A 57,550-nucleotide genomic window follows, 5' to 3' on the forward strand; every position below is an offset into this window, starting at 1 on the left:
GAAGCTAAGCCCTTCAGCGCCGATGGTACTGCACTCGACAGGGTGTGGGAGAGTAGGACACCGCCGAACACAAATTAAGAGAAGCCCCCCCAACCAGTGATGGTTGGGGGGGCTTTCTCGTACCCAAAACACCCCGAAACATCCCGTCGCCGGCACCCCCCGGATCGAGCGAACGGTACGTTCGTCGCCTCAGATCGACCGAACGTACCGTTCACACCATTAGGGGCGGGCGCACGGCCGGCTCACCACCCCGTCCGGGATCGAGCGAACGACGCTCTCACCGCCTCCAACGAGATGAACGGTACGTTCACTCCATCAGGGCAGGGCAGGGCAGGGCAGGGCAGGGCAGGGCAGGTGAGCGAATGGGTAGATCCGACAGGCGTTATCGCAGAGCCGCCTGCAACACCTCGCAGAGCACATCCAGCGTCCTGGAGTACTGCGACTGCGTCGGCGTGCTGTAACCGACGACGATGCCGTCACCGCCGACTGACGACACGTCGGGATGTCGGAAGACGGACAACCCTTCGAGCCCGAGATCGTGCGCCTGCGCCGCCGCAAGAACAGATTGTTCGGTGCCGGAGGGAAGGCGGATCACAGCGTGAAGACCCGCGGAGATCCCCTCGACCCTGGCCCGGGGTACTTGCTGTGCAAGGGTCGCAACCAGTTGATCGCGTCGTCGTCGATACGAGGTACGCATCTTTCGAATATGGCTGTCGAATCTTCCGGATTCGATGAAGTCTGCCAAGGTCAATTGATCCGTTGAACTTACCCAGCGTTCGTAGGGTCCCTTTGTTGCGAGGACGGGTTCGATCAGCCTGTCCGGCAACACCATCCATCCGATGCGAATGGCCGGCGACAGTGTCTTGCTGACAGTGCCGAGGTATGCAACGTGCTGCGGCGCGATTCCTTGGAGTGCGCCGACAGGCTTTCTGTCGTAACGGAATTCGCCGTCGTAGTCGTCCTCGATGATGACGCCACCGGTAGTCGAGGCCCATTCGAGAGCGGTCGCGCGCCTCGCCGGCGTGAGGGGACCTCCGAGAGGGAACTGATGCGTCGGCGTCAGCAGAACACTCTCAGCAGGTGTTGACGCCAATTCGTCAGTGCAAGTGCCTGATTCGTCGACCGAAATGGGAATTGTCAGCAGTCCTTCGTCGACGAGCAACTGTCGGTGCAGGTGAAGGCAGAAAGCATCGACCGCAATCGTTCCTCCGAGTGCACGGGCGAGGAGGGAGATCCCGTGACCCGAGCTGGCACTGATCACAATGCGGCTCGGATCGACGCGAACGCCTCTGGTGCGGCTCAGGTATGTGGTGAGGGCGTTTCGGAGTTCGACTCGGCCTCTGGGATCAGTGGTCGCGAAAGCGTCGGTCGGCGCGGTGGTCAAAGCACGTCTGGCGGACGAAATCCATGCAGTGCGGGGAAACGCCGACGCGTCCGGCGATCCGGGGAGAAGGCTGTAGGTCAAGCGCCGTCGGGTCGGCGATGGATCGACCTCGCGACTGTGTGTGCTGGCGAGCGTGGCGACCACGGTCCCGGAACCCGGCCGTGTGACAAGCCAACCAGCGGCGGCGAGCTCGGCGTAGCAGTCCGCAACGGTGTTTCGGGCAACTCCGAGATCGAGTGCGAGGGTGCGGGAAGGTGGGAGTCTGGTGCCGGGCTTCAACAGTCCACTGTCGATCGCGTCGCGAAGCGTCTGAAGCAGCGCAGCGCGAATCCCGATTCCCTGTGGCAGCTCGATATGCAGATCGAACCCAAGATTGGCCCATGAATTCATCACCGGATTGAACCATGATTCGGGGTCTTTTCGGGATTACGGTTTGAGTATGACTACAACAACAGGCCAACGACTGGATATCGCAAAGCTGGCGCCCGAGGTCTACAAGGCGATGATTGCGTTGGATGCCGCTGCGCGCAAGGGACTGGAGCCGACGCTCGTCGAGCTGGTCCTCACGCGTGCGTCGCAGCTGAATCATTGCGCGTGGTGCTTGGACATGCACACTCGAGACGCCCGAAAGGTCGGCGTCACGGAGCAGAAGCTCTACCTACTGAACGCGTGGGAAGAAGCGCGAGGGATGTACTCCGATCGCGAACGTGCCGCGCTCGCCTTGACCGAGGCCGTGACAGTCCTTACCGACGGTTTCGTTCCGGACGAGGTGTACAGCGAGGCGGCCGGCGAATTCTCGGACGAGGAACTGGCCCAGCTCATCAGCGTCATCTTCACGATCAATGCGTGGAATCGCATTGCGGTTACCACAAGGAAGGCGCCTCCGGTCCGAGACTGATCCGAGGCTCGTACTCCGCTCTCTGTCGGGGGCAGATTTCCGCCGTCGGAGATCTGGGTAATCGCCACAAAGAGGACCAAAAGATTGGTTAAGACTGTGAACAAAACCAACAGATTCTCTAAATGTGAGGCAAATCACATTTAGGAAATCGGTGGATTGTTCCGAGTATCTGCAAGTTGTCTGAATCCAGACAAAGCAGTCTCGGTTGGAAGTTCCGGTGAAGGGGTCCGCATTGCGGACCCCTTCTTTTGTGTGCGCGCTGAAAACGCCCCTTCCTGTGAGTTTCCCCAGAATGTCCGAGTTACCGACCGGCTAGCGTCGGAGGAATGCCGGAAACGCCCCGGTTACGTGAGCCGATTTTGAGTTGATCGCGATAGTTGTGCGGTTGGACAAAGGTGCAGTCATCTTATTGGCTAACTCGTCGTCCGGAGGTTCAAGCTGCGTACGGGGGCTCGACGATCGGGTGGACTTTCTTGAAACATGCACTACATTGCCATCTAGTAACTGGCTGGTTGCCAAAAGCGATCAGCCGATCCTCTCGGAAGTGAGCGCTGGGTGGCGTGGCCTTGGGAATCCAAGCAACCTTCCCGCTACCGAAATGTCTTGAAAGGGAAGCTTTGATGACTGTGTCTGGTTCACGGCGTAGGCCGCTTGTTCTCCGGCTCTCGCTAACTGCAGCTATTGCCGCAACGGTGGCCGGTAGTAGCGTTGCTTTTGCTTCACCAGCTGTGTCCGCGCCGATGCCGGTGCGAACCGCGGCTGCTCCGGCGTTCACCGCCGGGTTGTGTGAGGGCACCGAGTACACGCCCTCAGAGCAGATGCTCGACATCTCTGGCATTCGGCTGGATCACTTCAACGACGGCAACATCGTGCCGATGTACGGCACCACCGATCGGGGTACATCGGCCGCGGTGGATGCTCCGGTCTGCGGTGTCCGCGACGTCGACGGAATTGCGAAGTCGGAATGGATGTACTGCACGGACTTCGATCTCGATCCATGTGCCGGCGTCGACGAAAACGGTTTGCCCGTGGACAAGCACAACGACGAGATGGGTGCGACGGTTCCGTCATCGGGCAATCCCGATCTGTCAGCCGACGATCTCGCTGTCATCAGTTGGTTGCTGCAGAATCCCGCCAAGCTCGACGGCGTCGTTTCGGGAAATGGCAGTGAGGATGCACGTTCGGCGCGGCAGACGCTGGTGTGGTGCGTTTCGGACTACGACAATCCGCTGATGGCCGATTTCAAAAGCCTGTGCGACAGGAACATCGGCGACGACGAGCGAGCTCGCATCGTCGAGATCATGAACGTCACGCAGACGCTCGACCTCGTTCGCAAGACGCCCGCGACGGGAACTTTGAAGGCAGGCGAGACTGCCGTATTCACCCTGAACACGAATATGTACCGGAAGCCGATCAATGTTCAGTCCTCGGCGGGCACCGAACTCACCGTCTGTGGCGACAACGCCAAGGCAACGTTGAGTGCAAACCAATTGACGGTCGACGGCCGCGGCGACGCACCGACTGCCGTGGATCTATGCCTCACCGCTGCGGACGGCGGTGACTACTCCGTGACCGCAAGCGTCATTCCGGATTCGGTCGAGAACCTGCACTGGAACACGGCAGGCGCACAGTGCCAGGTCTTCGCGTCGTTCGACACCGTTCGGCCGGCGTTGATGAATGCGTCTGCCAGCGTCGGATATGCAGCAGCGCCCACGACGACACCCGCAACGACGACACCGGCAACAACGACACCGGCAACCACGACGCCTGCAACTCCGGTCGTTCCGATTGTGCCCATCGTGCCGATTGTTCCGATCGTGCCCATCGTTCCGATTGTGCCGGTCGTGCCCGTAGTTCCGGGTGCGCCTGTTCCGTCGCAGCCGGTTGCAACTCCCGCTGCTCCGGCGCCGTCCGCTCCGAAGCCGGCTACCGGACCTCGCCCGGTTGCCATCGACGGTGGTGCCGCTGAACAGAATTCAGGCCGTAACGTTGCCGTCGCAGTGACGGGCCTCGGGCTTGTCGGAATGGCTGCCGCCGGAGCAGTTGCTCTCCGCCGCAAGCGTTCCTGACGCCAGGCAGATGTAGTAGACGTCGGCACCGATCACAGGCTGTGTGATCGGTGCCGACACAGATCAGACGCAGGGGGCGTCAATTCGCAAGAGGCGCCGGGGGTGCCTCATCCCGCAGGAGACAGTTCGATGACCATGTACGAGTCGGATCCCAATCCATCCAATCCATACGACGATCCCAACCATGATCAACCCACGAGGCCAGGCAAAGGGCGTCGTGTCGCGTTCATTCTGGCTCTCATCGCGGTGTTGGTCGCTGGTGCTTCCATGGCCTTCGTCGGCCTGCGATCCTCTGATGACGATGCTGCGATCCCGCCGAGTCCGGGAGTTGTGAGTCCGGGAGTTGTCCTGTCGCACTCTGCGAATCCGGCAGCGCCTTCGGATGAGTTGATGACTCCCAACACCCTCTCGCTCGACCCGGTCGGTGTTCAGGCGTCGATCGTGGACGCCACCGTGCCGGAAGGAGTTCTCACTCCGCCGGAGAACGTCAAGAACGTCGGAATCTGGCTCGACGGCGCCTCGCTCGACTCGGTCACCGGCACGACTTTGATTGCCGGACATGTCAATTTGGCCGGCCAGGGTAACGGTGCACTGTTCGACCTGGGCACGATCGAACCGGGTGAAGTGATCCGTACATCCGACGCGACGGGCAAGAGCACGTCGTGGAAGGTGACTGCGGTGACGACACGCCCGAAGGCCGATGGCGTGGAGGAAAGCGTGCTGGCCGGCCCGGATGGCCCTCGAAAGTTGGCAGTCGTAACCTGCGGCGGCGAACTGCAATTCGAGGACGGTGTGGGTAACTACGCCGACAATGTCTACCTGTACGCGGATCTGATGGTCTGAGACACAGAAACAATCCAGTCGGTCCCCGATCCCTCTTCGTAGAGATCGGGGATCGCCTGTTGGATAGTGTCGCAGGTATGGATCTTCACCTGTCTGGAAAGCGTGCGATCGTTGCCGGTGGTAGCAAGGGGATCGGTCTGGCAATCGCCAGAGGTCTGGCTGCTGAAGGGGTCGACATCGCGATACTCGCGCGCACTGAGCAAACCGTCGTAAGCGTTGCACGAGATTTGGTTTCGGAGTTCGGAATTCGTGCGATCGGAGTCATGACGGATACGCGAGACGACGATGCGGTTCAGGCGTCGGTGCGGCAAGTAGTAAAGGAGTTCGGCGGCGTCGACATTCTGGTCAACTCGGCAGCGACTCCGTTCAGCGCCGGAAAGCCGACGGATTTCGAGGCGACCACAGACGACGTCGTGCGCGACGAAGTCGAAGTGAAAGTGCTCGGCTACCTGCGCACTGCGCGTGCTGTGGCGCCGTATCTGATCGATCAGGGTTGGGGTCGGATCATCAACATCAGCGGTTTGGGCGCCAGACAGGCAACCTCGATCGCCCACACGATCCGCAACGTCAGTGTGTCTGCGCTGACCAAGAATCTTGCAGACGAGCTGGGCCCCAAGGGAATCAACGTCACTGTCGTCCATCCGGGCGTGACGCGGACCGAGAGGTTGACCGCGCGGATTGCGCGCGAGTCGGAAGAATCCGGCCGCTCGCAGGCGGAGGTGGAGCGGGGTATCGCGACGAATTCGATACACCGGATCATCGACGCCGAAGAGGTGGCTGATGTCGTGACCTTCCTGGCATCGCCGCGAAGCATCGCGATCACCGGTGACGCGGTGGCAGCGGGTGGAGGAGTGCCGGGGCCGGTCTATTACTGAGAACTCACGTACTGCTACCTGCTCGCGGTGGTGACGATCGTGTGAACACGTCCGCCGCCGAGTCTCTTGCTTTCGTACATCGCCGAATCGGCGACTTTCTGCATGTCGGTGAACGCTGTTGCACGCTCTTCTCCGGCGACGAATTTGTGGGTACGCACGGCGATTCCGATGCTCGATGTCGACGGTATCTCGTCGGTATTCGAGTGCATTGCCGGTCCGATCGAGTCGAGCATCGGGCCGATGGCCGGCACGGAAAGTCTTTGAGCGAGGATGAATTCGTCGCCGCCGACCCGTGCGACAACAGCATCGGCATGTGCCCAGGCGGACAACCGCTGTGAAACCCGGAGAATTATGCGGTCGCCCACGTCGTGACCGTGTACGTCATTGATCGTCTTGAACCGGTCGATGTCGATCGCGATCACGAGTAGTGCCGCCGATTCCTGACGCTGGAACTCCGCGAGTACCTTCTCGACGTGGCGGTCGAGGCCACGACGGTTCAGGAGCCCGGTGAGGGGATCGAGGTCGGAGCTGGACGCGTCCATGCTGAGCATCGTCAGCACGATCTGCGAGATGAACGCACAAACCACGAGTGCGGTGACGACAACCAGCACTTTCGAAACACCGAGCGCAGGATCTCGCTCCGGCCCGAAGAGGATCGGCTGCGCAGCCACCACGATCATCACAACCGAGAAGGTCAGGTGTGCGATCTGCAACTTCGGATTGTGAAAATAGGCGATGTAGATACCGATCAGCGCGTAGATGACACAGGTAAGTAATCGCGCAAGCTGCGAGGAATCTCCAAGTACGGAAATTGTGACTGCGATGTCGCAGAAGACTACGAAACCGAACGAGCGGCGCTTTGTCGGGCCGAAGACCCACCATGAGACTCCGACCATGAAGCACGAGATCACGACAACAGTGTTGAAGAACAGCGCAATCGTGCTTGTCGGACCGGCCGGACTGAATCTGTTGAGTAGTGCGCACACGCCCAGTCCGATGACAATGATGCCAAGTAATAGCCGGGTGGCGGTCGTGAGGCCGTTGTCGCGGAGATAGCGAGTGAATCGGTCGTATTGATCGGGGAGGGCCAGCCACTCGCGGGTCAGGGTCCTCATGGACTTCATCTGCGACGTCATGAGTGCGTCAGTCTGCGATGGCGGGAGCGTGCGCCGTTCATCGTGAACTGACTCCTCTTCTGTCTGGCACCTTGCAATGCTAGCTGGATCGATGCCGTGTTGGACCGAGATGTTCGGATCGGCGACCCGAATGTCTGGGTTCCGCCAGCGTGGAGTATAAATACATCTTGTGTCTATGTTGTATTCCGCTTCGGAAAACGTCTTCCGCGAAGTCAAGGAGCTGATCCTTTCCGGCGAACTCGCCGGCGGGGAGCTGATCAGCGAGGGTGACATCGCCGCTCGGACCAATGTGAGCCGAACGCCGGTGCGTGAGGCGTTTCTGCGTCTCGAGTCGGAAGGTTGGATGCGCCTCTACCCGAAGAAGGGGGCGCTGATCGTCCCGGTCGCGGATGGGGAAGCGGAACACGTAGTCAGTGCCAGACAGCTCGTCGAGACTCAGAGCGTTCGAGTGGTGTCGGTCCGACCGCACGCACGTGAAGCGCTGGTCGCAGCGTTGCGCGCGAATCTGATCGAGCAACGGGAGATTGCTGATCGCGGGGACGTTGCCGCGTTCAGCGCGATCGATGCCGACTTTCACAAGATGATCGTTGCCGCCGGTGGGAACCCTTTGCTCGACTCGTTCTACGCGAGTCTGCGCGACAGGCAACGACGGATGACAGCGCGGTCGATCTCACGCGACCCCGGCCAACTGTCTCGCATCCTTGCCGACCACACCGCGCTTACCGACCTCGTCGAAACAGGCGATGCAGACGGATACAACACTGCCGTCCTCACACACATGCGCCAGGTGCACGGCCTCGGCTTCGAAGGAACTCTGTGATGAGCACCCAAACGATAGACGCTGGGACCGCAGCCGAACGTCGTCCAGGCAGTGAACGTGGCACCGGCGGAAAATGGCTGTGGCTGACCGTTGCCGCCAGCATGTTCGCCGCGGCCTGGGGCGGCAACGAATTCACGCCACTTCTGGTGATGTACCGACTCGATCACGGCTATTCGCCGGTGATGGTCGACTTCTTCCTCTTCGCCTACGTCGTCGGAATTGTGCCGGCCCTGCTGCTCGGCGGCCCGCTGTCCGATCGATTGGGTCGACGCCCGATCATGCTCCCCGCGCCGATCATCGCGATCGCCGGTTCGACGCTGCTCGCTTTCGGGGCCGACTCCGCTGCCGCTCTCATTCTGGGAAGAATCCTCTGCGGCATCGCCTTGGGGATTGGTATGGCCGTCGGCGGCTCCTGGGTCAAGGAGTTGTCCACGCAACCTTGGGATTCGACGGCGTCGGAAGGCGCGGGTGCCAGGCGAGCAGCGATGAGTCTGACTGCCGGCTTCGCCTTAGGGGCGGGTGCCGCGGGAATCTTGGCGCAGTGGGCGCCCCTGCCGAGTGTGTTGGCGTACGTCCTGCACATCGCGATCACCGTCCTCGCGGCCATGGCACTGTGGCGTGCTCCCGAAACACGACCGGCACAGGCGAAATCCGACCGACGCAGGTTGATCGACGACCTCAAGATCCCCTCGGCAGGTCATCGTAGATTCCTCTACGTCGTTGTTCCGTTGGCGCCGTGGGTGTTCGGTGCTGCCAGTGTCGCGTATGCAGTTATTCCGGCGCTCATGACCGGGCACAGTGGCGATGCGCCCGTGGCCTTTTCGGCTCTGCTGTGCATGGTCGCGCTGACATGTGGCTTCGCTATTCAGTCGTTGGGGCGCAAGATCGATACCGACCGCAGCGCGCGCGGCGCCGTTGTGGCTCTGGTGTTTCTGGTGGTCGGTATGGCCGGCGCTGCTCTGGTTGCGTCGACGCTGACCGTGGCGATCGCGATCGTGGCTGCAGCGATCCTCGGTTGCGGGTACGGCATGGCATTGGTTTCCGGGTTGCTGGAGATCCAGCGAATCGCGGGGCCGGACGATCTGGCAGGACTGACCGCGGTGTTCTACTCGATCACCTACATCGGTTTTGCTGTGCCTGCGTTGCTGGCGATGCTGTCGGAAAGCATTCCGGCGCTGAGCTACACGGTGACTCTTCTGTTCGGATCAGCCGCCGCCGCTGCCTGCTTGATTCTGATTCTCTTCAAGTCGCGTTCACATCTTCCGAGCGCGTGATGCCGTCCGGTCCGCCGACACCTGCGAGGGTCGGCGGACCGGGGCGAAATCACGCGTCTACAGTTGCGGAACCGTTTTCCGAATTGTGGACCGAATTGTGTACCGAACCAACCGGAACCGATGCGGTCTTGTTCAGGCCGTTGAGCAATCCGGTGATATCGACGCCTGAGTTTTCGAGAGTTTCGATGACGCCGGCGATCACCTGGGGGCTGATGCCCAGGATCGAGCCGATCGAACCCTGGGCCCCGTCACTGCCGCCGACGATGGAGATGCGATCGATGTCGCCGACCGGCTTCGCTGCTGCTGCGGTGGCGTCGACCAATGCTGCCAGAACATCAGGCAGAGTGAGCAACTGCGCGGCCTGCGGGGTGTAGGAATTGAGCGCCTCGGCGATCTGACGCTTGCCGGCGGCCTCGGCTTCGAGCTTGGCACGCAAACCATCCGCCTCGGCTTGTTGCTCGGCACGAACCGCATCGGCCGCTACCTTGCGGCCGTCGGCTTCGGCTTCCAGACGTGCTCGAAGGCCGTCGGCATCAGCCTGTTGTTCAGAGCGAACGGCGTCGGCGACGAGCTTTCGTGCATCGGCCTGAGCGCCGCCGGCTTGCCTTGCTGACTCGGCCTGTGCCTGGGCGCGGAGGATCGCGGCCTGTCGCTCACCCTCTGCGCGTGCGATGGAGGCTTGGCGTTCGGCCTCGGCCGGTGCAATGACATCTGCCTGCAATGCCGCTTCCGATTGCTGGGCGCGACGACGCTCGACCTCGGTGCGAGCTTCGACGCGGGCCGCCTCGGCCTGCTCCCGTGCGATGCCGACGGCCTTCTCGGCTGTTGCCTGCGCGAGAGGTCCGGCCTGGTCGGCTTCTGCGTTCTCGGCTTCGGTCTGTGCTCGCAGGCGAGCGAGTTCGACGTCGCGTTTCTGATTTGCACTCGCGATCGCGGTGTCGGCCTCGGCCTGTGCGACCGAACCTGCCTGTCGCGCCTTTGCTGACTGGATCTGCGAATCACGCTCTGCTTCAGCAGTTCCGATCGCGGCATCACGTTTGACCTCGGCGATGCGGCGCTGACCGAGCGATTCGAGATAGCCGTTGAAGTCGGAGATTCCCGCGATCTTGATGACATCGACTTCCATGCCGATGCGGGCGAGGTCGCCGCCTGCCTCCTCGACCACACTGCGCGCAAGCGAATCGCGATTGGAGTTCAGATCCTCGACCGTCATGGTCGCGGTGATTCCGCGCAGGCTGCCTGCGAGGATTTCGTTGATCTGCTGCTGGAGCTCGTCCAGGTCGGAAGTCAGGAATCGTTGCACCGCTGTCTGAACCGCTTCGTCGGCGGAACCGATTCGTACCAGGCCGACTGCCTCGACGTTGACAGGAACGCCGTCGTTGGAGAGCGCATTCTTGAGATTGATGCTGACGTTGAACGGCTCGAGCGACATGATATCGACACGTTCGATGCCGGGAATCTTGAACCGGGCACCGCCGCGGACGACCTTCGGCTTGCCTCGTCCGGTGAAGACCGCCACTTCGTTCGGCGGGACCTTGACGTAGTTCTTCACGTAGATCGCGGGGAGAACAATGAAGATGATTACTGCGACTACAACCGCAATGATGATGATTGGCAGCATGTATCGAGTCCTTAGATCGCGTCGTCAACCGTGACGACGTGAAGGTATTGATCGTCTACATCGGCGATGTAGACGGTGGTGCCGGTGGTGAGCGCCATCGGCTGTGCACTGACGGCCTTGGCCTGCACGCGATTGCCTTCGGCGTCGACGAACGAGACTTCTCCCCAACCTTCGGCTGCGATGGTGAGGGTGACCGTGCCCAACAGTCCGTGGTATGAATTGCGCCCGATGTGCGAATTATCTTGTTGTTTAAGGAGATAGGGGAGAAGAAGGCCGCGCGTGACGACAACGAGAACGGCGGCGAGTGCGAGTGCTGCAATCACCGCTACCAGCGTCGGAGCGTCCGCGAGAGTGGCAGCTACGCCGCCGGCGCCGAAGCCGAAAAGTGCTGTGGCCAAAGTTGTCAGGCTCAGAAATGGCAGCCCGTCTGCGTGGCCGCCGCCCAGATCTGCAACCTCGCCGACGGCAAAGGCTCCGATCAGGGCGACGACCCCGATCACGAAACATATTGTGAATACAACGAACATCGATCCCCCGATCTACCTGTCGAGGAAGCGTGCCCTGAGAATTGTGTTGTCGGGGTCGTCCCTCGGCCCACCTCTATAGTAAAGGTAAGACAAAGCTAATCGGCGCATTCGGAATGTTTCGGCGTGGTGCTACGGCTGGGGGAAAGCGTCAAAGCCGAGGTAGCGGGCGTTGATTCAGCCAAGCATCCCAGAGAGGGCGCAGTGGGGTGTCGGTGAAACGTGAAGCGAGATCGGTGAATTGCTCGGTGCTGACCGTGCTGTGCCGATGCTTCGTAGTCCACTGGCGAATCAGTTCGAAGAACTTCTCGTCTCCGAGAACGCCGCGCAGGGCGTGCAGAGTCAACGCGCCCCGCTTGTAGATTCGATCGTCGAACATCAGGGCAGGCCCGGGATTGGCGACGATCAAGTCCTGAGATTTACGCCCGAGCCCTTGATAGGCGTTGGTCGCGAGTTGGTTCGAGGATGGGCCACCGGAATTCTCGGACCAGATCCACTCCGCGTAACAGGCAAAGCCTTCGTGTAGCCAGATGTCGCACCACTGCCCGAGAGTGAGGCTGTTGCCGAACCATTGATGGGCAAGCTCGTGTGCGACAAGACGTTCGGAACCGCGCCTACCCGTGCAGTGGTTGGCTCCGAAGATCGAGAGTCCCTGCGCTTCGATGGGGATTTCGAGTTCGTCGTCGGTGACCACAGCGGTGTAGTCGGCAAAGGGATACGGGCCGAACAGCTTTCCGAAGACCTCCAGCATCTGGGGTTGGCGCCCGAAGTCGACGTCGAACGCTGCGCGCAGCCGAGGTGGGTGAACGGCGAAGACCGGTACCGGCCCGGCGCTCACCTGTCGGTGCTCGTACTGACCGATCTGAATCGTCGCCAGGTAGGTTGCCATCGGTTCGGTCTGCTCGTAGACCCACGTCGTCTGACTCGCACGGGTCTGCTTGCGGATCAGCTTGCCGTTGGCGAGGGCATAGAACGGGGAATCGGTGGTGATCGAGATGCGGTACGACGCTTTGGAAATCGGATGGTCGTCGCACGGGAACCAGGACGCCGCGCCGTTGGGCTGACTTGCGACCAAAGTTCCTTCGTCGAGTTCCTCCCAGCCGACTTCGCCCCACAGGCTCTTGATCGGCTCGGGGTTGCCGCTGTACGCGATGGTGACCGACAGGGCACCGCCCGCGGGGATCTTGGTAGACGGCGTGAGGATCAGCTTGTTGTTCAAGTGCGCGTACTTGGTGCCGCGGGCACCGTTGACGGACACCTTGGACACCTGCAGGTTCTGCGCGAGGTCGAAGCTGAACTTGGATCGGCTCTCGGTGGTGACAGCGGTGATGACTGCCTTGCCGGCGAGACGGTTACTGAAGACCTTGTACGTCAGATCCAGTTCGTACCGAGACACGCGGTAACCGCGGTTGCCGTTGTGTGGCAGGTACGGATCGAGCGGCTCTTCGAGCATTCTGTTCGGCTTCACGACGCCACCCACGGTGCAATCGGATTGCCCTGCCAGCGGGTGGAGGGCGGAACGGTGTCACCTCGCATCACCAGAGATGCAGGCCCTACCGTCGCTCCCGCGCCGATGCCGGCTGCGGGTAGCGCGACACAATGCGGTCCCAGCGTTGCTCCTGCTCCCAAGGTGACGGTGTCCATGGACATGATCCGATCATGGAAGAGATGAGTTTGCACGACGCACCCCCGTTCCACTGTCGCTCCGTCGCCCAAAGTCACAAGATCTGCCTCGGGTAGCCAGTACGACTCACACCAAACGCCCTTGCCGATCTTGGCCCCGAGTCCACGCAAGAAGATGTTCAGTACGGCAGTACCAGTCGCCGCGCGAGCGAACCACGGCGCCGCGACGGTTTCGACGAACGCATCGGCTACCTCGTTGCGCCAGACGAACGAACTCCACAGCGGATGCTCGACCTTGGCGATGCGTCCGACGACGATCCACTTGGCGGCGATGGTGATCGCGCCAGCCACTGCTCCGGCGACGAGCAGAATTACGCCGCTCAACAGAGCCGCGAACCAGAATCCGACGGCGCCGACCAGTGCTTCGAGTGCAAACAGAACACCGAGACCGATGCCGAACGTGACCATCACGGGGATCAGTCGGCAGGTTTCGACCACTCCGCGGGCGATCTTGAGTCTCATCGGCGGATTGAACGTGCGGGCGGCGTCGGTGTCCCCGGCAGCCCTTCTCAGACGTACCGGTGGACTACCCAGCCACGATGATCCGGACTTGGCCTTGGACGGGGTGGCCGACAGAACCGCCACGAGACCGTTCTTGGGGACGCGACGACCGGGTGCGGTCATACCGGAGTTGCCGAGGAACGCACGCTTGCCGATCTTCGCCTGTTCGATGTGCATCCAGCCGCCGCCGAGGCCGTAGCTCGCAACCATGGTGTCGTCGGCGAGGAATGCGCCGTCGGCGACCGTCGTGAACTTGGGAAGGAGGAGCACGGTGGATGCTTCGACGTTCTTGCCGATCTTGGCGCCGAGGAGGCGGAGCCATCCCGGCGTCAGCAGGCTCGCGTAGAGCGGGAAGAGGAAGGTTCTGGCCGAGTCGAGCAGGCGTTCGGTCGCCCACACCTGCCAGCCGATGCGGCTGCGGACAGGGTGGTAGCCGGGGGTCAGCCCGATCGAGAGAAGACGAACGGCCACCAGTGTGACGACTGCGAAGACGAGCAAACTCAGGATGGTCGCGACGGGAAGCATGATCAGCGATTGGAGCACTGCACTCGCGAGCGTGTCGGTGTCGCGGATCCACCAACCGATCAAGGCGATTCCGGCCATCAGAGCGAAGATCGGCATACCGGCCAGGAAGACCGAGGTGACGCCGTATACCGGCACCCAGCCGGGTGCGCGCTTCGGATGTTCGGCCGGCCAAGGATGATTCGCTTTCCCGACCTTGGTGGCGGGGGATCCGGCCCACTGCTGGTTTGCCTTCACTCGGCCGAACACCGCAGATCCGGGTTCGACGACGGCGTCCCGACCGATACGCGCGCCGGGCAGAAGCGTCGAGCGTGAACCGACGGAGGCGCCGTCACCGATCTTGATCTCGCCGATGTGAATGACGTCGCCGTCGATCCAGTGGCCGGAGAGGTCGACTTCGGGTTCGACGGAGCAGCCGTCACCGAGTTCGAGCATGCCGGTGATGGGAGGAAGTGTGTGGAGATCGACGCCGCTGCCGATGTCGGCGCCGAGGGCGCGGGCGTAGTAGAGCATCCACGGTGCGCCCGAAAGGTTGGCTGCGCCACTGGCTTCGGTGAGTCGCAGCGCTATCCACAGACGCAGGTGTTCACTACCACCTCGCGGGTACGTTCCTGGTTCCAACTTGCGTAGGAGCAGGCGCGCCCCGACGACGGCGATGGTCATACGGCCGATCGGCGTGATGAACACGATGAACGCCAACAGGATCCACCACCACGAGACCGTGGGCGCCCAGCTGACGTCGACGAACCAGCCGAGGACGTTGTTCGCGATCGCCAGCCACGTCACCCACTGCAGTCCGGTGAGCGTCGTGAGTGGAACGGTGACGGCGATCTGCGCCAGCTGAGTTTTCAAGGGTGTTGGAGCGACGATGCGCGGCTCCACAGTTTCGGTGGGTGCCAATTCGTCGAGATATTCGGCGAGCGATCCCAACCGTGGATGGTCGTAGAGCTGTGCGACGGTCACTTCGGGGAACCGCTCGCGCAGGGCGGTCACCAACTGAGCAGCAGAGAGGGATCCGCCGCCCACTTCGAAGAAGTCGTCGTCGAGTCCGGTGATCTGGGCTCCCAGGATCGATCCCCACAGACCGGCAACCCAGGCGGCGGTGCCGTCGAGGCCCAACGCGGCCCCGGCATCTTCACCGGCGCCGGGCAACGGCCACGGCAGCGCATTGCGGTCGACCTTGCCTGACGTACGCGTCGGAAGTTCGTCCATCAACGCCAGACGCGGCACGAGGGCTGCTGGTAGCTGCTCGCTGAGCAGTGCATGAGCGGCCTTGAGGTCGAAGTCGGGATCCGTGCTGGCGATGTACCCGACGAGGAGCTGGTTGCCGGCTGCCGTCTTCTTCACGGCTGCGGCAGCGCCGCTCACACCCGGCAGATTCTGCAAGGCGTTGTCGACCTCACCGAGTTCGATGCGCCTGCCGCCGAGCTTGACCTGATCGTCCGCGCGGCCCTGGAACATCAGGCCGGTGGTCTCGAGCCGGACCAGGTCGCCGCTTCGGTAGGCGCGTTCCCACCCGAGCGAGGGCATCGACGCGTACTTCTCGGCGTCCTTCGCGGGGTCGAGGTAACGGGCGAGGCCGACGCCGCCGATCACCAGCTCGCCCACCTCGCCGACCGCGACGGGATTGCTCTGGGCGTCGACGACGGCAAGGTCCCAGCCGTCGAGGGGGAGGCCGATGCTGACGGGGCTCTTGCCGTCCATCAGTGCGCCGCAGGCGACGACGGTTGCCTCGGTGGGGCCGTAAGTGTTCCAGACCTCGCGGCCCTCGACGGCCAGGCGTTCGGCCAGTTCGGGTGGGCAGGCTTCGCCGCCGAAGATCAGGAGTCGAACGGCTTCGAGGGCCTCGGCCGGCCACAGAGACGCAAGCGTCGGCACAGTGGAGACGATGCTGACGTCACGCGAGACCAGCCACGGGCCGAGGTCCATGCCGCTGCGAACCAGCGAACGAGGAGCCGGGACGAGGCAGGCGCCGTGGCGCCACGCGAGCCACATCTCCTCGCAGGACGCGTCGAATGCCACGGAGAGCCCCGCGAGGACGCGGTCACCAGGCCCGATGGGCTCGTCCTGGAGGAACATGCGCGCCTCGGCGTCGACGAAGGCTGCGGCATTGAGGTGAGTGACCGCGACGCCCTTGGGGGTGCCCGTGGATCCTGAGGTGAAGATGATCCAGGCGTCGTCCTCGGGTTCGGGTTCGCGAACCGGTGGATGTTCGAGCCGCTTCGGCGCCGTCCCCGGCTGGATTCCGTCGCCGGTGATGATCGCCGCTACCTGCGCCTCGCCGAACACCAACTCGGCGCGCTCTTCCGGATCGTCGGCGTCGACGGGAACGTAGGCGGCGCCCGCCGCGAGGATCGACAGGATCGCCACGTACAGCGAACGCGAACCTGACGGCATCCTGATTCCGACGCGGTCACCTGCGCCGACGCCGGCATCACCGAGCCAGCGCGCACCGAGCGCGATCTCGTCGAGCAACTCCGAGTACGACAGTGTGGTGTCGCCGTCGTCGATGGCAGGTGCTTCCGGGTTGGCCTCGGCTGAGGCCCGCACGATGTCGATGAGCGTGCGCGGCGCAGGTGCATGCGCCGACCGTAGGAATACGGACGGAATCCCGAAAGATTGTTCCGTCTCCGACTGCGACTGGAGTGGCAAACCCGTTGGTCCTGTTCTACTCACGAAACTTAGAGTCCTGCGAACTGTCGAGTTGAAAGTCTCATGACAAGTTTGCGAGTTGGTGAACAGATATGCCTAATGCAACATGCCGAACGTGCCGGTCAGTCCGTACTGGCGGCTTGCGCGTGGCCTTCTGCAGAGTCGGCGAACTCGGGTGTGTCGAACACCTCTCCGCCCAGCGGATCGACGACCTTCGATTCCTCGGAGAAGTCGACGGCGCCGGTATCCGGGTCGATGTTGACCGCATGGGCGGGAACTTCGTGGACCGCGACGAGCATGTGGGCGTCGGAGGGATCCGTCATGATTCCGCTTTGTGACGGGGTGAGCCCGGCGAAGGTCGACGAGATCTTCAGATCGCGGAGCCGCTTTTCGGTGGGTTGCGGAACGTCGGTCGATGCCGAGGCATTTGTAGAAACCCGCAGGTAGCGTGGTGCCGACGCGACCTCGTATCGGAACGCCTTCAGCATCGACAGACATGCCAGCACCATGATGACCGAGAACGGTACCGCCGTGGCGATGGCAACGGTTTGCAGCGCCGTGAGCGATCCACTGCCACCCACGATCAGGAGAACTGCGGCCGCGGCACCGGAGAGGAACGTCCAGTAGACACGCGTGATCTTGGAGGTCTCCAAGCTGCCACCGGTCGCGAGGATGTCGATGACGATCGAGCCGGAGTCCGCGGACGTGACGAAGAAGAACACGATCACGACGATCGCGAGAACACTCGAAATCGTTCCGAGCGGAAGTCCGTCGAGAAGCGTGAACAGTGACGTGTTGGTGTCCACTGCGCCGGATGCGTCGAGCATCGTGCCCTCGTTGCGCTGACGCAGAATGCCGGAGTTACCGAAGATCGTGAACCACAACGAACCAACCAGCGTCGGGGCCAGCAGCACACCGAAGACGAATTCGCGGATGGTGCGGCCGCGTGAGATGCGCGCGATGAACATGCCGACGAACGGTGCCCAGCTCATCCACCAACCCCAGTAGAAGATGGTCCATGCGCCCTGCCAGCCGTCTTCGGCGAACGGGGACGTGCGCAGCATCAGTTCGGGCAAGGCCTGGACGTATCCGCCGAGGTTCTGCACCCACGACTGCATGAGGAACAGCGTCGGTCCCAGAATCAGGACGAACAGTGCCAGCGCGGCAGCGAGCATCATGTTGATGTTGGAGAGCCACTTGAGGCCCTTCGTGACACCGGAGACGACCGAGAAGGTCGCCATGCCCGTCACGATGACGATGATGGTGATGACCAACCAGTTGTCGGTCTCCACCCAGCCGAGGTAGTCGAGGCCGGCCGAGATCTGCTGGACACCGAAGCCCAGCGACGTCGCGACACCGAACAGCGTGCCGACGATGGCGACGACGTCAATGGCGTGGCCGATCTTTCCTTCGATGCGAGCCCGTCCGAGGAGCGGCTCGAGCAGCCAACGGATCGACAGCGGGCGACCCTTTCGGTAGGTCATGTACGCCAGACCAAGGCCGACGACGACGTAGATCGCCCATGCATGCAAGCCCCAGTGGAACAGCGTCAGTTCCATGGCTTGATTGGCTGCGGCGTCCGTGGATCCGGCGATCTGCCCGGCGACGGGTGGGGTCACGTAGTGCGAAAGTGGTTCGGCTACTCCGTAGAACACGAGCCCGATGCCCATGCCGGCGCTGAAGAGCATCGCGAACCACGAGAGCATCCCGAACTCGGGCTGCTCGTCGTCACGTCCCAATCGGATGTTGCCGATGCGGCTGATTCCGCAGTACAGCGCGAAGATCACGAAACCGGTGGCCGAGAGGATGTACCACCAGCCGACGCCGTCGCTGATCACGTTGTTGAGTGTTTCGAAAGCATCCGCGGCGGTTCCCGCGTAGATCACGGCAAAGGCGATCAGGGCAAAGATCACTATCGACGCGGGGATGAACACGGGTTTCCGTAGTTCACGCCACGCAGTTTTGACCGCAGTCATTCCACTCCTCGAACGTTCAGGCATTCACAGCGCCCATCAGGGCGGCCACGTGTCACGCGTAGGTGGGCGTTTCGCTCGCACCATCGCAGGTCAAGACCGGGCTATTGCTTTGAAATTCAACGTAACGTCAAGTTTCGGTCAACTCAACTGGACGAAAGATGCTGCACTGTCGCGAAAGTTTTCACTGGATGCCGTAGTTCCGGTTGTAAATCGTTGGGTAATAGTGGCATTGGGCCATGAGTGGAATGCTGAACGGCGAATTCGATTGGTACGGTGAGTTGAATCGGTCGAGTCGACGCTCACCGATTGACCACATTTGTCAAACTCGGCGAAACAGCCTGTCTGTCAGGTGGTTAACTCCTGGCGTGCTTGCCCGATCGTGGCGGTCAGGTGTCGATACCTAACTGTGATTGTGATGGTCGCAACTATCGGTGATGCGGGCCCTGTTCGCCCCGCTGAGTGTCGATCAGATCCATTGCATCCTTCAGACCCAAGCCCGGATGCAGTTCGCGTAGTGCCTTGATTGCCGGAATACGGTCGTCAGTCGACGCGAGTGCACTACGGACGTCGTCGGCGGGTATTTCGGTGGGGGCAGTTGTCCCTTCCCACCACACCGACTGAGGTTTGTTCCTGTTTCGCCAGGCTTGGACTGCGTAGTAAGCAGACCCGACCGTCGCGAAAAGCCAGATTGCGAGGAATGTCCAATTCCAAGCTGTGGGTTCTGTGATGACCTTGTCGATGGTGCTTGGGCCGAAGAAAACGAGTAGCCAAACCAGCACGATCGTCTGCCACCATCGCTCGACGCGCCTGCTCGGATTCCACCACTCGGCCATCGACCGATACTCGCACAGGGCTGCTGTTTCGGTGCGACGATGGTGATCATGGAGATTCGTGATGCGGTGGAGCGACTTCGGGCGGATTCCGGGACCTCGATGATCTTCGGAGAACCGCACCAGACCAGCGACGGATCGACGATCATCACGGTTTCGCGACTACACCGGCAGTGGCGGGGCGACCCGATACCGGTGCCAGTGGGAGTGTTCTCGATCCACGAGGGTGAGCCGTCGTGGTCACCGGCCGTCGATCACACCAGGGCGGCCTTGATGGGGGAGTTCATCGGGTTGGCGGCCGCGGTGATCGCAACCCTGGCAGTTCTACGTCGACCGCCCTGGCCTGATGTGACGATTCGGAAGGGGTGACTCAGAAGGGGTGACCCAGAATTACGCCGATCAGTTGGAACGGCATCGCGAGGAACATCGATCCGACGTAGAGCGGATAGCGAATCGGGTCGCCGGCGAGGTAACCCTCGGCGAGCCAGGCCATGACATCTGCTGATCCCATATTCGTTACTTCCCTTCGCGGTTGTGGTTCACCGACATTTTCGGTCGTGGGAGTTGTTTTGTTACAAGCGAACTCGAAGGAGGAGTGCATGTGACGGCAGTTTCGACGCAGCAAACTCAGTCAAGTGAGATCCCCGGGGGCGGCAGTCTCTACCGGCTTAGTCTGGATACTTAGCACCGTGGCGTAGTGAAATCTGTGCATTCTGCACATGTCGGGACAATTCGGTGAGCCTTACAGTCGCTAAATGACAACGACACCTTCTCCTCTCTCAGACAAGACCGTCGTACTGATCGGTGGCGGAACAGGCATCGGGCTGCGGGTGGCGCAGCTTGCCGTCGACGCCGGCGCGCAGGTAGTTCTCGGTGGCCGAACCACATCCAAGCTGGAAGCAGCGGCCACGCAGCTGGGTGAGGCGGCGCACTGGTTCACAGTCGACACCTCCGACGACGACTCGGTGAAAGCGTTCTTCACCAACATCCCCAGCGTCGACGCTCTCTTCACCACGGCTGCCGATTACCAGGTCGGCTCGTTCCGCGAACAGAGCGTCGAGGAAGCGGCGTCGCCGTTCACCTCCAAGTTCTGGGGGCAGTACCGCGTCGTGCACGCTGCGCTCGACAAGCTGACACCCACCGCATCGGTGGTCCTCATGTCCGGTGCTGCCAGTGTGCGGCCACCCGCGGCTGCCGCGGCCTACGTTGCGGCCAATGCGGCAATCGAGGGGCTCGGGCGGGGGCTGGCGGTCGAGCTGTCGCCGATTCGCGTCAACACCGTTGCTCCCGGAACCATCGACGGGCATCTGTGGGCTCAGCGTCCGGCGGAGGTTCGGGAGGCGGCGTTCACCTGGAGTGCGGAGAACAACGTGCTCGGCCGCGTCGGGAACGAAGACGAGATCGCACAAGCGGTGTTCTATCTCTTCACCAACACGTACACAACGGGTTCCACGCTGTACCCCGACGGCGGGTACGCGTTGCGCTAGACCGTGCCATTTGACGACTGTGTGAAATGACGACTGTGCGAAATGCATTGTCGTAACACGAAGAAACGCCAATTCGCCCATAGGCGTGACCCCGACCACATTCGTACCGTCTTCTCCGAGAACACTTCCCAACTATTCGAGGAGTCCGTCATGAAAAACACATCAACGACCGCCGCCGGCGGTGAAGTGTCCGACGGTGACGACTACGCGCTCACCCGCGTTCCCGACGAAGCACGGTATTCGTGGTTCTCGGTGGCAGTACAGCGATTCGGTCAGGTATCGGCACTCGCACAGTTCCTGCTCGGTGCGACGCTCGGCTACGGCATGACGTTCTGGAATGCCTTCTGGGCATTGACAGTCGGGGCGGTGATTCTCGAGGTCGTCTGTATTTTCATCGGCATCATCGGGGTTCGTGAAGGGCTCAACACGTCGGTGGTCGCACGCTGGTGTGGATTCGGGCACGCGGGTTCCGCGGTGATCGGCCTGGTGATCGGAGTCAGCCTGATCGGTTGGTTCGGCATCCAATCTGCTGTCTCTGCATCAGGTTTGCACGGAATCATGCCGTTTCTGCCGCAGTGGGCGTGGGCACTGGTCTTCGGCCTTCTGATCACCGCGATAGTCCTTCGCGGGTTCGGCTCCATGCAGCTGATCGCAAACATCACCGTTCCCCTGTTCCTGCTTCTGGTGGGTTGGGCCGTCATCGCCGAACTGCGTAATCACTCGCTGTCCGATCTGATGTCATCTGCGCCGGCCGGGCCGGAGCTCAGCTTCCTCGCCGGAACCACCATCGTCGCAGGCGGTTTCATTGCCGGAGCAGTGATCACACCCGACATGACGCGATTCAACCGCACGGCGGGTGACGTCGTGAAGCAGACACTCGTCGGAATCACATTGGGCGAATACGTGATCGGATTGACCGGCGTACTTCTTGCGCATGCCGTTCGCAGTTCCGATATCGCCACGATCATACTGTCGTCGGTCGGCTGGGTCGGCGTTCTCATCATTGTTCTCGGGACTTTCAAGATCAACGACTGGAACCTGTACAGCTCGGGGCTCGGCATCGTGAACTTCATCGACGTAGTGTTCGGGCGACGCATCAATCGCGCCGTCGTCACCGCTGTGGTCGGCGTGACCGGTTCGATCCTCGCGGCTGCCGGAATCCTGAACTCGTTCACCGACTTCCTGATCCTGTTAGGCGTCGGATTCCCGCCGATCGCCGGAATCATGGTGGCGGAGTACTTCATCGTCAAGACCTGGCGCAAGGACCTGGAAGAGAGTCGAGCCGCGGGTACCCTCCCGAACTCGGCGCCCACTTGGGTGCCGGCCACGTTGGTGATCTGGATCGTCTCGGCGCTGATCGGGCATTACAGCACCTTCGGTTTGCCGTCCATCAACGCGGTGGCCTCGGCATTCGTTCTCTACGTCGTCGCGGGTCGACTCGGCCTGATTCGCGGGGTCGGACGCACCACAACCGAAGCGCCGCAAGAGCCTTCGGGAACATCTGCGCTCACGCACTAGCACTGCAAACACTGTAGAAGGGAGTTCGCGATGCGAATCGGAATCGACGTCGGTGGTACAAACACCGATGCGGTCCTGATGGACGGGACCACCGTCATCGGGCATGTCAAACACTCGACCAGCAAGGACATCACCGGCGGAATCGGCGGAGCTCTGGCGGCGCTGCAGCAGCAGTACTCGTTCTCTCCCAGCGCTGTTCAAGCAGTGATGATCGGCACGACGCACTTTCTCAACGCTCTCATCGAGCAGCGAGGACTTGCACCAACAGCGGCTCTGCGATTGGGGCTTCCGGCGACCGCAGCGCTTCCGCCGATGGTGGGGTGGCCGCGAGACCTGGTCTCCGCTGTGCAAGGAAGGCGCTACCTCGCTCACGGTGGGCACGAGTTCGACGGTCGTCGTATCTCACCGCTGGATCCCGACGAGATTCGTCGCCATGCCGCCGACATGGCTCGCAGCGGTACTCGTTCGGTCGCAATATCGTCGGTGTTCTCTCCGGTCAATCTCGAATGCGAAGCGGCGGCAGCGGAGATCGTGCGTCAGGAACTCGGTCCGGACGTCGCAATTTCGCTCTCTCACGAGATCGGTCGAGTGGGTCTACTCCAGAGGGAGAACGCGACCATCATCAACGCTGCGCTGCGCGAGCTTGCCGATCACATCGTCGACGGTCTTGCCAGTTCTTTGGTCGAGCACGGCATCGCCGCACCGCTGTATCTGAGCCAGAACGACGGAACCTTGATGGACATCGAGTACGCAAGGCGTTATCCGGTGGCGACTTTCGCGTCGGGACCGACCAACTCCATGCGAGGCGCCGCTGTTCTGTCCGGTCTGGCCAGCTGTGCGGTGATCGACATCGGGGGCACCACTACCGACGTGGGCGTACTGACCAACGGTTTCCCCAGAGAAGCCACCACGGAGGTGACGGTCGCGGGGGTACGGACCAATTTCCGTATGCCGGACGTCTTCTCGATCGGTATCGGTGGTGGTTCGCTGGTGGATCCGGACGGGCTCACAGTCGGACCCGAATCTGTGGGATACGAATTGGGTTCACGGGCACTCGTATTCGGTGGTGACACGTTGACGGCCACCGACATCGCCGTCGCGGCAGGCTTGGCCGACGTCGGAGATCGCAGTGCGGTAGCGCACCTGGACCGCGGTCTGGTGTCGACGGCACTCGACCGGATCTCGCGCCGGGTCGCCGACGCCGTGGAACAGATGCGGACCACGTCGGATCCACTTCCCGTTGTGGCGGTTGGCGGGGGATCGGTTTTGCTGGAGCACGAACTTCCCGGCCTGGGAACGGTGATTCGTCCTGAGCGCTTCGACGTTGCCAATGCGATCGGCGCTGCGATCGCGCAGGTCAGTGGTGAGGTAGATCGAGTCGAAGCGGTACGGGACGGGCGCAGGCAGATTCTTGCCGACGACGCTCGCCAGGAGGCGATCGATCGGGCAGTCGCAGCAGGCGCACGGCCCGAGTCGGTGCAGATCGTGGAGTTCGACGAGGTCCCGATTCCGTATCTGCCGGGCAACGCAACACGTATTCGAGTGAAGGCAGTCGGTGACTTGGCACTGCACAGTGGCGATCTGGCACTGCACAGTGGTCTGGTCTCCACCGGTCAGGAAGGCTCACGATGAGTTGGACACTACGAACGGCAGACCTCGACGACCTCGCCAGGGGCGCAGCTTTGTTGGGGACCGGCGGCGGGGGAGATCCGTTCGTCGGCAAGATGTTGGTCACGCAGGCGCTCGGGGAAGCCGGTGAAATCACGATTCTGGATCCGGAGGAGCTCGACGACGACGCGTGGGTGATCCCCGTCGCGCAGATGGGTGCACCGACCGTCGTGGTCGAGAAGATGCCGCGCGGAACCGAACCCGAGCTGGCGCTGATCACGTTGGAGAAGCACACGGGGCGAACTGCAGATGCCACGATGCCGATGGAGTGCGGCGGGATCAATTCGATGATTCCGTTGCTGGTGGCAGCGCGGCGCGGACTTCCGGTTGTCGACGCCGACGGGATGGGACGAGCCTTTCCTCAGCTCGAGATGGAAACCTTCTCGGTGTACGGGATTTCGGCGAGTCCGCTCGCCATGGCGAACGAGCACGACGAGGTGGCGATCTTCGACACCGGAAGTGACAACAGCAGATTGGAGGGCCTCGCTCGCGGGGTGACGTCGAGGTTCGGTGGGATGGCGCATATCGCGCAGTACTCGATGACGGGTGCAGATGTGAAGCGGACGGCGATCCCACGGACTCTGTCGTTGGCCTTGGCCATCGGTCGGTCCATCAGGCTTTCACGTGAGCAGCGGGTGGACCCGGTTCAGGCGCTGGTGGACGGTCTCGCCGACACGCTTTACGGATACGGGCGAGTTCTCTTTCACGGCAAGGTGATCGATGTCGACCGGCGAACCGATGAGGGGTTCGCTCGGGGTTCGGTGCGGATCGCCGGCGTCGGAGACGAAGAGCTGGAAGTTCAATTCCAGAACGAAAATCTGATCGCCGTGCAATCCGGAGTAATGGTGGCGATCGTGCCAGACCTTATCTGCATCGTCGAGGCCGACACTGCCGAGCCCATCACCACCGAGGGATTGCGGTACGGGCAGCGAGTTGCGGTCATCGGGATCGCGACTCCGCCGATCATGAGAACACCGGAGGCACTGGCGGTCTTCGGCCCGGCAAGCTTCGGACTCGATCGCCCGTTCCTGCCGGTGGAGACACTCGAGCAACCTGTACTGGCAGAATAGCGAGCCGTGAGCAGGCTGCACGCGGTCCGGGAGGCCGACCTCGACGCGATCGCAGCGGGGGCGGTGGTCTTGGGCTGCGGTGGGGGCGGCGATCCACGCCTGTTCGTGGAAATGCTGCGTCCACTGATGACGTCAACGTCGGTAGAAGTCATCGCGCCGGACCAGTTGCCGTCCGGGGCGATGATCATGCCGGTGGGAATCGTCGGATCGGCCCTGGCTTTGGAAGAGCAACTGCCCTCCGGGCATGAGTTTGCCGACACTGCAGCAGCTTTGACGCGGTGGACTGGTAAACGTCCGACCGCGGTGATGACTTTCGAAGGCGGTGGACTCAACGCTCTCTCCGGCATTGCGGCGGCGTTGGCGTTGGGGATTCCCGTGGTCGACGCGGACCTGCTCGGTCGAGCGATGCCTCGGCTCGATCACTTCTCTCTCGCCGCAGCCGGGTTGGAATTGTGCCCGGTCACTCTCGCCCAGCCCGGCGGCCTCATTACCGTCGTCGACGGAGTGGATGTGCTGGGCGCCGAGGTAGCAGTGCGGTCGTTGATCGGGAGAACCAGCGGTTGGGGCGCTCTGGCGATCGCGTCGATCGATGCGCGGACTGTGCAGGAGGCGTGCATTCCGGGAACTCTGTCCCGAGCCTATGAACTGGGTCAGCACATCGGGGCACTAGGCAGTTGGCGGGAGATCGCCGAAAGCTCCGGGGCCCTGGTAATGGGGACAGGCCGGGTGCGTGCGGTGCGTCGTAGTCGCCCGAACGCCGGCGATCGTCGGGGCAACGTGATTCTCGAACACGATTCTGCGGTGATACGAGTCGAATTCGAAAGTGAGTTCCTGACCGTCGCGTCGGACGGCGAGATGATTGCGACATGTCCGGACATCGTGACGTTGCTCGACGTCCGGACCGGTGCCTTCGTCTCGTGCGAATCAGTGCACCAGGGGCAGGATGTGGCCGTGTTGGTTCTGGCCGGCCCTCAGTGGTGGGCGGAAGATGTGAGCAGGTTGAAAGTTGTCGGCCCGCGGGCCTTCGGGATCGACCACGACGCAGTGCTGATGGAGGCGCAATGAGCGCGAGTGTGTCGGCGTTGCTGAACAACCCGATCTTTGTCGGGTTGTATCGACTTGCCGGCGAAGGTGATCCCGTCGTGACGACAGTGGGAGCACTCACCGGGGAATCGGCACAGTCAGCCGAGGCCGTGTCGGGTGCGGCGGGTGCAGGATCAGTTCTGGTGATTCTCGATCGAATCGACGTCGGGGAGTGGAGATTCGACGCTCTCCTTCGACGCACGGCGGCGACCGGCTGCCGGGTGCTCGCGGTACACAGCACTGCGGCGGAGGATGCGAATCTCTCGTTGCTTGCCGACCGTCTCGGACTGGTGGTGCTCGGAGTATCCGACCCGTGGCAGTTCAGCGTGGATCTTCGTGATCTTCTCTCGAATTCGCGGGCGGTGATGGCCGACGCGGTACTGCGGGCGACACACGCGGGCCAGCGGGCCGGCGGAAGCGTCGAGAATCTTCTGTCGGTGCTGCTGAACACATTTCAGCGTTCGTTCATCCTCCTGGACTCGTCCGGACGCCCGCTGACCGGCGCCGATTTGTTGTCCGACGCTGATCGAGCAGCCGCCGGTATGTTGTCGGGCCGCGGGGCGCCCACCACCGTTGAATTGGACTCCGGCGGGGTCCTGATTGCGTGCCCGGTGATGTCCGGCGCAGCCCGAGAGCCCTGGCTGGCGGTGCTGCTCCCGGTGCGTCAAAGCGTCGAAGAGGCTTCTCTCTCAGTGGTTCTCGACGTGGCCTCGTTGGCTGCCGGGCACCGACTGGCCGTTGCACGCATGGTCGACGAGCGTGAAGCGCGCCGGCGTAGCGCGTTACTCGGTGAACTGATCGACACGTCAGCAGACGCCACACCCGGACTGCTCCGGCGCGCACTCGACTCGGGTTGGGCACTGGACGGATGGCATATCGGCATCAAAGTCCTGGCGGTCGGTGAGGTCGACCTGGTGGCCAGGCGCAGTGAGGTCGCAGACGCCCTCGCCGCCGAGGGAATCGACGCCAATGTCGTGGAACAGGCTGACGGCTGGGCAGCGTGGACCACTCTGCCGGGCGAGCCGCGACCGGAGTCGATCACCAGGATCGCCGAGAGTATCCGTGCAGCTCAGGCGAGGTTGGAACCCACGATGGAGACCTGGGTCGGTGTGGGACGCGCACACGACGGTCCGGCTGGAATCGGTGCGTCCCTGTCTGAGGCCGGGGATGCCGCTCGGCTCGCGGGTTCGAGGTCGCACACAGGCCGCTTCCTGCACGTGGACCGCCTGGGTCTGGCGCAGTTGCTGCTGGCGTGGACGCGAACCGACACGTTTCAGCCCGCAGCCGCGGCGCTGCTCGCGCCGCTACGCGATTCGAATGGAGAGTTGCTCGAGACTCTGTCGACGTACCTCGACGAAGAATCGTCTCTGGCTCACACCGCAACCCGAATGGGCTTGCACCGCAACACCGTATCGAGTCGGATCGATAGAATTCAGCGCCTTCTCTCGGTGGATCTCGCAGATCCGGAAACGAGACTCGCGCTCCACCTTGCTTGCCGGACCATCGCGCCCTGACGGAGATCTTCGCGGCTTCGTCTTGACAAGCACGGGAGGTTCCTGCCATCCTCGTTGCCAGGTCACGAGTACCAGTGTTCAGCCCCGGCTTGCTGGTCGGCAACCCTCCTCCGCGGTGGGGTGCTCCGGGTGACGACCCGGCTGCGTTCGAAAACGAATGCGGCAAGCGCGGACTCTTCCGGGGCCATCACCCGACGAACGAGTCCTTGAACGTGAGGATTGTCTTCGATGACTGCTGTATTGAGTGCCGACACCTGCCGCACCACCGCGATTGCCAAGGTTTCGGGTGCTGACCTGCAGGTTCCATTGGTTCAGGGTGGCGAATGCTCCTACGCCAACTTCGACTACGCCGCGAGTGCGCCGGCATTGGCCCAGGTCACCGACCGTATCGCCGAGTTGCTGCCGACATACGCCAGCGTCCACCGCGGTGCCGGCTACGCGTCTCGGATCTCCACGCTCACCTACGAGAACGCTCGTGAATCCGTTGCTCGTTTCGTGAATTGTGCCGACGATCAGGTTGTCGTCTTCACCCGGAACACCACCGATTCGCTGAACCTGCTTGCGCAGTGCGTCCCCGGCAGCACCGTCGTCCTCGATGTCGAGCATCACGCAAACCTGTTGCCGTGGAACGACGCTCGTATCGTCACCGCCGCAGACACCATCGAAGAGACGATCGAGCGTCTGATCGGTGAACTGTGCACCAAGCCTGCAGCGCTGCTCGCAATCACCGGTGCCTCCAATGTGACCGGCGAGATCCTGCCGATTGCACGCTTGGCTGACATCGCTCATCGTTGCGGCGCACGTATCCTCGTCGACGCTGCTCAGCTGGCTCCCCACCGTCGCATCGACCTGCAGGAATGCGGCGTCGACTACATCGCTTTCTCCGGTCACAAGCTCTATGCGCCCTTCGGCGCGGGTGTTCTGGTCGGACGCCGTGACTGGCTCGACGAGGCTCAGCCGTACCTCGCCGGCGGCGGCGCCGTGCGTGAGGTGACGATCGAGTCCACGGAGTGGGCCTGCGCGCCTGCCCGCCACGAGGCAGGTTCCCCCAACGTTCTCGGTGCGGCAGCCATCGCGACCGCATGCGAAACCCTGCACGCGCTGGACTTCGACGTCATCGCCGAGCACGAGAAGGCACTCACGGCCCAGCTCACCGACGGATTGTCCGCCATCGAGGGCGTCTCGCTCGTGCGACTGTGGAATGACGCACCGGACGCCGTCGGAATCGTCACCTTCACCGTCGACGGATTCGAAGCGGGCGAAATCGCCGCATTCCTCTCCGCCGAGCACGGCATCGGAGTTCGCGACGGTCGCTTCTGCGCACACCCGGTTCTCGCACGCCTCGGCCTCTCCGGCGGTGCAGTTCGCGCCAGCCTCGGCCTCGGTAGTAGTTCGGACGACGTGACGCGGTTGGTAGACGCCGTGAACATCCTGGTTTCGAATCAGCGTGATTGGAACTACGCCAAGACTGCCGGTGCGTGGAACCCCGTGCCCGAGACCCGCCCCTTCCTCGGAGCCGCAGACGACAACGCCGGCGCAGCCGAGTGCGTCTGAGCTGAGCTCGGTCCCCGAAAACTCGAACGGACAACTAGCATGGCAGCCATGGCACCAGCGGATTTCCCCGCCACCCCTTCGAGAGTGAGCATCACTCTCGGTCAGTGGTGCCGTCGCCATGTCGATCTGTGCCGCACCTCGTCAGGAATGTGTTCGAGCTGACGATTCGTCTCGCTCATCCCATACTTTTCTGATTTTCGGAGGTCTCACATGTCTTCACGCGCTTCGCATTCTCTGCACGTAGCGGTCGAGTTGACCGGATCCGGTCACCATCCGGCAGCTGAGGGCGCACCCGGCAACCTGCCCATCATCGGCGGCGACTACTGGGTGGACCTCACCGAGGGCGAAAAGCCTCTCGATTTAGCTTCATTCCCTACCAATGTGGTTCGGATTCGCGCTGCGGACCTGCGTGAGGCACAGCTCGAACGTGCACGGATACGCGCTGCTGTCGCCGAAGAAGGACGCGATCCCGACAGCGTCGCAGTACTGGTCGATCTCGAGATTCTGATCGCGCCGGAAGCTCGCTCCGCCCGTAAAGAGCTTGCACAGTTGGACAGCGCGTTGACGGCGCCGCGGGTTCCCGTTTCGCTTCACTACGTCGGAACGCCTTCCGGTCTCGGCAGTTTGATCGCCGATATCCGAGCTGCCGAGGTCGCCGACGGCGTTACGTTGCTGCCTCTCGCATTGCCTCGCACGCTCGAGCATCTGGTGGACAGCACCATTCCGTGGCTTCAGGATCGCGGACTTGTCACACCGTCCACCGCAGTCGACGAGGTTCTCGGGCGTTTCGGACTGCCGCCCCGTCAGCGCACGCTCGCGTCTTGATCGTCACCGATTGCATCTGAGTACAGGTGGAACAGCGACGGTAAGTCGTCGGCACCGTCCACCTGTGCCAGAAGTGTCCAGCATTGCGCAGTGATCGACCGAGCCCTCGTGCCGATCCAGTTGGTGGGCAGTAGTTCCGGTGGCAACAGCGGATCCGGTTCCATGGCTCGCGTGAATTCCGCTGCGAGTTCGATGGTCATCGTGACAGCATCGGTACCCGGACTGTTCTGCAGTTTGTGCAGGCGTGCGGTCGCTACGTCGAGTAGCCGTTCGTATCCGTCAGCGATCTGGTCCAGTGGCCACAACTGCGCGGCAATCTTCACAGGGTCTTCGAGCATGCCCACTTTCAGATCTCGAGTGGTAAGAGAAGACAGGTGCTGTTCGACGTCGAGTTCGGCGGCCGCATCGCGAATATACGGTTCCCAGGCGTGCGGCGAGACGTACAGACCGCCCTGGACGAGCGCGCCGCCGAGGTAAACGACCCTGGTACGCAGCGCATCTCGCGCTTTCCGTGACGACTCCGGAATTGCGAATCCGGCCAGGTGCCAATACCCGTCCCACGGCGTCACAGTGTCGCGGTCTTGTTGATAGGCCAGCCGAACGAATTCGACGTCGGGTTCCATCTCGCGCAGGGCTTTCGGCGTTGCTCGTAGCGTGGCCTGCCGCCCGCGACCTTCCTGAGTGAACTTCCCCTCGGTGACCAACCGCTTGATGCACAGCCGAACCTGTTGATCAGTTTTGCCGAGGGCGTCGGCGGTGGCATAAAGGGTGCGTCCGTCGACAGTTCCGTCCGTGCGCAGTAGTCCCTCGATCAAGATCCTCGTGGGTACATCGACGTCCCTGTCGGTCATCGCCATGTCCTTTCCTCGTTTCTCGACATCTTCGCCCACAACTGTACTATCGAATGCAATACGATCGTTTCAAATTCGTACGTTAGGGCGGGAAGATGGCAGCGGAATCGATGAGCGAGGGCAAGAGTAAGCCTCGTTTACGCAGGTGGATGGTTACTTCCCTGGCGGTGGTCGTTGTTCTGATCGCGACTCTGGTGGGCTGGACGCTGTACCAGAACACCTATGACATCCGTGAGGAAAAAGTGACGATCAACGGGGGATCGGTGCCGCTCCAGGGAGTCCTTGCACTGCCCGAACACGGTGACGGTCCCTTCGGGCTCGTGGTTTTCGTCCACGGAGACGGCCCGGTCGATGCAACACATGAGACGTTCTATCGACCGGTGTGGGAGGCGTTCGCAAAGGCGGGGTACGCGTCACTCTCCTGGGACAAGCCGGGGGTGAATGGGGCACCGGGCAATTGGCTCGATCAGAGCATGGACGATCGCGCGGCAGAAACGGAAGCGGCAATCGAGTGGGCGCGGGGACGTTCGGATATCGATCCGTCTCGTATCGGTCTGTGGGGTGCAAGCCAGGCAGGGTGGGTGATGCCCAAGGTGGTGAACCTCGACCCGGACGTAGCGTTCGTCATTGCCGTGGGTCCCGCGATCAACTGGCTCCAACAAGGCGAATTCAATACCCTTGCAGAACTTTCCGAGAGAAATGCGTCGGCCGACGAGTTCGAGAAAGCGCGGGTCGATCGTGCGAAGAACTTGGATCAGTTGGCCCGTGATGCATCGTTCGACGATCTCGTGGCCTCCGGCGAGGCCGACGGTCTCACCGAAGACCGGTGGAACTTCATCCGAAAGAACTACCTCTCGGATGCGCGAGCCGATCTCGAAACCGTGAAGGTTCCGGTGCTCTTGATCATCGGCGGACAAGACGTCAACGTCGACGTGGCTGATACCGAAAGGGTGTACCGCGAATTACTCGACTCGCCAGGGCAACTGGTGGTCAAGAAGTACCCCGACGCCACTCACTCGATTGTGGAGAAGGACCTCGAAGACTCGGAATTGATGTCGGCTCTGGTGGCCGTTCTTGCTCCCCGTTCGATCTTCGCTCCCGGCTATCTAGCGGATCAGACTGCATTTTTGGAGGGAATTCATGGCTGACGGAATCACGGTTGTCGCACTGGGTGGTGCCGGTGCCATGGGCTCGGCAGCAGTTCGTCTGGCCGCAACATTGCCGGGAATCGGCAAGGTAGTAGTCGCGGATCGCGATATCGATGCTGCGAAGCGTCTTTCAGTTGAACTGGCGCAGGCGTCAGCGGAAGTCGAGGCGCGCAGCATCGACGTCACGGACGGTCGCACGCTACGTGAATTGCTTGACGGCGCAGACGTGGTCGTCAATACGGTCGGACCGTTCTTCCGTTTCGGCGTCGGCATTCTCCAGGCAGCGATCGAGACCGAGACGCACTATCTCGACATCTGCGACGACTGGGAACCTGCCGTCGACATGCTGGAATTGGACTGTGCTGCCAGGGAAGCCGGAATCTGCGCGGTAGTCGGCATGGGCGCAAGTCCCGGGATGAGTAACCTCCTGGCCGCGATGGCAGTCTCGCGATTGGACGTGGTCGACGATCTGTACACAGCCTGGCCGGTTGATGTCGAGGGCGAGGACGAGTCGGTAGACACACTGAGTGCAGCGGCCGTTCACTGGATGCAGCAGATCAGCGGCACGGTTCCAGTGGTTCGTGCGGGGCGAATCGTCAACGAAGAACCGTTGCGTTCCATCGCACTCGAACTGCCCGGCGGACGTCGGGGGAACGCTTACGTGGTCGGGCATCCGGAGCCGGTGATGTTTCATCGGACCATCAATCCTGCAGGGCATTCGGCAAATCTGATGGTGATCTCACCGGAAACCGTGGCGTTTCTCGACGTTCTCCGCTCAGATATCGACAAGGGGAGAATTGATCTCGACTCGGCTGCTGAAGAATTGGGCAAGCCCTCGCTCCGGCGGATGATCCGTGCTGCGCCTCGAATGCTCACGCGTGCCGGTCATGGATCCTTGCCGTTGTTTTTCGCCTCGGCGACCGGGGTGCGCGAAGGTCGAGAGATGCGCGTCGTGGCACGGATCGCTGACGATTCACCGGTATCGGCGTTACTGTCGGACATGGCCGGTGCAACCGGAATCCCCTTGGCGCTCGGCCTTGCTCAGGTGGTGTCCAGGCTGGCCGACGGAACGATTCGGGATCGGGTCGGTGTGCACTCAGCCGAGAGCGTCATCGACCCGGAAGTTCTGTTCACTGCACTGTCGCGGTTGTTCGATCGAACCGACTGGAGTGACATCGTTACCGTCGAATCCGAGTTTCGCTAGTCAGTTCGCGGCGTGCGATCCGATGCGACTGCGGATTTCGGTCTCGACGCGATCTGCGTCCTTTGGGCTGAATGAAGGCGCTCCGCGGCCGGCGAGGGTGAGTACCACCGCGGTCTCCTTCCACGGGCGTGAAAGATCCAGGCTGTACCACGAGCTGAAATCTGTTGTTCCCCAAATTCGTAAGCGTCCACTCAGCCATGACATGACTCCGAGGTCGACGGATTCGATCTGTGAGTACGGAACGAACTTGCTGACAAACGGGAAGTAATAGTGGCGGATCGTGACGCCCTGATCGTCGATCCGGACGGTCCTGTCCTCGTAGATCGTTGATGTCCCTGTACTCACAGTGAAAACCCGGTCCCTGCTGTTCGACGGTCTCGGCGGATGCCGAAAACCAACCATACAGTCTCTACTGGGACGGGTGGCCCGCCCGAGTGTCAGGCGCTGGTAGTCCTCGCGACGACGAGATCGCTCACCGCGATCTGAGCGTTGCCGATTGCCGCCTGAACCGGTTCGCAACTACTCGATGCTCTGGCGAGCGCAAGAACTGCGGTGAGTAAGGCGGCGTCGGGCTCTCCTTCGAACGGTCCGCTCTGGACGTCGAACTTTCCAGCTCGCAACTGCTTTCGGGCATTGACTCCAAGTTGTGAAATGACCTCGTCCATCGCGGTCAGGCACTGGGCGAGCGCGCCGATCGACCAGTAGAGATCGGCAGCGACGACAGGCGTCTCCGATGCCACGGTGCCGGCGCGGCGCAATCGGTGATGAGTGTCTCGGAGTATCTCGGGCAGTCTGTGGTCTGCGCAATGTTCCATCCCGCTGCCTCCGTAAGGTGTAAAGTTGGGTTATTCAATTACGGTAAGGCAGGGCGGTAAGGGATGCAAGTAGTTTTAGACGATTACGTCGTCGGTGCGTCGTTCGCGACCGACCTGGTCAACACCTCGCCCCGGGTCTGGGTGGAGGCAGGTGACGCGTTGGCTGACCCTCAGGCGCTTCACGATCTACTGGATGAACATGGACTCTCGCCGGATGCGCTCCGCAACGGGCGTCGGCTTACCAGCGGTGAACTTGCCGACGTGCAGGCACTCAGAGAGGCGATTCGTTCGATTCTCGATGCTTCGACCTCCGACGAACTCGTTGATCGCACTGATCGACTCCTGCAGACTGTCCCGCATCACGTTCGACTCGTGCCTGATGCCCAGTTCGACTATCGATGGAATGCGGTACCGGACAGAAGAATCGATCTTGCGGGTGAGCTTGCGTTGTTGATCGGCTTCTCGTTGCTGGGGACTCTGCGCACATTGGGGTACGAACGATTCCGCCCATGCGCGTCGCCGACGTGCAACGGGGTGTTTGTCGATACGAGCCGGGGAGGGCGACGCCGCTACTGCATGCCGGCGTTGTGCGGCAACCGAATCAACGTCGCGAATCACCGTCAACGGCAGCGTCGTACTTAGTCGTCAACGATGGCGTCGTACTTAGCGTCTGCGATTGCCCGGTCGATAGTGACAATCGAACAGCGTACGGCCGACTGTATGGGGAACTTCAACGAGATACAGACCACGTCAGTCCCGCACGATTGTCGCCATGGCAACTCCTAGTAGATGGCGGCTCGTATGAAAGCCCGTTCTGTCTCCGCGACAGCAGTTATCAGCGTTGGCGTATTCACTCTGGCCGGGTGTGGCGGCGCATCCAGTCCCGAAGGTTCGGTCGGTGAGTATGCAAAGGACGGCAGTTTCACGACTGTCATCAACGCCGATCCCGGAAATCTGCACCCTCTGATCACAAACCTTACGTCGACTCAGATCGTGAACGCGTACTCGTACGATTCGTTGATCGACATCGATGCGCAAACCCGCACGGTGCGTCCGTATCTGGCGGAGAGTTGGCGTGAAGAAGGAAACACGCTGAAGTTCGTGCTCAAGAAGGGCGTCACTTGTGCCGACGGCACTTCCTTCACCGCGCAGACCGCAGCCGATGACATCAACTGGGTCATGGACCCTGAAAACGCTTCACCGCTACGAGGATCCACCGTGCCGTCGTCGACGGTCGCGTCCGCGAACGGTGACGAACTGACGGTCACTACAGCCGAACCGGCACCCTTCTTGCTCTCCCGAATAGGCTCGATGCGGCTTCCGTGCGCTGCGACGCTCGAAGACCCGGCCAGTATCCGTTCGAGTAGTAACGGAACGGGTCTGTTCAAGGTCACCGAAGTTGTTCCCAACGATCACATCACGATGGAACGCCGCGACGGTTACACCTGGAGTCCGAACGGTGAGACCACTTCCGACACTCTCGGGGTGCCGAAGACAGTGACGATCAAGATTGTCACCGATCCGAGTACGACGGCGAATCTTGTTCTCACCGGTGGAGTGAATGCCGCGGCGGTGACCGGTTCGGACGAGGAACGAGTCTTGGCAGCGGGTCTGGATTCGAAGACCTACACCACGTTGTCCGGCGAGTTCATCTTCAATCATTTCGCGGCCCTACCCACGGCAGACCGTGCTGTACGGCAGGCCCTCGTGCAGGCAGTAGACCTGGACGACTACACCGAGATCACCACCGGCGGTAAAGGAACCCGTGCACGCGCCCTCGCGGTTTCGGAACCCCTTGCCTGCGACTACAACAGTGTCGAAGGGACGATCCCCGATTTCGACGTCGATGCAGCAAAGAAAACGCTGTCCGACGCAGGTTGGAAGGCGGGTCCCGACGGCCTCCTGACGAAGGACGGTCGACCGCTTGCCCTCAACGTAATTTTCAACAACTCACGCGATACAAACTCTGCCGCCGCGGAATACGTAGCAACACAGTGGGAAGGACTGGGCGCGAAGGTGAAACTGACTGGCGGCGACTACAGTTTCGTCATTGCCAACACATTCAGCACCACCGACCTGTCGTCGTGGGACGTTTCCATCGGTTTGACGCTGGGGAGTGATACGCCGAGCATCTTTGCGAAGTACTTCACCGGCCCGCCCAAACCTGAAGGAGTGAACTTCGCTTCCCTCGACAACAAGAAGTACATCGAATTGTCCACTGAGGCTTCGCTTCTTCCCGGTGACGAGTCCTGCAAGGTCTGGGAGGAAAGTGAGCGCGCGTTGTTCAACGACATCGACCTGCTGCCGGTATCCACGACTCCCGCTCACATGTTCTTCAACGGCGCAACGTCGATCTACCCGCCGTCGAGCGGAATCCTTCCGGGCTCGGCGATCCGTGTCCTGAAGTAGGACCCTCGGCAAACGCTCACTTTCGGGTATTGATCATCCGAAGTGCAAACCGAAATACCACTGCAGCACCGGCACCTGCAGCCAGGCCGGCGACGACATCGGCAAGAAGAACACCGACGCCTATGCCCAGGACGGCAGCAGCGGCGACGGCAAGGGCGACGTCAGCACGAGGAGCGGCGATCGCGGCATCCTTTCCCCGAGTATCGAACGAGCACCCATCTCAACGGAGCATGTCACGAAACGGTCGTCTGCAGGTGTATCAACCGCAAAATGTGTGAAACGCGTCGGCCCCGGCGGAGTTGGACTTCGCCGGGGCCGTGCTGTGTGTGTTGCGCACTTGCTCAGTGCGTCGGGACGGATTCCTTCGACGTGGTCGGGGACGTATCGGTGTGCTGGCTACCAATCTCCTTGCGGGAGTTGGAGCCGTTGAACCGAGGGAGGAAACCGGCCAGGACGAGTGCGATGACGGCGGATCCGGCAGCGAGGGCCATGACGACGCGGAAAGCGTTCTCCGACGGCAGTGTTGTCCCACCGACGGACATGGTCATCTGGGCGATGACGACACCCGCGATGGCGCTGGCGAATGATGTACCGAGGGAGCGCATCAGAGTGTTGAAGCTGTTGGCCGCTCCGGTCTCGGACGGAGGAACAGCCCCCATGATGAGAGCGGGCATTGCGCCGTAAGCCATACCGGTACCGGCGCCGATGATCACTGCGATCACGATCAGTTCCCAAATCGAGTGCATGGCGAAAATGCCGATGCCGTAACCGATTGCGACCACAATGGCGCCGAGCATGAGCGTCACCTTGGGGCCGTGCGAATTGGTGATGCGTGAGGACAGCGGAGAGATCAGCATCATGATGATGCCGGAGGGAGCCATGACCAGACCTGCGGTGAGCATCGAACCGCCGAGGCCGTAACCAGTGATTTCAGGCAACTGGACTACCTGGGGAAAGACCATGCTGGCGGCGAACATCGCGAATCCGAACACGATGGATGCGAGGTTGGTGAAGAGCACCTGGCGGCGGATGGATACGCGTAGATCCACCAGCGGCTTGGGGGTGCGTAGTTCCCACCATGCCCAGAATCCGAATATCAGGATCGCGGCGCCGAACAGGGAAAGCGTGAGCGTGCTCGTCCAACCCCAGTCGCCACCCTTGGAAATTGCGAGTAGCAGAGCGATGAGGGCGGCTGAGAGTGAGATTGCTCCGCCGAAATCGAACGTGCCTCCTGTGCGAACCGCCGATTCGGGGACCAGGACGACAACAAGAACGGCCGCAAGCGCGCCGAGTACGGCTGACGCCCAGAACAGGACGTGCCAGTCGGCGTACTCGGCGATCAAAGCCGCGATCGGAAGCCCCAGAGCGCCACCGACTCCCAGCGAAGCGCTCATCATCGCAACAGCGCCGGCGAGCTTCTTGGGCGGAAGTACGTCGCGCATCACACTGATACCCAGCGGAATGACACCGGCAGCAAGGCCTTGCAGGATTCGGCCGGCAACGAGGGGGATAACGCTCGAACTGAGGGCTCCGACCACCGAACCGGTGACCAACAGCGCCATGCTGATCAGGAGTAGACGCCGTTTGCCGAACATGTCGCCCAAGCGGCCCATGGTCGGGACGGCGACGGCGGCGGCGAGCAGCGTGGCGGTCACAGCCCACGCGGTATCGGACGCCGGCGCGTTCAGGTACTCGGGCAGATGCGGGATGATCGGGATGACCAGCGTCTGCATGAGCGAGACGACGATGCCGGAAAACGCCAGAACAGCCACCACTGCGGTGGTGGCTGGCGACTTCGTTGTCTGTGGCGGCGTTGTCGGTGGTGGAGAAGTGGTTGACGACATTGCGGTAACTCCATCGGAAGAAGAACGAATAATGGTTTAAGTCAGTTGATTGAACTAAAGTTAAATCAAGTGACTGACTTAACGGAAGGGTGCGCCTCCGATCGTGACGAATATCTCCGGTGCCGAGCAGCTTCGGATGGTCGAGGATGATGGTGTCCATGACTACGAGGACTGAGGACGCGTCGGCCGACGTCGGCGGCGCCGCAAATTCCGCGCGCTCTGCTGCAACCCGAGACCGCATTCTCGCCGTCGCCGAGCAGCTGTTCGCCGAGCACGGAGTCTTCGCGGTTTCGAACCGCCAGGTGAGTGAAGCGGCAGGTCAGGGCAACAATGCAGCCGTCGGATACCACTTCGGGACCAAGACCGATCTGGTCCGCGCGATCGTGAACAAGCATTCCCAGCAGGTCGAGAAGAAGCGTGGCGAACTGCTGTGTGAGATCGAAGGGTCCACAAACGTTCGTGACTGGATTTCGTGTCTGGTTCGGGCGTCGACCGATCACTACGCCGAAATGGGTGGCCCGACTTGGTACGCGCGGTTCAGTGCACAGATTCTCACCGACCCGGTCCTGCGGAAAATCGTCTACGACGAGGTACTGGCCTCGCCCACCCTGCAGGAGACGCTTCGGGGACTCTCTGACTGTCTGGCCGACATGCCGATGAGTGTTCGACGCGCCCGCGCGGACATCGGACGCAATGCGATCGTGCACATGTTCGCCGAACGTGAGCGCACGCTTGCCGAAGAGGGGCCGGAAGCGGTCACGTCATGGGAGGACTTCACGACCGACCTCGTCGACGCGCTGGTCGGACTTTGGACGGCTCCGATCAGCCGCTGACCGGCCGTTTGTCCGCGCTAGCCGCCCGCCCCGGGGCAACCCTGCGCAATGGATCTCGCGTCGGCGGAAGATCCAGGAGCAAGCCCACTCCGGCAAGAATGATGACAAGACCGCCAACGAGCGCGAAGGTAACAGGCTCGTTCAACCACAGCACTCCGATGGCTGATGCCGAAATCGGAACGAGAAGAGTGACGGCCGATGCCGCGACTGGACCCGCCTGACGAATTATCCAGAAGTAGACCAGGTAGCCACCGGCGGTAGCCCCCAGCCCCAGGGCTGCCACGGCGATGAGTGGACCGACGGTTATGGGCCCCGGTGGGGGAGCGACGGCGGACACGGGAACCAATAGGGCAACCGCGGCAAGTTGTTGTCCGAGGGCCAGTGTCATCGGTGGAGTGTCCTGGAACGACTTTCGTGCGTAGACACCTCCGACTGCGTACAGCAGCGCCGCGGTCAAAGATGCGCCAATGGCCAGCATTGCGCGACTGTCGATCGCTGACGGAATTCCACCGACGAGCACCGAGACGCCGACGATGCCGATCGCGACCCCCGAGAGTTTTCGCCAGGTGATCTTTTGTCGAAGCCAGAAAGCGGCGACGAATACGGTGAACATCGGCGTCGTGGCATTCAGGATCGACGCCGTCGACGAGTTGAGGCCGACGATCGCAGTTGCGACAAGCGTCAGGGGCCCAGCGACGTTGAGGGCTGCCAGCAGTAGGAATGCAGGAAACCGGTGACCGACCGCGCGCCAGGTCGATCTGCTGGAAGCCGTTATCAGTGCGAGAACCAACGCTGCAACAATGAAGCGGCCGTGCGTCGTGCCGACGGCGCCGAGTGTTGGTGCTGCCATAGCAACGAGGGGGAACGAGCTTCCCCAGAGCGCGCCGACCAACAGCAAAGCTCCAACTACGGCGAATCGGCTGCTGCCGATTGCTTTCCAGTTCTTCATTGCGCCTCTTCGTCGACGACCTCGCGGACATGGATGGTCGATGCCAGACCTACCCTATACCCCCAGTAGGTATGATGCTTCTTGTGTCATGATGCTGCAGGTGATCCGAGGCTGAGGACGCATTATTCGTTCTCCTGCAATGGTTTATGTGTCGAGGCGCTGTACGCGCAGACCTTCAAGTTATCTCCAATATACCTATAGGGGGTATATTGGTGGTTGTGTCGGGCTCGCTTTCCCGGCCACATCCGTCCAGCAAAAGAACAGGAATCCCAATGAGTAGTTGTGGCTGTGGAAATACCCCGAAGGCCGACGCCAATGGCGCTGTAGGCACTGTCGGTACGGCGATGCCGACCGGTGGGAAAGACCTACTCAACTCTGGCAGCAGTGAACTCGTCGAATGTCGGGTCATGCCCGGCAGTGTGATCGAAAAGGCGCGTGCCGAAGCGGAAGGCCTGTTCCGTGACTACGAAGGTAATCGGTACTGGTTTTGCTGCAAGGGTTGTGGTCCTCGATTCGACGCAAATCCGCGGAAGTACGCTGACGTGAGCTGAGCGAAAAGTGGTGGTGCAGGCGATGGCTGCACCACCACTTTCGTTGAGGCCCAATCGGGGTTCGGGCAGACCGTCGACATCAGACGGTGCGAGCGCACGCGCACTGGGTGGCCGCCAAGGTGCATTCGCCTCGCGTGGTTTCGTACGTCGCTTGTCCGGGCAATTCAGCAACTGTCTCCCGAGGCCAAAGTGCAAATCCTGCAACGGCTCCCACTGCGGCAAGCGCTGCAAGGATGCTCCAGGTGACCGCAAATCCCGCGCTCGAACCAACCCATCCGGCGATCGGATAGGTGACAAGCCAGGCAAGGTGCGACAGGGAGAACTGGGCTGCGAATACCTCCGGTATACCTGCGGGCTCGACGGAGCGCCGAAGTACTTTTCCGGTCGGCGTGACGATCATGGCCATCCCGGCGCCGACGAGTGCCCACACTGCGGCAGTGAGCATCCACGTGAATACACCGGCCACGGCGAGGGCGGCTGCCGCGCTGGCACTGACGACCAGGACAACGGAACCTGCTGTCATCACAGTGCGTTCAGCGGTTCTGTCGAGAACGCGTGGAAGAAGCAGCGCGGTCACCAACGTGCCGGTGCCTGACGCGGCAAGCATCCACGCCACGTCGGATTGGGTTCCACCGAGCTCGTCGCGGACGTAGTTGACGGTGTTGACCACGACGATCGAACCGGCTGCTGCCACCACGAGATTGAGTGCCATGATGCCGCGCAGTCGCGGTGTGGTCACGAAGATTCGCACCCCCGACGCGATCCGATCCCACGCCTTGCGGTGAGTACTCCGGCGAGCGTTGGGGATTCGGGTGGCCAGCACGAGCAGTGCCGAGACCGCAAAGCCCACGGAGGTGGCGACGAACAACAGGTTGAATGTCATGAAGGACAGTGCGACTGCGGCAAGAACAGGGCTGAGCAGGCTTTCCATAGTGTAAGCGACCTGCGATGCCGACAGTGCGCGGGTGAAATCGGCCTCGTCGGTCACGATGTCAGGAATGACCGCTTGGAACGTGGGAGTGAACGCTGCCGACGCAGCTTGGAGAACGCCTACCAGCACGTAGATGTGCCAGATCTCGCTGACGAAGGGCAATGCGATCACGACCGCTGCACGAAGGGCGTCGAGGGCAACGAGGAAAGCCCGTCTCGGCAACCGGTCGACGTACGCCGCCGCGAGTGGAGCGATCACGACGTACAGGGACATCTTGATCGTCAGCGCGGTGGCCAGCACAGCTCCGGCGCTCGGCCCAGCGAGTTCGTAGGCGAGTAGACCCAGCGCAACCGTCGCCAATCCGGTGCCGAACAGCGCGATGATCTGGGCGCTGAAGAGCAGGCGATAGTCGCGAATCAAGAACAGACGCATGCTGTTCCGTTCCGGTGCGGTCCTAGCGGTCCGGTTCATCTGGTTTCACTCCCGCGACAAGATTGAAAGCTCCGGTCAGGACATTGAGGGCGACGATTCCGACGACGTCAGCGATCTCGCGATCACCGTAGCCGTGCGCTCGAAGGCCAGCGATGTGTTCGTCTGAAATCGAGGCAGGCTCCCGATAGACGCGAAGTCCGAGGTCGATCATTGCCGCGATGGCAGGATCGGCGGACGTGCCCGCGCGGGCACGCTCGATCTCGTCCGCCTCGACGCCGTTGGCGTGCGCGGCGGCAACGTGGGCTTCGAGGCAAACAGCGCAACCTTGCTGGACCTGCACGGCGATCGAGATTCGCTCGGTGATCTTGCGGCTCAGTTTCGCTCGCTTCATTGCCCGGCTGAGTTGCAGATAGCCACCCAGTACGGCGGGCGAATGAGCCATCGCCGCGACCATGTCACCGACCTGTCCATGACGGTTGACGAGTTCGGCGAGAAGGTCTTTAGATGCACCGACAGCGGTGGCGGGTGTGAGAGATGCAAGGCGCGACATAACGAGTCCTAAGTGGTTCCGCCGGTGGTGGGTTCGGCTGGTGACAGCCGGCCGAACCCACCACCGGAGTTGGTCAAGAATTGACGGTGGATTGAACGGTTCGAGGATCGTCGACCTTGGTCGACCGCATCACGACCGCGGTGATTGCTGCGCCCACCACTGCGATGGCGGCTGCTCCCAGGAACACGGCGGAGAAACCGTTCGTCAACTCCGTCAGGTCACCGAGTTGATCAGCGCCGAACACTGCTGCGATCGCGGTCATCACCGCGAGGCCGACAGCCGAGCCGACCTGGTAGCTGACGTTGACGATGCCGGAAGCCAATCCGCCCTCTTCCGGGCGTGCAGCCGAAATCGCCGTACCGAGTGAGGGAATGAACGCCAGCGTCATACCTGCCGCAGCCACGAGCGACGCCGGCAGTACGTCGACCCAGAAGTTGCCGGTGGGCCGGATCAACGACATCCAACCCAAACCGATTCCCAGTACCAGCAATCCGGTCACGATCATCGCTTTTGCACCGAAGCGTGCCATGGCCCGTGGTGCCACGACGACCATGCCGAGCATGACGAAGATCGTCATCGGCAGCAGCGCCGCACCGGCCGGGAAGGCGCTGTATCCGAGCACTTGCTGCAGGTACAGGTTCAGGAAGAACCACATCGGTATCCAGGCAGCGCCGAGGACGAGCTCAGCGATGTTCGCGGCACCGAGGTTGGGCGCCTTGAAGATTCCCAGACGCACCAGAGGTTCCCGACGCTTGGACTGGATCAACACGAATGCACCCAACAGAGCGGCCGAAACGGCGAGCGCCAGCCACGTCTGCCCGGATCCCCATCCGACATCAGGTGCTCTGACGATGCCGAAGACTCCGACAGCAAGACCTGCGGTGACAGCGAGTGCGCCGAGGAAGTCGATCGACCCGGTACGTGCCGGTGCGTTCGGCATCAGGAGGGGAGTAGCGATCAGCGCGATGACGGCGATGGGAATGTTGAGGTAAAACACCCAAGGCCAGCTGGTGTATTCGGTGATGACGCCGCCGAGGAACACTCCGGCCGTACCGCCTGCCGGGGCGGCAGCGCCGTAGATGGACAGCGCCTTGGTCATCTCTTTCTGCGTGCTGCCGAACAGCATCATCAGCAAGGTGAGCGCCGATGGTGCGATGAGTGCGGCACCGGCACCCTGAACGGCGCGGCCCGCAAGTTCGACGGCAACGTTACCGGCGGCACCGGCGACAACGGAACCGATCAGCAGGATCAGCCAACCAGCGGAGAACACTCTGCGGGCGCCGAACAGGTCGGACAGGCGGCCGCCGAGGAGGAGTAGCCCGCCGAATGCGATGACGTACGCATTGAAGACCCAGGTCAGGCCTTCCTGGGAAAAGCCGAGATCGCTCTGCATCTGGGGGAGAGCGACACCGATGATCGAGGTGTCCATGATGACCATGAACTGAGCGGCGGCGATCAACGCCAACGCCCACCACTTACGGGTGGATTTCGGTTGTGTGGACATTCTGAGTTCCTTACCTCTACGGGGTATAGGTGATGCTCGTGTGGTCAGGGGGTGTCGAAAGCGAGCCTGGGCGACATCGGCGCAGCGCTTCGTCGAGGTGCGCGGGGAAATGCTGTTCTTGGAACTCATTCGGCCGGCGCTCTGCGTAGATGCGCATCGGATCTCCTTCGAGTGAATTCATGGTGTTCGAGTAGTTCGTTGCATACCCTAGGGGGGTATGGTACAAATTGCAACAGGTTCGAATTCAAGGAGTGTCGAACCCGACGCAGACGGCAACGGAAGTGCTGCCGACCCAAACTTTGGAGGGCAAGATGTTCAGCGGCAACGGCTACACACTGGAATTGGCAACGTCGGAGGCGGCCGTCGGCAGCCATGTCCCCTTGCAGTTCCGGATCCTGGATTCGGTTGGAACTCCGTTGACCAGGTACACCGACACCCACGACAAGCAGTTGCATCTGATCGTGGTCGGTCTGGACCTGACCGGATTCCAACACGTGCATCCCGAATTGGACGAGAACGGAAACTGGCGTGTGTCAGTCGATTTCGATCACGCGGGAGACTACCGAGTCTTCGCTGACTTCACCCCGGACGGGGGTGACGGAATGACGCTGAGTGCGGATGTACGCGTCGCCGGGTCCTATGATCCTCGGCCGTTGCCCGCCGCTGCTGCCGTCACGACGGTCGACGGCTATACCGTCTCTCTCGAAGGCGCGGCCCATGCCTGCCAGACATCGAAGCTCACGCTCTCGGTCAGTCGTGACGGAATCCCAGTCACAGACTTGCAGCCCTACCTTGCCGCGTACGGGCATCTGGTCGCGTTGCGTGCCTCCGACCTCGCCTATCTCCATGTGCATCCGGATGGTCATCCGGGTGACGGTGTCACGCCGGCTGGACCGGCAATCACCTTCTACGCCAACATGCCGAGCGCTGAGGACTACCGGTTGTTCCTGGACTTCAAACATGGCGAAGTGGTGCGTACGGCGGAATTCACTCTGACGGCCGACAATGCGACCACGCCTGGGGCCGAACACTCGAGCCACTCGCACCACGGGCACTGAGACCGAATGAGTTTCGCAGCAACGGGAAAACGGGCATGGGCGATCACCATGCACCCATCTGTTCGTGCAGTAGCGAAATGCGTGGCGATGTGCGCACTGATTGCTCTGCAAGACAACGGAAGTCGAAGAGTATCCGCACATCGCCCCGGTAACGAGAATTGTTGCGAAGTCACGCGTTGACGAACAGGAGGACATCGAATGTCGGAAGCGACAGAAGTGGGCAACGCTCCAAGCAGTGCCCCGGGCAATGATACGACCGGCGATGTGTGCTGCACGGGTGATTCCCACGGCTACATCACCGCCAAGGACGACTACCTAGGGCGCCTGCGTCGCATCGAGGGTCAAGCCCGCGGCCTGCAGCGCATGGTCGACGAGGACAAGTACTGCATCGACATTCTCACGCAGGTTTCGGCGATGACCAAGGCTCTCCACGCGGTGGCCATGGGGCTGCTCGAGGACCACATCAGCCACTGCGTCGTCAAAGCTGCCGTTGACGGTGGTCCCGAGGCGGAGGCAAAGGTGAAGGAAGCGACCGATGCGATTGCGAGGCTCGTTCGCTCGTAGAACTGTGTTCGACGAACATTGATACCGTGGTCGTCATGTTCAGCATCGAGATCCGTCGTACATTCGCTGTGAGGCAAGGGCTTCCGGCACCCGTGCGGGACGCAAAGAATTTGCCGCCGCTGATGCCTGCCGAGGGATTTCGCGTGACGATGCGAGTCGGGTTCTCGTTCGAGGACGACCAACTCGGCGAACGTGGATGGTTTGTCGACACGGACGCTCTGGACGAGTCCGTCGATCGGTGCGCCGAGCGATTGGCGAGCGGGGTCTGGCCGGAGATTTTCGATTTCCGTCCGTCATTCGAGAATGTTGCGAAGTGGTCTTTCACGGAACTTGCGTCCACGATTCCTCAGCTGACCTACGTCGAGCTGGACAACGAGACGATAGGTGTGGCAACGAGATACGTCAGATCGCACTGATCTGACATATCTCGTTGCCACAGGGGTTTCGATCGATCGGACTACTGGTAGAGACGCAGTGCAGACCCGATGAAGGACTTACCGAATGCGAGCCCGGCCTTGTTGAAGTAGAAGCTCATGTTCGTATTCGCGAACGGCACCGCGGACACCGTCTTGGTGATCTGCGACTCGGCGTCTGCCCACTCTGCGCACGCTGCGTCGCCGGTCAACCCGGAAGCCTTGGCCACCGCTGCTTCGTAGGCGGGGTTGTTGATCGAAGAGAAATTCTTACCGGCTGCCGGAGCAGGTCCGGTGAAGAACGGGGTGAACCCGCTGGGAATCGAATTGTTGATCTGGATCCATGCGATGTCCCACTGATTGTTGTCTTTACCGCTGAGCATGACGTCGACAACTTTGGTCTGGTCGGCTCCCGTTACCTCGACGTTTGCGCCGAGATCCGACCATGCAGATTGAGCGAGTTCGGCTGCTGCGCTGCGAGCCTCTTCGCCTCCTGCGTAGAAGAGGCGGAGTGTCAACGGGTTTCCGTCTTTGCTTCGTTTTCCGTCCGACCCGGCGGTCCAGCCGGCCGCGTCCAAGGTTGCCTTCGCTGCGCTGACGTCGTAGTCCGGAATGTTGCCGGTGACGGAGTCGTACACGCAGGCGCGGGGCTCTACACCGACGAGACTTGTTGCGCGGGTGCCCTGGCCGGCAGTGATAACTTCTGCCAGATCGTCGAGATTGACTCCCTGGATGAGTGCTTTGCGAACGGCGGGATCGCTGGTGGGATTGTTCGCGATCTGGTTGAAGTACATCTGACCGGACGGCATCGGGCGATTGATCGAGGCGAACTTGGCGGCTTCGATCCGGTCCTTGTCCGGACCGGCGATCGGAGATGCGTTGAGTTCGCCGGAGAGAAGCTGGTTTGCGGCGGTGCTGACATTGGGTGCCATGACAGCGATGACGGTCTTGGGGACACCTGGTGTGTCGGAGGTGGTGTCGTCGGGGCCCCAGTTGTAGCCGTCACGACGCTCGAACGTGTAGTGGTCGTTGGCGGCGACTTCGGTGACTTCGAACATCCCGGAACCGAGAGACTTCTTGTTCGAGGCGGTCGGGTCCGCGAGTCCGGCGTCGCACATGATCGGGAGGCGACTGACCGTGAGGAGGAGGAAGGGGCTCGGCGCCGGAGTGGTGACCGTGATGGTGCGGGTCGCGGGATCGGCAGTGGCCGAAGCGCCTACGGGGACCGTAGTGCCGCGTTGTTGTGAACCGTTGGCCGGATCGGCCACGAAGTTGATGTTGTTCGCGACGGTCTGCGCGTTCAGCGTCGACCCGTCGGTACAGGTCACTCCCTCGCGGATGGTGAAGGATGCGGAGGTCGGCGTCTCTTCCCATTTCTCTGCCAACCACGGTTTGAATTCACTGGTGTCCGGATCCTGGTAGACCAGGGAGTCGTAGGCCAGCCTCGAGATGTCAGCGGTTGCCGCGGAGCCGGACATGATCGGGTTGAGTGCACCCGGATCGGCTTGCAACGCATAACGGAAGGTTCCGTCTGTCAGAGGTTCACCGCCGTCGGAGCCCGAGGACGTGCCTCCCGAGCTGCAAGCCGACAACACGAGTGCGAGCCCCGCGGCCGTTGCAAGTGCCGGATAAGAGCGGTGTTTCATTGTGCCTCCGTGAAGGAGCCAGGGCCCGAGCGAAGTTCGAGAGGGCGCGGTCGAGTGTGACCGCTAAATCTTGGCGTAGGACGTGACGGGCATCTCGGTCGATCTTCACGAAAAAGGGGTGGATTTTTGTCCGATTTCACGAGAACCGGGGTGATGAACCAGTCTGGCTCAAAGCGAGTCGAGGTCATTTCGCTGTGGCCACCCGGTTGTAGTGAGTACAACGGCAGGGACCGACGTCAACGGAGAGATCGGGCCGAGGGCGAGGAGATCTTCGTCTTCGTCGATCTCGGACCAGAATTTTTCAGAAGAAACATCGAGGCCGAGAACGATCCACGGCGGTCCGGCTTCTTGAAAGGCAAAGGAGACGCTGCCGGTTCGCGGAACCGTCGCATCGAACAGGTGGGCTCCGACTGGATATCCCTGTTGCTCGCCCACCAACGTCAGGGTTGTCGGTTCGAAGGACGCCTCGCGCAGCATCTTCTCGACTGCGCGGTCGAAACTCTGCTGAGTGGTGAACTCTTCGTCCGCGTTCGAACCGCTGAACTCGGGGAAATGCGCACAACACAAAACGTGTGAGCCCTCTGAGTTGCAGTAGAGACGAAACACGGGAAATCCACCTGCCACGAAGCGTGACGTTAGCAGAGCGTCGAAATGGAGAAGTTGCTGTTTCGGCAAAGATGGTTGCGTGATTTGTGGAAGGTCGTTCATCCTGGGTGCATGAGCCACGAACACCACAATCACCACGAAAACTCTGAAACCACCGAGAATCCGTACGCCAAGGCGGACGCACAGTTCTGGAACTCGCTGTACGAGGAACGTCCCGCGCGCTGGAGCGGAAATCCCAACCCACAGTTGATTGCCGAAGCCTCCGACCTCGAACCGGGCACTGCACTCGACGTCGGTTGCGGCGAAGGCGCCGACGCTTTGTGGTTGGCACGTCGCGGGTGGAAGGTCACAGGCACCGACATATCGTCGGTTGCGCTCAGTCGCGCCCAGGCTCACGTCGAGGGCGAGGGCGTCGACATCGAATGGCTGGAAGCCGACCTGACGAAGTGGGATCCGCAGGGTCGATCGTTCGATCTGGTGTCCGCGCAGTTCTTCCACATGCTCGAACCCGCGCGCGGGGAATTGTTCCGTGCTCTCGGAGATCTGGTCGCGCCCGGCGGGCATTTGCTGATCGTGGGCCACTCGCCACACGAGTCGCCGACCGAGCATCATCGGGCCATGCTCCATACACCCGAATACGTGGAGTCGCTGTTCGCCGATGGTTGGAAGGTGTTGGTCTCGGAGTCGCGGGAACGTGATCTTCCCGCGAACCCCGAGATGCATCACACGACGGATACCGTTGTGCTGCTTCAGCGATTGAGTGCGAGCACCGACAGCAACTCGTAAGCGACGTGAGCCGCTGCGATACCGGTGATCTCGGCGTGGTCGTACGCCGGCGCTACCTCGACGATGTCGGCGCCGACCACGTTGAGTCCCACCAACCCGCGCAGTGTGTTCAACAATTCGCGAGAGGTCATGCCGCCCGCTTCGGGTGTTCCAGTACCCGGAGCGTGGGCGGGATCGAGCACGTCGATGTCGACGGAGACGTACACCGGGCCACCGTCGAGGCGCTTACGCATGCGCTCGACGATGCTGGCGACGCCGTCGACCTCGTAGTCGTCACTGCGGATCACCTGGAAGCCGAGGACGCGGTCGTCTTCGAGGTCTTTCTCGCTGTAGAGCGGTCCACGGATGCCGATGTGCTGCGAACGCTCCATGTCGATCAGGCCTTCTTCGCTGGCGCGGCGGAAGGGGGTGCCGTGGGTGAAAGGCTGACCGAAGTAGGTGTCCCAGGTGTCGAGGTGAGCGTCGAAGTGCAGGACGGCGATCGGGCCGTGATCGCGGGCCAGTGAACGCAGGATCGGAAGTGCGATGGTGTGGTCGCCGCCGAGCGTGAGCACAGAGGAACCGTCGGCGCGCAGGTCGGTGACGGCGGACTGAACCGTCGTGAGAGCTTCCTGAATGTCGAAGGGGTTGACTCCGATGTCGCCGAAATCGGCTACCTGCTGGTTGGCGAAGGGGGAGACCTTGAGCGCGGGGTTGTACGGACGCAGCAGCTTCGACGCAGCGCGGATGTGCCCCGGACCGAACCGAGCGCCGGGTCGGTAGCTGACACCCGAATCGAAGGGGATGCCGAGGATTGTCACGTCGGCGCGCGAGACCTCGTCGAGGCGCGGCAGACGCGCAAAAGTGGTCGGCTCGGCGTAGCGGGGGACGCGCGTGGCGTCGACGGGTCCGATGAACGATCCGGGGTTGTTGGTAGCCATGTGCAGAGGTCCCTGCTCTCGATTCGGCGCACACCGGGCGCCCTTCAGTGATGTAGCTCTCTGAGCAAGTATGGTTTCTTCAAGAGGCTCGGTTGTCAACCCCTGTTTCCTGAAAGGGACACGGTGGTCGTGAAGGAGTGGGTTCAGTGGCCAAGGCGAAGGAAGCGGTCGAGCCGGTCGGACCGCGCATCGGGGCGAGGCTCAAGGCGGCACGTCAATCGAAGCGGTTGACCCTCGACGACCTGGCCGAGGCCTGTGGTGTGACCAAGGGGTATCTCTCGAAACTCGAGCGCGATCACGTCAACGCGTCGGTGGCGACCCTGATCAAGGTGTGCGCGGTGCTCGAGATCCCCGTCGGATCCCTGTTCGAGAATGCGTCCGCCGGTGAAGTAGTCCGCGCCGACGCCATGCCGCAAATCAGCTTCGGCGGCGAAAAGATGACGGAGTACCTGCTCACGCCTACCAACGAGCGTCGAATTCAGGTGCTGCTCGGCGAGCTGGAACCAGGCGGCGGAAGTGGTCAGGAGTTCTACAGTCTGCCGATCGACGTGAACTTCGTGCACGTGCTGGAGGGCGGCTTGCGGGTCTCGTTCGAGGGCGGTCGGACGGATCCGAACGGTGAGGCCGTCGATGCCGAGGACGTCGTGCTTGCGGCGGGCGATTCCTTCACATTCACGCCGACGCACAACCATAGTTTTCAGGCCGAAGGCTCGGTTCTGGCGAAGGTTCTGTGGGTCTTGAATCCGGCATTGCCGGAAGGGCCACGCGCGTCGCCTTCGTGAGACCCGAATCTGTGAATGTTGATTCTTAGGAAACAAGAGTTGACATGATTGGCGGCACCCGTCACGCTGGTAGTTGTCCCCGTCACACACACCGTCGAAAATTGGCGTCACGGAACTCCTGAAGGAGCGCACCATGCATGTCGATTCAGTTCGAGTTGGCCTGTTCCAAGGTCCGCTCACCACCCCGGACACCTTTGCGTCGGTGGAGTTCAACCTCGCTGCAATCGACACCGCTGCCCGCGAGGCTGCGGCATCCGGTGCGAAGATCCTGCTGACGCCGGAGATGTCCGCAACCGGCTACGACATCGGCGAACTGGTGTCGCTGCGCGCGGAACCGGCCGACGGCCCTATCTTCGATTCCGTCGCCGAGATTGCTCGAAGTGCAGGCATCGCCGTCGTCTACGGCTACCCCGAACTCGACGGGGGAGACGTCTACAACAGCGTGCAGGTGGTGGACCGCGATGGCACTTCGCTTGCGCACTACCGCAAGACACACCTGTTCGGCACGCTCGACCGCGAACATTTCCGGCCAGGTGAGACCCTGGTGATCGGGTTCGACTTCGAGGGCATCCGCTGCGGATTGTTGATCTGCTACGACGTGGAATTTCCGGAAGCGGTTCGGGCCCATGCCGACGCCGGTACCGAATGGCTCATCGTGCCGACGGGGTTGATGACTCCGTACGAACACATTGCGCAGCAAGTGGTTCCGGCCCGCGCATACGAGAGTCAGATGTTTGTCACCTACGTCAATCGCTGTGGCGCCGAAACCGAGCTGACCTACTGCGGTCTCTCGTGCGCCATCGCACCCGACGGTGCCGAGTTGGCGCGGGCAGAGGGCGGCCAGGAATTGCTCTTCGCGGATATCGCCGCCGCCAGCGTCTCGCAATCGCGCACCCTCAACACGCATCTCGACGATCGACGCCTCGATCTGTATCCAGACCTTTCTGTCACGACTGTCTCCAAGGAGAACCGTAGATGACCATCCCAGTAGCTCCGGACAGTTCCTCGGAACCCGGCAAGCAGCCGCCCCTCACGATGTTCGGGCCGGATTTTCCGTTCCCGTACGACGACTACGTTTCCAGTCCGGCGGGACTCGGCTCGGTGCCCGATCTGGCACTGGGTACAGAAGTTGCCGTGATCGGTGGTGGACTCTCCGGCATGATCGCGGCCTACGAGTTGCTCAAGGTCGGTCTCAAACCGATTGTCTACGAAGCTGATCAGATCGGTGGCCGGATGCGGTCGGTCGAGTTCGACGGGCACCCCGGGGTTGTCGCCGAGATGGGCGCAATGCGTTTCCCACCGTCGTCGACGACGTTGTTCCACTACCTGAACGAACTGGGTCTGCAGACCGAGGAGTTCCCCAATCCCCTTGCCGAGGTCACGCCGAGCACGGTCATCGATCTCAAGGGTGAGAGCCACTACGCGCACACTCTCGAGGATCTGCCGCCGATCTACACCGAGGTGGCGCAGGCCTGGCAGCGCACTCTCGAAGAGCACGCCGATCTGATTCCGTTGCAGCAGGCCATTCGTGACCGCGACACCGCAGAGATCAAGCGGATCTGGAACGACCTCGTGGTGCGCTACGACGACCAGACGTTCTACGGATTCCTCGCCGCGTCGAAGCACTTCAAGTCCTTCCATATGCGGGAAGTGTTCGGGCAGGTCGGATTCGGTACGGGTGGTTGGGATACCGACTACCCCAACTCGATCCTCGAAATCCTTCGTGTGGTCATCACGGCCGCCGACGACGACCACCGCGGCATCGTGGGTGGATCGCAGCAACTGCCGATGCGGTTGTGGAACCGCGCCCCGGAGCACATGGCGCATTGGCCTGCCGGTACTACGGTCGCTTCGCTCAACGACGGCGAGACGCGTCCCCGCGTCACCGAACTCCGGCGTACCGAGCCCGGCAACATCACGGTGACGGACTCCGGAGGTTTCATTCGCACGTATGCGAGTGCCGTTGTGACAGTGCAGAGTTGGATGCTGCTGAACAACATCAGGTGTGACGACGATCTGTTCCCGATCGACCACTGGACTGCGATCGAGCGAACTCACTACATGGGTTCGACCAAGGTGTTCGTTCTCGTCGACCGCCCGTTCTGGAAGGACAAGGACCCCGTGACCGGCCGTGATTCGGTGTCGATGACACTGACCGACCGTATGAGTCGCGGCACCTACCTGCTCGATCAGGGCGAGGGCAAGCCAGGCCTGATCTGCTTGTCGTACACCTGGTCGGACGATTCGCTGAAGCTGCTGGCGCTCGACGCCACCGAGCGCATGAACATCATGCTGCGCTCTCTCGAAGAGATCTACCCAGGCGTGGACTTCCGCAGCCACATCATCTCGAGCCCGGTGACGCTGTCGTGGGAAACCGAGCGCGACTTCATGGGTGCGTTCAAGGCGAACCTTCCGGGGCACTACCGGTACCAGGAGCGCCTGTTCTCTCACTTCGTGCAGAATGATCTCGAACCGCGTCATCGGGGAATCTTCCTCGCCGGAGACGACGTGTCGTGGACTGCCGGCTGGGCCGAGGGCGCGATCCAGACCGCGATCAACGCGGTATGGGGCGTCGTCAACCATCTCGGCGGCGCTGCACCTACCGAGAATCCCGGACCCGGCGACGTGTTCGAGGAGCTCGCTCCGATCAGGTTGGGCGACTGAGCTCACCGCAACTGCCGAAATGTCGTGCCCGATGGGGGTTGGTACTCCTATCGGGCACGACCTCTTTCCGGTGATCCACGCAACACTGGAAAGTGTTCGGATCCAATAATTTCCAGGAGGGTGTTCAATGGCGAGCACATCATCGGCGACCAAGACCGCAGCTGCAGAATCGAGACCCGCGGGCGGTGATCGATCCGGTGACCCGGCGCTCGAACTGGTCGCCGAATTGGCAGCAGCGGGCCAGCGACTCGTCTTCCGTCAGGGCGACGACTTGAACAGCGACGACTTGAACAGCGACGACTTGACCAGCGATGCCCTGAACAGTGACGATCTGACCTGTGTGGTGCTGTGGCCGTCCGGAGAGCCCTCCCTCTCCGATCTGTGCGAGAACTTCGAGTCCCTCGGACTCCGAGTTTCGACGCACCGCCCGCTTCCGACCGTTCTGGGTTCGGCACACTACTTCACCTTCGAGCCGAGCACCTTCGACGGCAGTGCGCTCGAGAAGATGGCGGACGCCTTCGAAGCCGTCATCGCCGGACAGACCCGGATGGACGCATTCTCCAGTCTGATCGGACGAGCAGACATCACGTGGCGCGACGCAGAGTTGCTGCGCGCTGCGTGCCGTTTCCTCGCTCAGGCTCGTATCGGGTTGTCCGAGAGCTACATCGTCGGAGTGTTGGCAGCGAAGCCGCTCTTCGTACGGCAGGCAATCGAACTCTTCACCGCGCGTTTCGATCCCGCAGTAGCAGGTTCGCGTGAGACGGCCGTGGCCACCGCGGCGGCGGCCATCGACGAATCAGTCGACGGTGCAGACACTCTCGACGAGGATCGCGTCTTGCGCGGTGTGCGTTCATTCTTGCAGGCGACTCTGCGCACCAACTGGTACCTGCGCGGTGAGGCCGGCGAGCCGCTGCCGTACGCGTCGTTCAAGATCGACTCGCAGTTGCTCTCCACCCCGCAGAAGACAGTTCCTTTCCGCGAGATCTACGTCAGCGCACCCAATGTCGAAGGCGTGCATTTGCGTAGCTCCTCCGTCGCCCGTGGTGGCCTGCGTTGGTCGGATCGATACGAGGACTTCCGCACCGAGGCTCTGAGTCTGATGAAGACCCAGAGCGTGAAGAATTCGCCGATCGTTCCCTCGGGAGCCAAGGGTGCGTTCGTGGTTCGGGGCACGTCGTCACCGACCCCGGCGCAGGTGCAGGAGTCGTACAGCACCTTCATCCGCGGCTTGCTGGACGTGGTGGACAACATCGTCGACGGCGCAGCGGTGCGCCCGGCAGAAGTAATCGAGTACGACGGTGAAGACTCCTACCTCGTCGTGGCGGCGGACAAGGGGACCGCACGGTTCTCCGACGTCGCGAACGGCATCGCCGTCGAACGTGGTTTCTGGCTCGGCGACGCTTTTGCTTCCGGCGGTTCGGCCGGCTACGACCACAAGGCGATGGGCATCACCGCTCGCGGCGCCTGGGTAGCGGTTCGACGCCACTTCGCCGAGCGTGACCTCGACGTCGACACCGATCCGTTCACCGTCGCGGGCATCGGTGACATGTCCGGCGATGTGTTCGGTAACGGAATGTTGCTCTCGCACAAGATCCGTCTGGTCGCGGCATTCGACCACCGCCACATCTTCATCGACCCGAACCCCGACACCGAGACGACGTTTGCCGAACGCACTCGTCTCTTCACCGTGCCGCGCTCGTCCTGGGACGACTTCGACCGCACCGTGATGTCGCCTGGCGGTGGCGTCTGGCCACGTAGCGCGAAGTCGATCCGTCTTCCGCTCGAGGCGCGTCAGGTTCTCGGTATCACCGAGGAGAAGCTGACTCCGCAGGAACTGATCCGAGCGATCCTGTGCGCTCCAGTGGACCTGCTGTGGAACGGTGGCGTCGGCACCTACGTGAAGGCGTCGACCGAAAGCAACGTCGACGCGGCCGATCCGTCCAACGACGCAGTTCGCGTCAGCGCTGACGAGTTGCGTGCAACCGTGGTGGGTGAGGGCGGCAACCTGGGTTTCACCCAGCGTGCCCGCATCGAATATGCCGCTGGCGGAGGACGAATCAACGCCGACTTCATCGACAACGCGGCCGGCGTGGCTACCTCGGACCGTGAGGTCAACATCAAGATCGCACTCGCAGAGTTGGACGCGACCTCGCGCAATGAACTACTTGCGGCGGCCCAGGACGAGGTAGCCGCATCGGTACTCGAGGCCAGTGAAGATCAGACCCTCGCGATCAGCCTGGCCGAGCACCGCGCTCCCGCCCTACTCGATCAGCACGAACGGTTGATCGAGAACCTGGTCTCGGCGGGCGCGATGAAGCGCCTCGAAGAATCATTGCCGGACGCCAAGGCGCTGGCGGTCAGGGCGCGAGCCGGGCAGGGCCTACTCCGTCCGGAACTTGCTGTGCTGGTGGCGCAGTCGAAGAACGTGCTGACGGCGGAATTGGGGGCGTCGACCGTCCCGGACAATCAGATCTTCGCCGATCGTCTCCCGCAGTACTTCCCGCTCTCCGTCGTCGAGGCAGCACCGGACGCGGTCCGCGCACATCGGTTGGGCCGCGACATCATCATCACCTCGGTGGTCGACGAACTGGTCAACCGCGTCGGACCCGGCGTGCTGTTCCGGCTGGAGGAACACCTCGGAGTCCACAGTCCGGAAGCGGCTCTGGCCTACGCAGTGGTCAGCGAAGTGCTCGGCACCGAGGAACTTCGGCGCGAGATCTTGAACTCTGAGCTGCGCGCCACCGAGCAGTTGCAGGCTCTCGATCGCTTGCAGCAGTTGTTGGAATCCGAGATGAGCTGGGTGTTGCGTCGTCCGGGAGCAGCCGGCCGGTTCACCGTGAACCCGCGAGCCGACATCGATCGATGGGCCGCGCCGGTGCGGGCTCTCACCGAAGGGCTGTCGGCCAGCGACCGCATCGAGGCGTCTTTCGGGGCGCTCGCCCTGGCTGACATTGCGTTGCAGGAGAATACGACGGTTCAGGCCGCGGCTGCGATCTACCGGGAACTCTCCGACACCCTCGATCTGGGCGACGTTCTCGGGGGCGTCGACGTTGCCGTCGGTGCCTCGCATTGGGAGGTCATGGGCAGCGCTGCCGTCCACGCCAGGTTGACGGCGCGTTTCGCGGACCTCGTGTCCGGAGCGCTCGGAGAAGGTATTCCGGAGGTCGTCGAGTTGTGGACCGCCGCCAATCCGCAAGCGGTGCGCCGGTTCACGGCTTTGATGTCGAGCGTGAGCCGCAGTGGAGCGCTGGACACCGCCCGTCTCTGCACGGTCGACGCCGAACTCGAACTACTCGTTCGCGGTGCGTCCGGTTTCGCTTCGGTGCACGCCGCGGAGCGTTCAGCGACCCTCCCAGGCGAGTAGCGATAGCAGCAGTTCGGCTCTGACCCTGGCCTGTCCGAGGTCGCATTGCAGCAGTTCCTCGATGCGTGCGATGCGACCTCGGAGGGTGTGCCGATGAACACCGAGTTCGGCTGCGGCCGATTCCCATTGGCCGTTTGCCTCGAGATAGGCGCGCAAAGACGCGACCAGCGCGGTCCCGTGTGCCTGGTCGTGTTCCGTCAGCACCGGGATGGTGTCCGCAGCCATTGCGATCAGTGCCTCACGGGCAGGCTCGGATGCCAGAATCGTCGAACCACTCAGAGCGTCGAACTCGAGAATGCGGGCAGTGGCCGTCGTGAGATTGGCCGCGGCGCGGGCCTGGACGAGTGCGCGCGGTGCGTCCAGAAGACGGTGAGGGGTGCTGATTCCGGCCCGCACCGT

At 62.0% G+C, this 57,550-nt stretch carries 50 protein-coding genes and 1 riboswitch (1 of these 51 cut by a window edge); of the genes, 29 read left to right on the forward strand and 21 right to left on the reverse strand.

The features are described 5' to 3' along the window. Positions 1–382 precede the first annotated feature (382 nt). Positions 383–1,774: a MocR-like pyridoxine biosynthesis transcription factor PdxR gene (pdxR, locus tag AC2ETI_RS29610; protein ID WP_483634799.1), complete on the reverse strand. Its 1,392-nt coding sequence runs from the start codon at positions 1,772–1,774 to the stop codon at positions 383–385. 49 nt (positions 1,775–1,823) lie between these two features. Between pdxR and AC2ETI_RS29615 the strand changes: the two genes are divergently transcribed. From AC2ETI_RS29615 to AC2ETI_RS29630, 4 genes are all read left to right on the forward strand, one after another. Further along, complete coding sequence (locus AC2ETI_RS29615) at positions 1,824–2,282, forward strand: carboxymuconolactone decarboxylase family protein (RefSeq protein WP_021333711.1); 459 nt, start codon at positions 1,824–1,826, stop codon at positions 2,280–2,282. A 620-nt stretch (positions 2,283–2,902) separates the two neighbouring features. Further along, positions 2,903–4,351 carry a hypothetical protein gene (locus AC2ETI_RS29620; RefSeq protein ID WP_308371843.1) on the forward strand — a complete coding sequence of 483 codons (1,449 nt, stop codon included), beginning with the start codon at positions 2,903–2,905 and terminating at the stop codon, positions 4,349–4,351. A 129-nt stretch (positions 4,352–4,480) separates the two neighbouring features. After that, positions 4,481–5,194 carry a class F sortase gene (locus tag AC2ETI_RS29625; protein WP_483634800.1) on the forward strand — a complete coding sequence of 238 codons (714 nt, stop codon included), beginning with the start codon at positions 4,481–4,483 and terminating at the stop codon, positions 5,192–5,194. Positions 5,195–5,271: 77 nt separating this feature from the next. After that, positions 5,272–6,069: an SDR family NAD(P)-dependent oxidoreductase gene (locus AC2ETI_RS29630; RefSeq protein WP_020968280.1), complete on the forward strand. Its 798-nt coding sequence runs from the start codon at positions 5,272–5,274 to the stop codon at positions 6,067–6,069. A 14-nt stretch (positions 6,070–6,083) separates the two neighbouring features. On the opposite strand, the gene AC2ETI_RS29635 is transcribed toward AC2ETI_RS29630, so the two are convergent. After that, positions 6,084–7,205 carry a GGDEF domain-containing protein gene (locus tag AC2ETI_RS29635; protein ID WP_019746669.1) on the reverse strand — a complete coding sequence of 374 codons (1,122 nt, stop codon included), beginning with the start codon at positions 7,203–7,205 and terminating at the stop codon, positions 6,084–6,086. Between the two features lie 175 nt (positions 7,206–7,380). On the opposite strand from AC2ETI_RS29635, the gene AC2ETI_RS29640 reads away from it, so the two are divergent. Both AC2ETI_RS29640 and AC2ETI_RS29645 read left to right on the forward strand, forming a co-directional pair. Further along, positions 7,381–8,025 (forward strand): GntR family transcriptional regulator, encoded by a 645-nt coding sequence (locus tag AC2ETI_RS29640; RefSeq protein ID WP_042950544.1) that lies wholly within the window; start codon positions 7,381–7,383, stop codon positions 8,023–8,025. Next, a complete protein-coding gene (locus AC2ETI_RS29645) occupies positions 8,025–9,299 on the forward strand; it encodes an MFS transporter (protein ID WP_029254359.1) in 1,275 nt (424 codons plus the stop codon). The genes AC2ETI_RS29640 and AC2ETI_RS29645 overlap by 1 nt, the downstream gene beginning before the upstream one ends. A gap of 49 nt (positions 9,300–9,348) precedes the next feature. Here AC2ETI_RS29645 and AC2ETI_RS29650 read toward each other — a convergent pair whose 3' ends face one another. The 6 genes from AC2ETI_RS29650 to AC2ETI_RS29675 all read right to left on the reverse strand — a co-directional run bounded on the left by AC2ETI_RS29650 (position 9,349) and on the right by AC2ETI_RS29675 (position 19,611). Continuing rightward, positions 9,349–10,920, reverse strand: a complete 1,572-nt coding sequence (locus AC2ETI_RS29650; RefSeq protein ID WP_113682034.1) for a flotillin family protein — start codon at positions 10,918–10,920, stop codon at positions 9,349–9,351. Between the two features lie 11 nt (positions 10,921–10,931). Further along, a complete protein-coding gene (locus tag AC2ETI_RS29655; protein ID WP_063315111.1) occupies positions 10,932–11,447 on the reverse strand; it encodes a hypothetical protein in 516 nt (171 codons plus the stop codon). Between the two features lie 148 nt (positions 11,448–11,595). After that, entirely contained in the window at positions 11,596–12,897 is a 1,302-nt protein-coding gene (locus tag AC2ETI_RS29660; RefSeq protein ID WP_051119069.1) for a M1 family metallopeptidase, read from the reverse strand. Between the two features lie 11 nt (positions 12,898–12,908). After that, entirely contained in the window at positions 12,909–16,802 is a 3,894-nt protein-coding gene (locus tag AC2ETI_RS29665) for a Pls/PosA family non-ribosomal peptide synthetase (protein WP_003941141.1), read from the reverse strand. A 122-nt stretch (positions 16,803–16,924) separates the two neighbouring features. Then, positions 16,925–18,778 carry a BCCT family transporter gene (locus AC2ETI_RS29670; protein WP_007727149.1) on the reverse strand — a complete coding sequence of 618 codons (1,854 nt, stop codon included), beginning with the start codon at positions 18,776–18,778 and terminating at the stop codon, positions 16,925–16,927. 425 nt (positions 18,779–19,203) lie between these two features. Continuing rightward, positions 19,204–19,611: a hypothetical protein gene (locus tag AC2ETI_RS29675; RefSeq protein ID WP_483634801.1), complete on the reverse strand. Its 408-nt coding sequence runs from the start codon at positions 19,609–19,611 to the stop codon at positions 19,204–19,206. Positions 19,612–19,650: 39 nt separating this feature from the next. On the opposite strand from AC2ETI_RS29675, the gene AC2ETI_RS29680 reads away from it, so the two are divergent. Further along, positions 19,651–19,977, forward strand: a complete 327-nt coding sequence (locus AC2ETI_RS29680) for a hypothetical protein (protein ID WP_029254362.1) — start codon at positions 19,651–19,653, stop codon at positions 19,975–19,977. A gap of 1 nt (position 19,978) precedes the next feature. On the opposite strand, the gene AC2ETI_RS29685 is transcribed toward AC2ETI_RS29680, so the two are convergent. Then, positions 19,979–20,119 carry a hypothetical protein gene (locus AC2ETI_RS29685; RefSeq protein ID WP_003941170.1) on the reverse strand — a complete coding sequence of 47 codons (141 nt, stop codon included), beginning with the start codon at positions 20,117–20,119 and terminating at the stop codon, positions 19,979–19,981. 244 nt (positions 20,120–20,363) lie between these two features. Here AC2ETI_RS29685 and AC2ETI_RS29690 point away from each other — a divergent pair, with 244 nt between their 5' ends. The 8 genes from AC2ETI_RS29690 to AC2ETI_RS29725 all read left to right on the forward strand — a co-directional run bounded on the left by AC2ETI_RS29690 (position 20,364) and on the right by AC2ETI_RS29725 (position 30,327). After that, entirely contained in the window at positions 20,364–21,095 is a 732-nt protein-coding gene (locus tag AC2ETI_RS29690; protein ID WP_070387085.1) for an SDR family oxidoreductase, read from the forward strand. Between the two features lie 150 nt (positions 21,096–21,245). Further along, positions 21,246–22,613 (forward strand): purine-cytosine permease family protein, encoded by a 1,368-nt coding sequence (locus AC2ETI_RS29695; protein WP_070387086.1) that lies wholly within the window; start codon positions 21,246–21,248, stop codon positions 22,611–22,613. A gap of 30 nt (positions 22,614–22,643) precedes the next feature. After that, positions 22,644–24,245 carry a hydantoinase/oxoprolinase N-terminal domain-containing protein gene (locus AC2ETI_RS29700; protein ID WP_070387087.1) on the forward strand — a complete coding sequence of 534 codons (1,602 nt, stop codon included), beginning with the start codon at positions 22,644–22,646 and terminating at the stop codon, positions 24,243–24,245. After that, positions 24,242–25,351 (forward strand): S-methyl thiohydantoin desulfurase family protein, encoded by a 1,110-nt coding sequence (locus AC2ETI_RS29705; RefSeq protein WP_279163007.1) that lies wholly within the window; start codon positions 24,242–24,244, stop codon positions 25,349–25,351. The genes AC2ETI_RS29700 and AC2ETI_RS29705 overlap by 4 nt, the downstream gene beginning before the upstream one ends. Positions 25,352–25,357: 6 nt before the next feature. Further along, positions 25,358–26,416 (forward strand): DUF917 domain-containing protein, encoded by a 1,059-nt coding sequence (locus AC2ETI_RS29710; protein ID WP_070387089.1) that lies wholly within the window; start codon positions 25,358–25,360, stop codon positions 26,414–26,416. Further along, positions 26,413–27,948, forward strand: a complete 1,536-nt coding sequence (locus AC2ETI_RS29715; RefSeq protein WP_069147314.1) for a PucR family transcriptional regulator — start codon at positions 26,413–26,415, stop codon at positions 27,946–27,948. Before AC2ETI_RS29710 ends, AC2ETI_RS29715 begins: the two co-directional genes overlap by 4 nt. A 60-nt stretch (positions 27,949–28,008) precedes the next feature. Then, positions 28,009–28,123: riboswitch (SAM riboswitch) on the forward strand. 53 nt (positions 28,124–28,176) lie between these two features. Then, complete coding sequence (locus tag AC2ETI_RS29720; protein ID WP_019746685.1) at positions 28,177–29,502, forward strand: aminotransferase class V-fold PLP-dependent enzyme; 1,326 nt, start codon at positions 28,177–28,179, stop codon at positions 29,500–29,502. A 210-nt stretch (positions 29,503–29,712) separates the two neighbouring features. Next, positions 29,713–30,327, forward strand: coding sequence for an LLM class oxidoreductase (locus AC2ETI_RS29725; protein ID WP_060939646.1), 615 nt, complete (start codon positions 29,713–29,715; stop codon positions 30,325–30,327). Here AC2ETI_RS29725 and AC2ETI_RS29730 read toward each other — a convergent pair. Beyond that, on the reverse strand, positions 30,306–31,184 hold the full coding sequence (locus AC2ETI_RS29730) for a DNA-binding transcriptional regulator (protein ID WP_060939660.1): 879 nt from the start codon (positions 31,182–31,184) through the stop codon (positions 30,306–30,308). The genes AC2ETI_RS29725 and AC2ETI_RS29730 overlap by 22 nt on opposite strands. A gap of 143 nt (positions 31,185–31,327) precedes the next feature. On the opposite strand from AC2ETI_RS29730, the gene AC2ETI_RS29735 reads away from it, so the two are divergent. Together AC2ETI_RS29735 and AC2ETI_RS29740 are read left to right on the forward strand one after the other, a co-directional pair. After that, the gene (locus tag AC2ETI_RS29735; protein WP_070387090.1) at positions 31,328–32,326 is read left to right on the forward strand and encodes an alpha/beta hydrolase family protein; all 999 of its coding nucleotides are present in this window, start codon (positions 31,328–31,330) and stop codon (positions 32,324–32,326) included. After that, on the forward strand, positions 32,319–33,530 hold the full coding sequence (locus AC2ETI_RS29740; protein ID WP_483634802.1) for a saccharopine dehydrogenase family protein: 1,212 nt from the start codon (positions 32,319–32,321) through the stop codon (positions 33,528–33,530). The genes AC2ETI_RS29735 and AC2ETI_RS29740 overlap by 8 nt, the downstream gene beginning before the upstream one ends. Here AC2ETI_RS29740 and AC2ETI_RS29745 read toward each other — a convergent pair whose 3' ends face one another. Both AC2ETI_RS29745 and AC2ETI_RS29750 read right to left on the reverse strand, forming a co-directional pair. Then, on the reverse strand, positions 33,531–33,875 hold the full coding sequence (locus tag AC2ETI_RS29745) for a PH domain-containing protein (RefSeq protein ID WP_019746690.1): 345 nt from the start codon (positions 33,873–33,875) through the stop codon (positions 33,531–33,533). A 92-nt stretch (positions 33,876–33,967) separates the two neighbouring features. Next, positions 33,968–34,345 carry a hypothetical protein gene (locus tag AC2ETI_RS29750; RefSeq protein WP_080908860.1) on the reverse strand — a complete coding sequence of 126 codons (378 nt, stop codon included), beginning with the start codon at positions 34,343–34,345 and terminating at the stop codon, positions 33,968–33,970. Between the two features lie 63 nt (positions 34,346–34,408). Here AC2ETI_RS29750 and AC2ETI_RS29755 point away from each other — a divergent pair, with 63 nt between their 5' ends. Further along, positions 34,409–34,987, forward strand: coding sequence for a CGNR zinc finger domain-containing protein (locus tag AC2ETI_RS29755; RefSeq protein ID WP_080908861.1), 579 nt, complete (start codon positions 34,409–34,411; stop codon positions 34,985–34,987). 159 nt (positions 34,988–35,146) lie between these two features. Continuing rightward, entirely contained in the window at positions 35,147–36,754 is a 1,608-nt protein-coding gene (locus AC2ETI_RS29760) for an ABC transporter substrate-binding protein (RefSeq protein ID WP_080908862.1), read from the forward strand. A gap of 341 nt (positions 36,755–37,095) precedes the next feature. On the opposite strand, the gene AC2ETI_RS29765 is transcribed toward AC2ETI_RS29760, so the two are convergent. Then, entirely contained in the window at positions 37,096–38,598 is a 1,503-nt protein-coding gene (locus AC2ETI_RS29765; RefSeq protein WP_020968298.1) for an MFS transporter, read from the reverse strand. A 158-nt stretch (positions 38,599–38,756) separates the two neighbouring features. On the opposite strand from AC2ETI_RS29765, the gene AC2ETI_RS29770 reads away from it, so the two are divergent. Next, positions 38,757–39,431, forward strand: a complete 675-nt coding sequence (locus AC2ETI_RS29770; RefSeq protein WP_029254375.1) for a TetR/AcrR family transcriptional regulator — start codon at positions 38,757–38,759, stop codon at positions 39,429–39,431. On the opposite strand, the gene AC2ETI_RS29775 is transcribed toward AC2ETI_RS29770, so the two are convergent. After that, positions 39,421–40,380 (reverse strand): DMT family transporter, encoded by a 960-nt coding sequence (locus AC2ETI_RS29775; RefSeq protein WP_483634803.1) that lies wholly within the window; start codon positions 40,378–40,380, stop codon positions 39,421–39,423. The genes AC2ETI_RS29770 and AC2ETI_RS29775 overlap by 11 nt on opposite strands. Positions 40,381–40,652: 272 nt before the next feature. On the opposite strand from AC2ETI_RS29775, the gene AC2ETI_RS29780 reads away from it, so the two are divergent. After that, the gene (locus AC2ETI_RS29780; RefSeq protein WP_020968300.1) at positions 40,653–40,931 is read left to right on the forward strand and encodes a YHS domain-containing protein; all 279 of its coding nucleotides are present in this window, start codon (positions 40,653–40,655) and stop codon (positions 40,929–40,931) included. 79 nt (positions 40,932–41,010) lie between these two features. Here the strand turns inward: AC2ETI_RS29780 and AC2ETI_RS29785 are convergent, their stop codons facing one another. The 3 genes from AC2ETI_RS29785 to AC2ETI_RS29795 all read right to left on the reverse strand — a co-directional run bounded on the left by AC2ETI_RS29785 (position 41,011) and on the right by AC2ETI_RS29795 (position 44,348). Continuing rightward, positions 41,011–42,333 carry an MFS transporter gene (locus AC2ETI_RS29785; RefSeq protein ID WP_019746698.1) on the reverse strand — a complete coding sequence of 441 codons (1,323 nt, stop codon included), beginning with the start codon at positions 42,331–42,333 and terminating at the stop codon, positions 41,011–41,013. Then, the gene (locus tag AC2ETI_RS29790) at positions 42,317–42,844 is read right to left on the reverse strand and encodes a carboxymuconolactone decarboxylase family protein (protein ID WP_021333740.1); all 528 of its coding nucleotides are present in this window, start codon (positions 42,842–42,844) and stop codon (positions 42,317–42,319) included. The genes AC2ETI_RS29785 and AC2ETI_RS29790 overlap by 17 nt, the downstream gene beginning before the upstream one ends. Before the next feature lie 73 nt (positions 42,845–42,917). After that, positions 42,918–44,348 (reverse strand): MFS transporter, encoded by a 1,431-nt coding sequence (locus AC2ETI_RS29795; RefSeq protein ID WP_483634804.1) that lies wholly within the window; start codon positions 44,346–44,348, stop codon positions 42,918–42,920. 251 nt (positions 44,349–44,599) lie between these two features. On the opposite strand from AC2ETI_RS29795, the gene AC2ETI_RS29800 reads away from it, so the two are divergent. From AC2ETI_RS29800 to AC2ETI_RS29810, 3 genes are all read left to right on the forward strand, one after another. After that, a complete protein-coding gene (locus AC2ETI_RS29800) occupies positions 44,600–45,406 on the forward strand; it encodes a hypothetical protein (protein WP_483634805.1) in 807 nt (268 codons plus the stop codon). Positions 45,407–45,604: 198 nt separating this feature from the next. Next, positions 45,605–45,970, forward strand: coding sequence for a metal-sensitive transcriptional regulator (locus AC2ETI_RS29805; RefSeq protein ID WP_020968305.1), 366 nt, complete (start codon positions 45,605–45,607; stop codon positions 45,968–45,970). 35 nt (positions 45,971–46,005) lie between these two features. Next, positions 46,006–46,386, forward strand: coding sequence for a 6-carboxytetrahydropterin synthase (locus tag AC2ETI_RS29810; RefSeq protein ID WP_029254379.1), 381 nt, complete (start codon positions 46,006–46,008; stop codon positions 46,384–46,386). Between the two features lie 41 nt (positions 46,387–46,427). On the opposite strand, the gene AC2ETI_RS29815 is transcribed toward AC2ETI_RS29810, so the two are convergent. Then, positions 46,428–48,029 (reverse strand): ABC transporter substrate-binding protein, encoded by a 1,602-nt coding sequence (locus tag AC2ETI_RS29815; protein ID WP_483634806.1) that lies wholly within the window; start codon positions 48,027–48,029, stop codon positions 46,428–46,430. Between the two features lie 168 nt (positions 48,030–48,197). After that, positions 48,198–48,653, reverse strand: a complete 456-nt coding sequence (locus AC2ETI_RS29820) for a hypothetical protein (protein WP_387405045.1) — start codon at positions 48,651–48,653, stop codon at positions 48,198–48,200. Positions 48,654–48,746: 93 nt separating this feature from the next. On the opposite strand from AC2ETI_RS29820, the gene AC2ETI_RS29825 reads away from it, so the two are divergent. Beyond that, positions 48,747–49,421, forward strand: a complete 675-nt coding sequence (locus tag AC2ETI_RS29825) for a class I SAM-dependent methyltransferase (RefSeq protein WP_483634807.1) — start codon at positions 48,747–48,749, stop codon at positions 49,419–49,421. Here AC2ETI_RS29825 and speB read toward each other — a convergent pair. After that, on the reverse strand, positions 49,385–50,341 hold the full coding sequence (gene speB, locus AC2ETI_RS29830) for an agmatinase (protein ID WP_003941134.1): 957 nt from the start codon (positions 50,339–50,341) through the stop codon (positions 49,385–49,387). The genes AC2ETI_RS29825 and speB overlap by 37 nt on opposite strands. 146 nt (positions 50,342–50,487) lie before the next feature. Here speB and AC2ETI_RS29835 point away from each other — a divergent pair, with 146 nt between their 5' ends. From AC2ETI_RS29835 to AC2ETI_RS29850, 4 genes are all read left to right on the forward strand, one after another. Further along, positions 50,488–51,123 (forward strand): helix-turn-helix domain-containing protein, encoded by a 636-nt coding sequence (locus AC2ETI_RS29835; RefSeq protein ID WP_020968310.1) that lies wholly within the window; start codon positions 50,488–50,490, stop codon positions 51,121–51,123. 133 nt (positions 51,124–51,256) lie between these two features. After that, positions 51,257–52,102 carry a carbon-nitrogen hydrolase family protein gene (locus tag AC2ETI_RS29840; RefSeq protein ID WP_256065486.1) on the forward strand — a complete coding sequence of 282 codons (846 nt, stop codon included), beginning with the start codon at positions 51,257–51,259 and terminating at the stop codon, positions 52,100–52,102. After that, the gene (locus AC2ETI_RS29845; protein ID WP_428691449.1) at positions 52,099–53,787 is read left to right on the forward strand and encodes a flavin monoamine oxidase family protein; all 1,689 of its coding nucleotides are present in this window, start codon (positions 52,099–52,101) and stop codon (positions 53,785–53,787) included. Before AC2ETI_RS29840 ends, AC2ETI_RS29845 begins: the two co-directional genes overlap by 4 nt. Positions 53,788–53,914: 127 nt before the next feature. Then, positions 53,915–57,151, forward strand: coding sequence for an NAD-glutamate dehydrogenase domain-containing protein (locus tag AC2ETI_RS29850; protein ID WP_483634808.1), 3,237 nt, complete (start codon positions 53,915–53,917; stop codon positions 57,149–57,151). Here AC2ETI_RS29850 and AC2ETI_RS29855 read toward each other — a convergent pair. After that, a protein-coding gene (locus tag AC2ETI_RS29855) for a PucR family transcriptional regulator (protein WP_019746725.1) crosses the window boundary here: on the reverse strand, positions 57,128–57,550 show its 3' end. Its footprint extends 1,095 nt past the window's final position; 423 of the gene's 1,518 nt are visible here — the last part of the coding sequence; its start codon lies beyond the right edge, outside the window; it ends in the stop codon at positions 57,128–57,130. The genes AC2ETI_RS29850 and AC2ETI_RS29855 overlap by 24 nt on opposite strands.

This window comes from Rhodococcus sp. MurmanLake-1 (assembly GCF_056945715.1).

Coding starts and splice junctions, on each gene's coding strand:
- AC2ETI_RS29825 (WP_483634807.1), top strand. CDS start 48,747: ATGAGCCACGAACACCACAATCACCACGAAAACTCTGAAACCACCGAG.
- AC2ETI_RS29640 (WP_042950544.1), top strand. CDS start 7,381: ATGTTGTATTCCGCTTCGGAAAACGTCTTCCGCGAAGTCAAGGAGCTG.
- AC2ETI_RS29670 (WP_007727149.1), bottom strand. CDS start 18,778: ATGACTGCGGTCAAAACTGCGTGGCGTGAACTACGGAAACCCGTGTTC.
- AC2ETI_RS29815 (WP_483634806.1), bottom strand. CDS start 48,029: ATGAAACACCGCTCTTATCCGGCACTTGCAACGGCCGCGGGGCTCGCA.
- AC2ETI_RS29850 (WP_483634808.1), top strand. CDS start 53,915: ATGGCGAGCACATCATCGGCGACCAAGACCGCAGCTGCAGAATCGAGA.
- pdxR (WP_483634799.1), bottom strand. CDS start 1,774: ATGAATTCATGGGCCAATCTTGGGTTCGATCTGCATATCGAGCTGCCA.
- AC2ETI_RS29810 (WP_029254379.1), top strand. CDS start 46,006: ATGTTCAGCATCGAGATCCGTCGTACATTCGCTGTGAGGCAAGGGCTT.
- AC2ETI_RS29655 (WP_063315111.1), bottom strand. CDS start 11,447: ATGTTCGTTGTATTCACAATATGTTTCGTGATCGGGGTCGTCGCCCTG.
- AC2ETI_RS29725 (WP_060939646.1), top strand. CDS start 29,713: ATGTCTTCACGCGCTTCGCATTCTCTGCACGTAGCGGTCGAGTTGACC.
- AC2ETI_RS29780 (WP_020968300.1), top strand. CDS start 40,653: ATGAGTAGTTGTGGCTGTGGAAATACCCCGAAGGCCGACGCCAATGGC.
- AC2ETI_RS29750 (WP_080908860.1), bottom strand. CDS start 34,345: ATGGAACATTGCGCAGACCACAGACTGCCCGAGATACTCCGAGACACT.
- AC2ETI_RS29720 (WP_019746685.1), top strand. CDS start 28,177: ATGACTGCTGTATTGAGTGCCGACACCTGCCGCACCACCGCGATTGCC.
- AC2ETI_RS29715 (WP_069147314.1), top strand. CDS start 26,413: ATGAGCGCGAGTGTGTCGGCGTTGCTGAACAACCCGATCTTTGTCGGG.
- AC2ETI_RS29790 (WP_021333740.1), bottom strand. CDS start 42,844: ATGTCGCGCCTTGCATCTCTCACACCCGCCACCGCTGTCGGTGCATCT.
- AC2ETI_RS29650 (WP_113682034.1), bottom strand. CDS start 10,920: ATGCTGCCAATCATCATCATTGCGGTTGTAGTCGCAGTAATCATCTTC.
- AC2ETI_RS29795 (WP_483634804.1), bottom strand. CDS start 44,348: ATGTCCACACAACCGAAATCCACCCGTAAGTGGTGGGCGTTGGCGTTG.
- AC2ETI_RS29615 (WP_021333711.1), top strand. CDS start 1,824: ATGACTACAACAACAGGCCAACGACTGGATATCGCAAAGCTGGCGCCC.
- AC2ETI_RS29840 (WP_256065486.1), top strand. CDS start 51,257: ATGCATGTCGATTCAGTTCGAGTTGGCCTGTTCCAAGGTCCGCTCACC.
- AC2ETI_RS29755 (WP_080908861.1), top strand. CDS start 34,409: ATGCAAGTAGTTTTAGACGATTACGTCGTCGGTGCGTCGTTCGCGACC.
- AC2ETI_RS29625 (WP_483634800.1), top strand. CDS start 4,481: ATGACCATGTACGAGTCGGATCCCAATCCATCCAATCCATACGACGAT.
- AC2ETI_RS29635 (WP_019746669.1), bottom strand. CDS start 7,205: ATGACGTCGCAGATGAAGTCCATGAGGACCCTGACCCGCGAGTGGCTG.
- AC2ETI_RS29685 (WP_003941170.1), bottom strand. CDS start 20,119: ATGGGATCAGCAGATGTCATGGCCTGGCTCGCCGAGGGTTACCTCGCC.
- AC2ETI_RS29695 (WP_070387086.1), top strand. CDS start 21,246: ATGAAAAACACATCAACGACCGCCGCCGGCGGTGAAGTGTCCGACGGT.
- AC2ETI_RS29775 (WP_483634803.1), bottom strand. CDS start 40,380: ATGAAGAACTGGAAAGCAATCGGCAGCAGCCGATTCGCCGTAGTTGGA.
- AC2ETI_RS29730 (WP_060939660.1), bottom strand. CDS start 31,184: ATGGCGATGACCGACAGGGACGTCGATGTACCCACGAGGATCTTGATC.
- AC2ETI_RS29620 (WP_308371843.1), top strand. CDS start 2,903: ATGACTGTGTCTGGTTCACGGCGTAGGCCGCTTGTTCTCCGGCTCTCG.
- AC2ETI_RS29690 (WP_070387085.1), top strand. CDS start 20,364: ATGACAACGACACCTTCTCCTCTCTCAGACAAGACCGTCGTACTGATC.
- AC2ETI_RS29675 (WP_483634801.1), bottom strand. CDS start 19,611: ATGGCCGAGTGGTGGAATCCGAGCAGGCGCGTCGAGCGATGGTGGCAG.
- AC2ETI_RS29700 (WP_070387087.1), top strand. CDS start 22,644: ATGCGAATCGGAATCGACGTCGGTGGTACAAACACCGATGCGGTCCTG.
- AC2ETI_RS29845 (WP_428691449.1), top strand. CDS start 52,099: ATGACCATCCCAGTAGCTCCGGACAGTTCCTCGGAACCCGGCAAGCAG.
- AC2ETI_RS29660 (WP_051119069.1), bottom strand. CDS start 12,897: ATGCTCGAAGAGCCGCTCGATCCGTACCTGCCACACAACGGCAACCGC.
- AC2ETI_RS29705 (WP_279163007.1), top strand. CDS start 24,242: ATGAGTTGGACACTACGAACGGCAGACCTCGACGACCTCGCCAGGGGC.
- AC2ETI_RS29740 (WP_483634802.1), top strand. CDS start 32,319: ATGGCTGACGGAATCACGGTTGTCGCACTGGGTGGTGCCGGTGCCATG.
- speB (WP_003941134.1), bottom strand. CDS start 50,341: ATGGCTACCAACAACCCCGGATCGTTCATCGGACCCGTCGACGCCACG.
- AC2ETI_RS29785 (WP_019746698.1), bottom strand. CDS start 42,333: ATGAACCGGACCGCTAGGACCGCACCGGAACGGAACAGCATGCGTCTG.
- AC2ETI_RS29760 (WP_080908862.1), top strand. CDS start 35,147: ATGAAAGCCCGTTCTGTCTCCGCGACAGCAGTTATCAGCGTTGGCGTA.
- AC2ETI_RS29630 (WP_020968280.1), top strand. CDS start 5,272: ATGGATCTTCACCTGTCTGGAAAGCGTGCGATCGTTGCCGGTGGTAGC.
- AC2ETI_RS29765 (WP_020968298.1), bottom strand. CDS start 38,598: ATGTCGTCAACCACTTCTCCACCACCGACAACGCCGCCACAGACAACG.
- AC2ETI_RS29735 (WP_070387090.1), top strand. CDS start 31,328: ATGGTTACTTCCCTGGCGGTGGTCGTTGTTCTGATCGCGACTCTGGTG.
- AC2ETI_RS29680 (WP_029254362.1), top strand. CDS start 19,651: ATGGTGATCATGGAGATTCGTGATGCGGTGGAGCGACTTCGGGCGGAT.
- AC2ETI_RS29805 (WP_020968305.1), top strand. CDS start 45,605: ATGTCGGAAGCGACAGAAGTGGGCAACGCTCCAAGCAGTGCCCCGGGC.
- AC2ETI_RS29645 (WP_029254359.1), top strand. CDS start 8,025: ATGAGCACCCAAACGATAGACGCTGGGACCGCAGCCGAACGTCGTCCA.
- AC2ETI_RS29770 (WP_029254375.1), top strand. CDS start 38,757: ATGACTACGAGGACTGAGGACGCGTCGGCCGACGTCGGCGGCGCCGCA.